This window comes from Pseudoalteromonas translucida KMM 520 (assembly GCF_001465295.1).
In the GTDB taxonomy this organism is placed as follows: domain Bacteria; phylum Pseudomonadota; class Gammaproteobacteria; order Enterobacterales; family Alteromonadaceae; genus Pseudoalteromonas; species Pseudoalteromonas translucida.
This window is the reverse complement of record NZ_CP011035.1, coordinates 692,058-749,728: the sequence shown is the minus strand read 5'-3', so window position 1 is coordinate 749,728 and position 57,671 is coordinate 692,058. Positions and strand designations below refer to the sequence as shown.

At 39.8% G+C, this 57,671-nt stretch carries 53 protein-coding genes (2 of these 53 cut by a window edge); 19 read left to right on the top strand and 34 right to left on the bottom strand.

Annotated features, from left to right (window positions below):
* Positions 1 to 1,340: the 3' portion of a phosphoenolpyruvate synthase gene (gene ppsA, locus PTRA_RS18780; RefSeq protein WP_058375137.1), read on the top strand. Its footprint begins 1,036 nt before the window's first position; the window shows 1,340 of its 2,376 coding nt (coding positions 1,037–2,376); the start codon falls outside the window, past its left edge; it ends in the stop codon at positions 1,338 to 1,340.
* Positions 1,341 to 1,406: 66 nt separating this feature from the next.
* Here the strand turns inward: ppsA and PTRA_RS18775 are convergent, their stop codons facing one another.
* The gene (locus PTRA_RS18775) at positions 1,407 to 1,616 is read right to left on the bottom strand and encodes a PGPGW domain-containing protein (protein ID WP_058375136.1); all 210 of its coding nucleotides are present in this window, start codon (positions 1,614 to 1,616) and stop codon (positions 1,407 to 1,409) included.
* Positions 1,617 to 1,763: 147 nt separating this feature from the next.
* On the opposite strand from PTRA_RS18775, the gene ydiJ reads away from it, so the two are divergent.
* A complete protein-coding gene (gene ydiJ, locus PTRA_RS18770; protein ID WP_058375135.1) occupies positions 1,764 to 4,814 on the top strand; it encodes a D-2-hydroxyglutarate dehydrogenase YdiJ in 3,051 nt (1,016 codons plus the stop codon).
* Positions 4,815 to 4,881: 67 nt separating this feature from the next.
* Here the strand turns inward: ydiJ and PTRA_RS18765 are convergent, their stop codons facing one another.
* Positions 4,882 to 6,075, bottom strand: coding sequence for a cation:proton antiporter (locus PTRA_RS18765; protein WP_058375134.1), 1,194 nt, complete (start codon positions 6,073 to 6,075; stop codon positions 4,882 to 4,884).
* The gene (locus PTRA_RS18760) at positions 6,075 to 7,286 is read right to left on the bottom strand and encodes a tyrosine-type recombinase/integrase (protein WP_058375133.1); all 1,212 of its coding nucleotides are present in this window, start codon (positions 7,284 to 7,286) and stop codon (positions 6,075 to 6,077) included. The genes PTRA_RS18765 and PTRA_RS18760 overlap by 1 nt, the downstream gene beginning before the upstream one ends.
* A gap of 138 nt (positions 7,287 to 7,424) precedes the next feature.
* Between PTRA_RS18760 and PTRA_RS18755 the strand changes: the two genes are divergently transcribed.
* On the top strand, positions 7,425 to 7,988 hold the full coding sequence (locus tag PTRA_RS18755; protein WP_011330176.1) for a lipid-binding SYLF domain-containing protein: 564 nt from the start codon (positions 7,425 to 7,427) through the stop codon (positions 7,986 to 7,988).
* Positions 7,989 to 8,103: 115 nt separating this feature from the next.
* Here PTRA_RS18755 and PTRA_RS18750 read toward each other — a convergent pair whose 3' ends face one another.
* From PTRA_RS18750 to PTRA_RS18735, 4 genes are all read right to left on the bottom strand, one after another.
* Positions 8,104 to 9,129: a patatin-like phospholipase family protein gene (locus PTRA_RS18750; RefSeq protein ID WP_058375132.1), complete on the bottom strand. Its 1,026-nt coding sequence runs from the start codon at positions 9,127 to 9,129 to the stop codon at positions 8,104 to 8,106.
* Positions 9,130 to 9,313: 184 nt separating this feature from the next.
* Positions 9,314 to 10,720, bottom strand: a complete 1,407-nt coding sequence (locus tag PTRA_RS18745) for an alanine/glycine:cation symporter family protein (RefSeq protein WP_011330168.1) — start codon at positions 10,718 to 10,720, stop codon at positions 9,314 to 9,316.
* Between the two features lie 112 nt (positions 10,721 to 10,832).
* Entirely contained in the window at positions 10,833 to 11,744 is a 912-nt protein-coding gene (gene ctlX, locus PTRA_RS18740; protein WP_058375131.1) for a citrulline utilization hydrolase CtlX, read from the bottom strand.
* Entirely contained in the window at positions 11,741 to 12,811 is a 1,071-nt protein-coding gene (locus PTRA_RS18735; protein WP_058375130.1) for an ornithine cyclodeaminase, read from the bottom strand. Before PTRA_RS18735 ends, ctlX begins: the two co-directional genes overlap by 4 nt.
* A 168-nt stretch (positions 12,812 to 12,979) precedes the next feature.
* Here PTRA_RS18735 and PTRA_RS18730 point away from each other — a divergent pair, with 168 nt between their 5' ends.
* On the top strand, positions 12,980 to 13,411 hold the full coding sequence (locus tag PTRA_RS18730; RefSeq protein WP_058375129.1) for an Lrp/AsnC family transcriptional regulator: 432 nt from the start codon (positions 12,980 to 12,982) through the stop codon (positions 13,409 to 13,411).
* An 88-nt stretch (positions 13,412 to 13,499) separates the two neighbouring features.
* Here PTRA_RS18730 and PTRA_RS18725 read toward each other — a convergent pair whose 3' ends face one another.
* The 3 genes from PTRA_RS18725 to PTRA_RS18715 form a co-directional block, all read right to left on the bottom strand.
* The gene (locus tag PTRA_RS18725) at positions 13,500 to 14,522 is read right to left on the bottom strand and encodes a patatin-like phospholipase family protein (protein WP_058375128.1); all 1,023 of its coding nucleotides are present in this window, start codon (positions 14,520 to 14,522) and stop codon (positions 13,500 to 13,502) included.
* A gap of 270 nt (positions 14,523 to 14,792) precedes the next feature.
* Complete coding sequence (locus tag PTRA_RS18720) at positions 14,793 to 15,782, bottom strand: LLM class flavin-dependent oxidoreductase (RefSeq protein WP_058375127.1); 990 nt, start codon at positions 15,780 to 15,782, stop codon at positions 14,793 to 14,795.
* 128 nt (positions 15,783 to 15,910) lie between these two features.
* Positions 15,911 to 16,654, bottom strand: a complete 744-nt coding sequence (locus PTRA_RS18715) for a siderophore-interacting protein (RefSeq protein ID WP_058375126.1) — start codon at positions 16,652 to 16,654, stop codon at positions 15,911 to 15,913.
* Positions 16,655 to 16,774: 120 nt separating this feature from the next.
* Between PTRA_RS18715 and PTRA_RS18710 the strand changes: the two genes are divergently transcribed.
* The 3 genes from PTRA_RS18710 (at position 16,775) to PTRA_RS18700 (ending at position 18,934) form a co-directional block, all read left to right on the top strand.
* Positions 16,775 to 17,194: a MarR family winged helix-turn-helix transcriptional regulator gene (locus tag PTRA_RS18710; protein WP_058375175.1), complete on the top strand. Its 420-nt coding sequence runs from the start codon at positions 16,775 to 16,777 to the stop codon at positions 17,192 to 17,194.
* A gap of 82 nt (positions 17,195 to 17,276) precedes the next feature.
* Entirely contained in the window at positions 17,277 to 17,690 is a 414-nt protein-coding gene (gene umuD / locus PTRA_RS18705) for a translesion error-prone DNA polymerase V autoproteolytic subunit (RefSeq protein WP_011330160.1), read from the top strand.
* Positions 17,678 to 18,934 carry a Y-family DNA polymerase gene (locus tag PTRA_RS18700; RefSeq protein WP_058375125.1) on the top strand — a complete coding sequence of 419 codons (1,257 nt, stop codon included), beginning with the start codon at positions 17,678 to 17,680 and terminating at the stop codon, positions 18,932 to 18,934. Before umuD ends, PTRA_RS18700 begins: the two co-directional genes overlap by 13 nt.
* 21 nt (positions 18,935 to 18,955) lie before the next feature.
* Here the strand turns inward: PTRA_RS18700 and PTRA_RS18695 are convergent, their stop codons facing one another.
* The 5 genes from PTRA_RS18695 to PTRA_RS18675 all read right to left on the bottom strand — a co-directional run bounded on the left by PTRA_RS18695 (position 18,956) and on the right by PTRA_RS18675 (position 20,979).
* Positions 18,956 to 19,417: a hypothetical protein gene (locus tag PTRA_RS18695; protein WP_058375124.1), complete on the bottom strand. Its 462-nt coding sequence runs from the start codon at positions 19,415 to 19,417 to the stop codon at positions 18,956 to 18,958.
* A 181-nt stretch (positions 19,418 to 19,598) separates the two neighbouring features.
* Positions 19,599 to 20,117: a DUF4240 domain-containing protein gene (locus tag PTRA_RS18690; RefSeq protein ID WP_058375123.1), complete on the bottom strand. Its 519-nt coding sequence runs from the start codon at positions 20,115 to 20,117 to the stop codon at positions 19,599 to 19,601.
* The gene (locus PTRA_RS18685; RefSeq protein WP_011330156.1) at positions 20,117 to 20,308 is read right to left on the bottom strand and encodes a YwbE family protein; all 192 of its coding nucleotides are present in this window, start codon (positions 20,306 to 20,308) and stop codon (positions 20,117 to 20,119) included. The genes PTRA_RS18690 and PTRA_RS18685 overlap by 1 nt, the downstream gene beginning before the upstream one ends.
* A gap of 69 nt (positions 20,309 to 20,377) precedes the next feature.
* Positions 20,378 to 20,659, bottom strand: coding sequence for a hypothetical protein (locus PTRA_RS18680; RefSeq protein WP_011330155.1), 282 nt, complete (start codon positions 20,657 to 20,659; stop codon positions 20,378 to 20,380).
* A 107-nt stretch (positions 20,660 to 20,766) separates the two neighbouring features.
* Positions 20,767 to 20,979, bottom strand: a complete 213-nt coding sequence (locus PTRA_RS18675; protein ID WP_058375122.1) for a hypothetical protein — start codon at positions 20,977 to 20,979, stop codon at positions 20,767 to 20,769.
* Between the two features lie 80 nt (positions 20,980 to 21,059).
* Here PTRA_RS18675 and PTRA_RS18670 point away from each other — a divergent pair, with 80 nt between their 5' ends.
* On the top strand, positions 21,060 to 21,869 hold the full coding sequence (locus PTRA_RS18670; protein WP_208855550.1) for an ion transporter: 810 nt from the start codon (positions 21,060 to 21,062) through the stop codon (positions 21,867 to 21,869).
* A gap of 138 nt (positions 21,870 to 22,007) precedes the next feature.
* On the opposite strand, the gene asd is transcribed toward PTRA_RS18670, so the two are convergent.
* The 14 genes from asd to PTRA_RS18600 form a co-directional block, all read right to left on the bottom strand.
* Positions 22,008 to 23,147 carry an aspartate-semialdehyde dehydrogenase gene (gene asd / locus PTRA_RS18665; RefSeq protein ID WP_058375120.1) on the bottom strand — a complete coding sequence of 380 codons (1,140 nt, stop codon included), beginning with the start codon at positions 23,145 to 23,147 and terminating at the stop codon, positions 22,008 to 22,010.
* 198 nt (positions 23,148 to 23,345) lie between these two features.
* Entirely contained in the window at positions 23,346 to 26,027 is a 2,682-nt protein-coding gene (locus PTRA_RS18660) for a TonB-dependent receptor plug domain-containing protein (RefSeq protein WP_058375119.1), read from the bottom strand.
* Positions 26,028 to 26,117: 90 nt separating this feature from the next.
* Positions 26,118 to 27,734 (bottom strand): hypothetical protein, encoded by a 1,617-nt coding sequence (locus tag PTRA_RS18655; protein WP_058375118.1) that lies wholly within the window; start codon positions 27,732 to 27,734, stop codon positions 26,118 to 26,120.
* A gap of 310 nt (positions 27,735 to 28,044) precedes the next feature.
* Positions 28,045 to 29,370, bottom strand: a complete 1,326-nt coding sequence (locus PTRA_RS18650; RefSeq protein ID WP_058375117.1) for a tetratricopeptide repeat protein — start codon at positions 29,368 to 29,370, stop codon at positions 28,045 to 28,047.
* A gap of 51 nt (positions 29,371 to 29,421) precedes the next feature.
* Positions 29,422 to 30,027, bottom strand: coding sequence for an energy transducer TonB (locus PTRA_RS18645; protein WP_058375116.1), 606 nt, complete (start codon positions 30,025 to 30,027; stop codon positions 29,422 to 29,424).
* A 9-nt stretch (positions 30,028 to 30,036) separates the two neighbouring features.
* Positions 30,037 to 30,447, bottom strand: a complete 411-nt coding sequence (locus PTRA_RS18640) for an ExbD/TolR family protein (RefSeq protein ID WP_011330147.1) — start codon at positions 30,445 to 30,447, stop codon at positions 30,037 to 30,039.
* Between the two features lie 53 nt (positions 30,448 to 30,500).
* Positions 30,501 to 31,028, bottom strand: coding sequence for a MotA/TolQ/ExbB proton channel family protein (locus tag PTRA_RS18635; RefSeq protein ID WP_058375115.1), 528 nt, complete (start codon positions 31,026 to 31,028; stop codon positions 30,501 to 30,503).
* Between the two features lie 3 nt (positions 31,029 to 31,031).
* Positions 31,032 to 32,399 (bottom strand): MotA/TolQ/ExbB proton channel family protein, encoded by a 1,368-nt coding sequence (locus PTRA_RS18630; protein ID WP_058375114.1) that lies wholly within the window; start codon positions 32,397 to 32,399, stop codon positions 31,032 to 31,034.
* 10 nt (positions 32,400 to 32,409) lie between these two features.
* Positions 32,410 to 33,162, bottom strand: a complete 753-nt coding sequence (locus tag PTRA_RS18625; RefSeq protein ID WP_058375113.1) for a DUF3450 domain-containing protein — start codon at positions 33,160 to 33,162, stop codon at positions 32,410 to 32,412.
* A 286-nt stretch (positions 33,163 to 33,448) separates the two neighbouring features.
* Positions 33,449 to 34,063, bottom strand: coding sequence for a DsbA family protein (locus PTRA_RS18620; protein WP_058375112.1), 615 nt, complete (start codon positions 34,061 to 34,063; stop codon positions 33,449 to 33,451).
* A gap of 96 nt (positions 34,064 to 34,159) precedes the next feature.
* Positions 34,160 to 36,049: a methyl-accepting chemotaxis protein gene (locus PTRA_RS18615; RefSeq protein WP_058375111.1), complete on the bottom strand. Its 1,890-nt coding sequence runs from the start codon at positions 36,047 to 36,049 to the stop codon at positions 34,160 to 34,162.
* 279 nt (positions 36,050 to 36,328) lie between these two features.
* The gene (locus tag PTRA_RS18610; RefSeq protein ID WP_058375110.1) at positions 36,329 to 36,841 is read right to left on the bottom strand and encodes an RNA methyltransferase; all 513 of its coding nucleotides are present in this window, start codon (positions 36,839 to 36,841) and stop codon (positions 36,329 to 36,331) included.
* Complete coding sequence (locus tag PTRA_RS18605; RefSeq protein ID WP_011330139.1) at positions 36,841 to 37,353, bottom strand: YcgN family cysteine cluster protein; 513 nt, start codon at positions 37,351 to 37,353, stop codon at positions 36,841 to 36,843. The genes PTRA_RS18610 and PTRA_RS18605 overlap by 1 nt, the downstream gene beginning before the upstream one ends.
* A 93-nt stretch (positions 37,354 to 37,446) precedes the next feature.
* Positions 37,447 to 39,300, bottom strand: coding sequence for a DUF885 domain-containing protein (locus PTRA_RS18600; protein WP_058375109.1), 1,854 nt, complete (start codon positions 39,298 to 39,300; stop codon positions 37,447 to 37,449).
* Between the two features lie 157 nt (positions 39,301 to 39,457).
* On the opposite strand from PTRA_RS18600, the gene PTRA_RS18595 reads away from it, so the two are divergent.
* Both PTRA_RS18595 and PTRA_RS18590 read left to right on the top strand, forming a co-directional pair.
* Positions 39,458 to 40,729: a Xaa-Pro dipeptidase gene (locus PTRA_RS18595; RefSeq protein WP_058375108.1), complete on the top strand. Its 1,272-nt coding sequence runs from the start codon at positions 39,458 to 39,460 to the stop codon at positions 40,727 to 40,729.
* A gap of 293 nt (positions 40,730 to 41,022) precedes the next feature.
* Positions 41,023 to 43,443, top strand: a complete 2,421-nt coding sequence (locus PTRA_RS18590) for a TonB-dependent receptor (protein WP_058375107.1) — start codon at positions 41,023 to 41,025, stop codon at positions 43,441 to 43,443.
* Positions 43,444 to 43,514: 71 nt separating this feature from the next.
* Here the strand turns inward: PTRA_RS18590 and adhP are convergent, their stop codons facing one another.
* Positions 43,515 to 44,525, bottom strand: a complete 1,011-nt coding sequence (gene adhP / locus PTRA_RS18585; RefSeq protein ID WP_058375106.1) for an alcohol dehydrogenase AdhP — start codon at positions 44,523 to 44,525, stop codon at positions 43,515 to 43,517.
* A 225-nt stretch (positions 44,526 to 44,750) separates the two neighbouring features.
* Between adhP and PTRA_RS18580 the strand changes: the two genes are divergently transcribed.
* Positions 44,751 to 45,296 (top strand): GbsR/MarR family transcriptional regulator, encoded by a 546-nt coding sequence (locus PTRA_RS18580; RefSeq protein WP_058375105.1) that lies wholly within the window; start codon positions 44,751 to 44,753, stop codon positions 45,294 to 45,296.
* A gap of 57 nt (positions 45,297 to 45,353) precedes the next feature.
* On the opposite strand, the gene PTRA_RS18575 is transcribed toward PTRA_RS18580, so the two are convergent.
* Positions 45,354 to 46,370: a lytic murein transglycosylase gene (locus PTRA_RS18575; protein WP_058375104.1), complete on the bottom strand. Its 1,017-nt coding sequence runs from the start codon at positions 46,368 to 46,370 to the stop codon at positions 45,354 to 45,356.
* Complete coding sequence (locus PTRA_RS18570; RefSeq protein WP_058375103.1) at positions 46,363 to 46,644, bottom strand: YcgL domain-containing protein; 282 nt, start codon at positions 46,642 to 46,644, stop codon at positions 46,363 to 46,365. The genes PTRA_RS18575 and PTRA_RS18570 overlap by 8 nt, the downstream gene beginning before the upstream one ends.
* Before the next feature lie 154 nt (positions 46,645 to 46,798).
* Between PTRA_RS18570 and minC the strand changes: the two genes are divergently transcribed.
* Genes minC through minE form a run of 3 tightly spaced genes read left to right on the top strand, consistent with a single transcriptional unit; the run spans position 46,799 to position 48,586 of the window.
* Positions 46,799 to 47,503, top strand: a complete 705-nt coding sequence (minC, locus tag PTRA_RS18565) for a septum site-determining protein MinC (RefSeq protein ID WP_058375102.1) — start codon at positions 46,799 to 46,801, stop codon at positions 47,501 to 47,503.
* 5 nt (positions 47,504 to 47,508) lie between these two features.
* Positions 47,509 to 48,318 carry a septum site-determining protein MinD gene (gene minD / locus PTRA_RS18560; RefSeq protein ID WP_058375101.1) on the top strand — a complete coding sequence of 270 codons (810 nt, stop codon included), beginning with the start codon at positions 47,509 to 47,511 and terminating at the stop codon, positions 48,316 to 48,318.
* Position 48,319: 1 nt separating this feature from the next.
* The gene (minE, locus tag PTRA_RS18555) at positions 48,320 to 48,586 is read left to right on the top strand and encodes a cell division topological specificity factor MinE (RefSeq protein WP_024604840.1); all 267 of its coding nucleotides are present in this window, start codon (positions 48,320 to 48,322) and stop codon (positions 48,584 to 48,586) included.
* 223 nt (positions 48,587 to 48,809) lie between these two features.
* On the opposite strand, the gene PTRA_RS18550 is transcribed toward minE, so the two are convergent.
* Complete coding sequence (locus PTRA_RS18550; protein WP_058375100.1) at positions 48,810 to 51,638, bottom strand: TonB-dependent receptor; 2,829 nt, start codon at positions 51,636 to 51,638, stop codon at positions 48,810 to 48,812.
* A gap of 372 nt (positions 51,639 to 52,010) precedes the next feature.
* On the opposite strand from PTRA_RS18550, the gene PTRA_RS18545 reads away from it, so the two are divergent.
* Both PTRA_RS18545 and PTRA_RS18540 read left to right on the top strand, forming a co-directional pair.
* Positions 52,011 to 52,751 carry a copper homeostasis protein CutC gene (locus tag PTRA_RS18545; RefSeq protein ID WP_058375099.1) on the top strand — a complete coding sequence of 247 codons (741 nt, stop codon included), beginning with the start codon at positions 52,011 to 52,013 and terminating at the stop codon, positions 52,749 to 52,751.
* The gene (locus tag PTRA_RS18540) at positions 52,741 to 53,625 is read left to right on the top strand and encodes a glucosamine kinase nucleotide-binding domain-containing protein (RefSeq protein ID WP_058375098.1); all 885 of its coding nucleotides are present in this window, start codon (positions 52,741 to 52,743) and stop codon (positions 53,623 to 53,625) included. The genes PTRA_RS18545 and PTRA_RS18540 overlap by 11 nt, the downstream gene beginning before the upstream one ends.
* Here PTRA_RS18540 and PTRA_RS18535 read toward each other — a convergent pair.
* Positions 53,622 to 54,347, bottom strand: coding sequence for an AraC family transcriptional regulator (locus PTRA_RS18535; RefSeq protein ID WP_058375097.1), 726 nt, complete (start codon positions 54,345 to 54,347; stop codon positions 53,622 to 53,624). The genes PTRA_RS18540 and PTRA_RS18535 overlap by 4 nt on opposite strands.
* A gap of 165 nt (positions 54,348 to 54,512) precedes the next feature.
* On the opposite strand from PTRA_RS18535, the gene PTRA_RS18530 reads away from it, so the two are divergent.
* The 3 genes in view from PTRA_RS18530 to PTRA_RS18520 are tightly spaced (at most 10 nt apart) and all read left to right on the top strand, a layout consistent with a single transcriptional unit that may run on beyond the window.
* Positions 54,513 to 55,673, top strand: a complete 1,161-nt coding sequence (locus PTRA_RS18530) for a Gfo/Idh/MocA family protein (RefSeq protein WP_058375096.1) — start codon at positions 54,513 to 54,515, stop codon at positions 55,671 to 55,673.
* Positions 55,674 to 55,680: 7 nt separating this feature from the next.
* A complete protein-coding gene (locus PTRA_RS18525) occupies positions 55,681 to 56,736 on the top strand; it encodes a sugar phosphate isomerase/epimerase family protein (protein WP_058375095.1) in 1,056 nt (351 codons plus the stop codon).
* Positions 56,737 to 56,746: 10 nt separating this feature from the next.
* On the top strand, positions 56,747 to 57,671 hold the 5' portion of the coding sequence (locus PTRA_RS18520) for an MFS transporter (protein ID WP_058375094.1). 305 nt of this gene lie beyond the right edge of the window; only the first 925 of its 1,230 coding nucleotides appear in the window; the start codon lies at positions 56,747 to 56,749; its stop codon lies off the right edge, out of view.

Genomic DNA, 57,671 nt, shown 5'->3' with positions numbered 1-57,671 from the left:
AACGTTTTCAATTAAATGGCACCAGCAAGGTTGTTGTTGAAGGCCGTGCAATTGGTCATAAAATTGGTAGCGGTGTTGTTCGTGTTCTTAACTCAATCAAAGAGATGGATCAGGTTCAAGTAGGCGACATTTTAGTTACCGACATGACCGACCCAGATTGGGAACCTATCATGAAACGTGCTGCAGCGATTGTTACAAATCGTGGTGGCCGTACTTGTCATGCTGCAATTATTGCACGTGAACTTGGTATTCCAGCCGTTGTTGGTTGTGGTAACGCAACTGATTTAATTAAAGCTGGTCAAGAAGTTACCGTATCATGTGCCGAAGGCGATACAGGTTTCATTTACGAAGGTATTTTAGACTTTGAAGTGCTTACTTCTCGTGTTGACGAAATGCCTGAGCTACCAATTAAAGTAATGATGAACGTAGGTAATCCAGATCGTGCATTCGATTTTGCTCGTTTACCGCATTCAGGTGTTGGCCTAGCCCGTGTTGAATTTATTATCAACCGTATGATTGGCGTTCACCCTAAAGCACTACTTAATTTTGATGCACAAAGTGATGCGTTAAAAGCAGAGATTACCGACATGATGGCCGGTTATGAATCTCCGGTAGAGTTTTATATCTCTAAATTGGTTGAAGGTATTTCTACTCTTGCGTGTGCATTTGCACCAGAGCGTGTAATTGTTCGTATGTCTGATTTTAAATCAAACGAATACGCAAACTTAGTTGGCGGCCAACAATACGAACCGGAAGAAGAAAACCCTATGATAGGTTTTCGTGGCGCCGCTCGTTATGTGTCAGAAGCTTTCCGCGACTGTTTTGCACTAGAGTGTGAAGCAATTAAACGCGTAAGAAACGGCATGGACATGACTAATATCGAAATCATGATCCCATTCGTACGTACCGTTGAAGAAGGTAAGCGTGTTATTGAACTACTTGAAGAGCATGGCCTTAAACGTGGCGATAATGGTCTAAAAGTAATTATGATGTGTGAACTGCCTTCAAACGCACTATTAGCTGAAGAGTTTTTAGAGCATTTTGATGGTTTTTCTATCGGTTCAAACGACTTAACTCAGCTAACGCTTGGTTTAGACCGTGACTCAGGTTTAATCGCACATTTATTTGATGAACGCGACCCTGCAATCAAAAAGCTACTTTCTATGGCAATTAAAACAGCTAAAGAAAAAGGCAAGTATGTAGGTATTTGTGGTCAAGGTCCTTCTGATCATGAAGACTTTGCAGCATGGTTAGTAGAGCAGGGCATCGACTCTGTTTCATTAAACCCAGATACAGTACTAGAAACATGGTTATACTTAGCTGAAAAACTAGCTAAATAATTACTTTGTGTAATAAAAATGCCAGCTTTTGCTGGCATTTTTGTTTGTGTAATTTAAAACAAAGTTTTAACGTGCTAATTTTTTATCTAAATATCGGCAAGATTTAGTTAACGCTTTTTGACAAAGCCCCAAATAATGCCTTGCTTTTGGGTAGTCAAAAGAAAAGCACAATAATCCCGCCATAATAAATATTAACGATGGTCCAGGTACAATCGCAAAAAATAAACCCAGTAACATGCACAATACACCGGCTAAAAGTAATAGTATTTTTTTCATAGTTAAAGCCCCCTAGTAACTGTTAACTTGAGTATAATTGCAGTGCGAATAAAATCGATTAAAAGAGTGTTACAAACTGTAAAATCTTCAATTTCTATTACCCCACAGCATGATATAATTGACCAAATGCCTTAAAATATCGCCGTCATGATAGCAACTATTACACAGCAAGATGCCGCGACAGAAGTTGTCGCAAATTACTTAAGTACCATTAAAAATCAAGGGTTTACTGGAGACACTGACGCAAGTTATGCAACCCGCATAACAGCTTCAACCGATAACAGTATTTACCAAGAGCTACCGCAAGGTGTTATTTTTCCTAAAACCGAAAAAGATATTCAACTTGCGTTGCAAACAGCATCTCGCGACCCCTTTTTATCGTTAACATTTGGTCCGCGCGGCGGCGGCACTGGGACTAACGGGCAATCATTAACCCCAGGCATTATTGTCGATTTATCACGATACATGCGTGAAATACTCGAAATAAACACGCAAGAAGGCTGGGTACGTGTACAAACTGGGGTAATAAAAGATCAGCTTAATGACTTTTTAAAACCGTATGGTTTTTTCTTTTCTCCCGACTTATCTACCAGTAATAGAGCAACCATTGGCGGTATGATCAGCACTGATGCATCGGGTCAAGGCTCGCTAGTTTACGGTAAAACGAGTGACCATGTTTTAGGGCTAACAACTTATTTGGTCGATGGTACACCTATGTGTACTGCAGCTATTGATACAGAAAAAGCAAAAGTAATCGCAGAGCAAGAAACATTTGTTGGTCATTTATATAAAACCGTTTTAGATATTGCACTAAATGAGCGCGAAGCTGTATTAGCTAAATTTCCTAGATTAAACCGCTTTTTAACCGGGTATGACCTAGAGCATGTGCTAAGTGATGACTTACACACTTTTGATATGAGCCGTTTAATTACCGGTTCTGAAGGGTCATTAGGTATAGTTACCGAGGCTAAATTAAAGCTAACCCCCATTGCTGAATTTAAAACCCTGATTAATATTAAGTATGATAGTTTTGATTCGGCACTACGTCATTCACCATTTTTGGTAGCTGCGCGAGCAACTTCGGTTGAAACCGTCGATAGCAAAGTTTTAAACTTAGCACGCCAAGATATTATTTGGCATTCAGTATCGGACTTAATAACCGACATTCCTAATAAAGATATGCAAGGGCTCAACATGGTTGAGTTTAATGCTGTATCGCCAGAGGATATAAAAGACAAAGTAGACACTTTGTGCAACCTATTAGATCAGTGCGTGGCACAGCAAACTAATGGTGTTATTGGTTATCAGCTAACCAGTAATAAAAGTGATATTTTAAAAATTTATGCCATGCGTAAAAAATCAGTCGGGCTTTTAGGTAATGTAAAAGGCAGCCAAAAACCACTCGCTTTTGCAGAAGACACCGCTGTACCACCTGAAAACTTAGCTGATTATATAGTAGAGTTTAGAGCATTACTCGACAGCCATAATTTACAATATGGAATGTTCGGCCATGTTGACGCTGGAGTTTTACATGTTAGGCCCGCGCTCGATATGTGCGATCCAGAACAAGAAAAACTATTGCGTGTTATTTCAGATGAAGTGGTCAAACTCACCGCTAAATACGGTGGTTTAATGTGGGGCGAACACGGTAAAGGGTATCGTAGCGAATATGGCCCAGCTTTTTTTGGCGAACATTTATTTACTCAGTTACGTAAAATAAAAACTGCGTTTGATCCAAACAACCGAATAAACCCAGGTAAAATATGCACACCTATCGATAGTGAAGACTCACTAGTTAGTGTTGATGGACAAAAACGATCATGGTTCGATAAACAAATATCTATTGATGTAAAAACAAGTTTTAATAATGCCATGACCTGTAACGGTAACGGTATATGCTTTAACTACGATGAAAACTCACCAATGTGTCCGTCGTATAAAGTAACCGGTGATCGCCGACATTCACCTAAAGGTCGCGCAAGTTTAATGCGTGAATGGTTGCGCCTACAAGAAGCAAAAGATATAGATTTACTTGAGGTCGAAAAGCAACTGAATAAAGGCGAAGTAATTACCTGGTGGGAACGTTTTGTTCATAGTCGTGAAAAAAACAAAGGCGTTTACGACTTTTCTCACGAGGTTAAAGCTTCAATGGACGAATGTTTAGCCTGTAAAGCATGTACTACTGCTTGCCCAATTAAAGTAGATGTACCTACTTTTCGTTCGCGTTTTTTAAATTATTATCATAGTTACTACGCACGTCCTCTTAAAGATTACCTAGTTGGCAATATAGAAGTTAGTGCGCCATTAATGGCTAAATTTGCACGTATTATTAATCCTATAGTAAGTACAAACCTAGTTAGTAACATTATTAAAAAAACCGTGGGTTATGTAAATACACCACAATTAAGTATTCCCGCACTAACTAATCGGGTAAACAAAACTCACACTTTTAATTTTGAATTACTAAATAAACTCAGTGCTGAGCAACAAAACGAATATGTATTAATAGTACAAGACCCATTCACTAGTTTTTATGAAGCAGAATTAGTAGAGAGTTTTATTACGCTTATTACTCAGCTTGGCAAAAAGCCAATGCTATTGCCTTTTAAACCCAATGGAAAACCGCAGCATGTAAAAGGTTTTTTGCATGAGTTTAAAGTAACAGCAAAAAACGCCGCGGAGTTTTTAAATAAACTTAACGACATTAATGCACCAATGGTTGGTTTAGATGCTTCATTAGTTATGTGTTACCGCGATGAGTACAATACAATTTTAGAAAATAACCGAGGTGACTTTCATGTGCAACTTGCCCACGAGTGGTTGCAAACTCAATCGTTTACGCAATTAAAAGCTAAACAAAATACTAATACTGAATTTACTTTATTAAGCCACTGTACCGAAACTACCGCATTACCAAAAGCTGCGAGTGTTTGGCAAAATATTTTTACCGATATTGGCTTAACATTAAAAAAAACCAGTACTGGTTGTTGCGGTATGGCGGGTACTTATGGTCACGAAGCACAAAACCAAAACAACTCGCGCGCACTATACGAAATGAGTTGGAAACCTATTGTAGATAAAAATAAACCCGAGCAACTATTATCAACGGGGTTTTCTTGTCGTAGCCAAGTTAAACGCTATGAAAAATTTAAACCTAAACATCCAATTGAGTTACTTGCACACCTACTTAGCGATTAAACTTTATTAGACAGATTAAAAATGCGTAACTTTATAAATAAAGTTACGCATTTTTACTTTTTACTTTTTACTTTTTAGCAAAACTATCTGCAATTGGCTTAGTACTTATGCCATGAATAAATACACTAAATAAAATAGTAGTCATGGCAATTGTCGCAATCTGATATTTATTTTCTATTTGAGTATCAATTACCATTAACGTAAATACTATCGATGCTAGACCTCTTGGTCCAAACCAAGCAAAAGTAAATCGCTCTTTTATATTCAGCGCAGTAAATTGCAGTGACAACATAACCGGAATTATTCTAATCAAAGTTGCACTAAGTAAAGCATAAATTATTATTTCAAAATTTAGTTTTGGTAAAACCAAATAGGCACTTACAAAACCAAATAAACACCAAATTAATAATGCTGCAAAATCGGCTATGTGCTCTGAGTCTTCAACAATTTCACAACGTATCGACTCTGGAGAAAACCGGTCAAACAATAAACCAGCTACAAACACTGCAATAAAACCACTACTATGGAAGTACTGTGTCACAGAAAATATCGCCATTGCAAAACCTACCAGCAAAAAAGGACTGGTTTTTTGTGCAAAATAATGACGTTGCATGGCAAAGTTTAAAGTAGGTATAAATATCGCAACACTCGCAATTGCTATAAATAGTGCTATACCTAGTTCTCGAGTAAAAATAATCATAGTTTGTGAAGCGGTGATCCCAAGCTCGGGGTTATTAGCTAATAACAAAAAAATTAAAAATACAGGTACACATAAACCATCATTTAAACCACTTTCAGTATTTATTCCTTCGCGAATATTTTCAGGTACTTGTGTACTTTCTAATAATCCTTTACTGAGCGCTGCATCGGTTGGTGTTAAAATAATTGCTAATAATGCAGCTTGTATAAGTGTTAACTCTGCAAATAAAAATAATGCAGTACCAATACCTAACAACAAGGTAAGGGGGAGGGCAACAAATAACAATAAACTCGGGTACTGAAAACTGTGCTTTAAAACGCTCAGTTTTGTTTTTGTAGCGTCGGTAAATAAAAACAAACTTAAAGTTAATTCAATTAAAGGTAATATATAAGCCCCACCATTTTTTAATTGTTCAACTTCCTCTGGTATAAACCAAGCTAGTGCTATTCCTCCAATCACAAAAAACATTGGGCCAGTGATTTCGGTTCTTTCTAATTGTCGGATTGTTAATGAATAAATTAAAAACAAACTGCCAATAAAAGTAATGACTAAATATTCCATTATATTTTCCTTTTTAAACCAGATTTTGCACGTTCTTTTATATTTGTTTGAATATAAATTTGGTCTGTAGTTGCTATTTTTGCGTGTCCTAAATCTTCAGATAAATGTTTGAGTGGTCGTGTTTGCGCATCGTGTGTTGCACCTGTATGTCTAAGCCAATGTGCGGTTGCAGCTTCAAGTTGTTCAGAATCATCTTTAAAACCATCATCGAGTAAAGATTGCTGAGCTAAGTCAAAACTTTGTTGTACCAAACGTCGTATTTGCCTAACAGTCATGCCACCTTGGCCACGAATTTTATGCACTAAGGGATCAGATTCATCAACGCGTGGTAGGGCAGGTAAACCACGATAAAGTCGGTAGCGTTTTAAATATTCAACAAAATCATCGCTTAGAGTTACATCTCGTAATTTATTACCCTTACCCATAATACGCAAAAACCAAAAGCCATCGTTGTCTTGCCAAAAATGCGACATAACGGGCGACCATTGTGGCCGCTCTGACAATTCGGATATTCGTAAATATAATCCTTTTAAACATGCCAGAGTAAATAAATTTCTTTCTAGATCAGGTTGTTGCTCACATAAGTCGCGCGTTACCCCAAACACATATTCCCATTGTATATCGCTTAGCGTATCGGGGATCTGTATTTGCGATTGAACCACCAAATAGGGGCTATTCTTTTTTACTACCGGCACAAAATTTGCAAAGGTTTTTTCTTCTAAAATAGCAAATTTATAAAATACGTTAAGTGCAGTAAACATTGCCGATAATGTTTGTTGGCTAGCAATTGATTCTTTTTGGATGAAAGGGCGCCAATTTGTATTTAAGCGGCGAATACCTTGTTCGTCTTTATAACGCCATTGTACTGATGTTGTAGCCCAGGCTTTATCTGGTTCAACAACAAAATCTACATAACCTTCAATATCTTCGCGCTTTAAATCAAATACTGACTTTTCAGCGACTAACCATGCCCATAAATAAAAACGTTCAAGTTCACTTCTAAATCGACTATAGGTTGCTTCCGATTTGCGACCATAAACATATAAAAACTGGTATAAGAAGGTAAGATCTTGTTTTGATTCAGTTACAGTCAAGCCAACTTGCTGTATAAAGGTAGCCAGTTCTGGATATTCTGAATTTAAAGTATTATCTTCAAGATGAGCAATTTGATATCTCAATTGTTTTAACGTATCAACCAAAGCAACTAGCATAGTAATAAAATATTCAATAAAATAATAGACTTATAGATTAACCATAAAGTCCGATACTGTCTAGTATTGGACATAAATAGATTCTATTATTTTGTAATTGCATACTTGCTAGTTATAAATGTTATTTAAGGAAAATTCATGAAAAGATTTATTTTGCTAAGCATGGTCGTATTTACACTCGCACTCACTGGTTGTGCAACAACAGGCAGCGCTTCACCAAGCGAAAAACGTGCATTAGTACATAGCATGGAATCAAATACATTAAGTAAACTTTACGCTATAAAACCAGATGTTAAAAAGCAAATTGCTAATTCTGCAGGTTATGCTGTTTTTGATAATGCCAACGTCAATGTTGTTTTAGCTAGTTTTGGTGGTGGTTATGGTGTTATTAAAAATAACCTAACGGGCAAATCTACTTACATGAATATGGGCGAAGCCGGTTTAGGCCTAGGTTTAGGTGTTAAAGACTTTAACGTTGTTATGGTTTTTCATAACCAAGCGGCACTAAACAGATTTATTGAACACGGTTGGGCATTTGGCGGAAACGCAGATGCAGCAGCTAAATATAAAGAAAAAGGCGGTGCATTAGTTGCCGAAGCAATAGCAGACCAAGTTACTGTTTATTCTTTGACCGAAAGCGGCCTTGCACTACAAGCAGTATTAAAAGGTACTAAGTTTTGGGTCGACTCTGAGCTTAATTAACCCCTAAATTACTCTCCTAAAAGCGAGCTGATTTGAATAATCATCCTCGCTTTCTTTTAAACCACTCAATTTAACATAACGTAATTTATGGGTTGTTATTTATAGCTTCCTATCGCTAATACATTTCGGCTAATCTCGCATCAAACGCCTCTGCCAACTTTTCTGTTTCACTAAATACTGTATTCCAATATTTAATGCGTGTGTCTGCATCTAGATCGGTAAAATCATTTCTATCTGGAATTTTTCCGTACGGTAAGCCTGCTATAAATTCTTTTGATGGCGTGATCATCACCACGTTATCGTAATTAAGTGGTGACACTTTACGTTTTAAATTTTTATCAAACCACCCTGCTTTTGGGTCGCTATTAAAGTGTGGATATAAAATGAGTCCTGGGTTGTTAATTTTTAAATCAAAGTGGTAGTCAATAATTCCGCCATCGCGATACATGCCAAGCGGTGAACCGGAAATATTTTTAATCCCTTGCATAACTAAAGGTATAGAACCCGATGCAAGTAATGCATCTTTTAAATTATTTTGGGTAAGCGCTATTTTTTGTGTTTTAAAATTATAGCTGTCGGTAATTGATAAGTCGCTTGTTGCTGGGCCAAATATAAAACGCTCATATTGTGAACTTAAGTACTTTCGATTTACTCGATTAAGCATATAACTTTTTGATAAACCCATAAGCTGTAATAATTTATTTTCGCTGGCTATAAATCCATTCGATTTTGCCACTATAAAATGTGCTTTAAATACGGGGTTATTTATAATTTCGGCCACGCCGTTATTGCCAAAAACAACTTCAAGCAGTGCGCGGGCTTTTAATGTTATTTCCGCTGGCGTGGGTTTATTACTAGAATAGCGCGTTTGCGAATACGATTTTGCTAAGCGCTCAATTGCTGCAACCGGATCGTTTTGGGCAAAACACGCTGAGCGAAATGCACCGGCCGATGAGCCAATTAAGTTAAGCGGTTGTCTATGGTTTTTAAAAAACTCGCCAAATATATACTTGTCTAAACCAAACAAGGTAAACCATTTTGGCCCGCCGCTGGCACCTAAAAATGAGCTGAATAATTCAGGTTTAAACCCCTGCTCATTTATTACTTTTGCAGCAGTTTTACCTGCGTAAATGTTGATCATCTAAAAATTCAACCTATTAAATCTGTGTTTAATTGCGCTGCTTATTTACTATTTAATGGCATATATTTATTACTTACTTTGTATATTGCTAGGCTTGAAATAGCATAATTATGCAAAAGTAAAAACGGTTTTATGCTACCATAAAACCGTTTATTAATGCTAAAAGTGACTTAAAATACGTTAACTAGTCCCAAATACCGGTTTCGCATTTGCCCTGTACTTTTACATCATTTACTTTAAATTCGGGCTCTAAGCCTTTTTCGCGTTGTGTATGATAATCGCGAGTAACCGCTAATATTGTTGGGGTTAGCAATATAATAGCGATAACGTTAACCACTGTCATTAAACCTAAAGCAATATCGGCTAAATCCCATACTTGCTTTAATGTGGCCGACGCGCCCCACAACATCATTGATAAATAAAGCAAAGTATAAATACCACGACCCATTTTGTTATCGAGTTTAAATAAGTGTAAGTTACTCTCTGCATAAGCGTAGTTGGCTACAACTGATGTAAAGGCAAACAAGGTAATAGCGGCTGCTACAAAGTACACACCCCCTTGCGCTAAATGAGCGGTCATAGCGCTTTGCGTTAAACGTATACCTTCCATTTCGCCGCTTATGTCTATGTCGGCAAGTAAAATAATAACCGCAGTACAACTACACAATACTATAGTGTCGAAAAACACCCCTAACATTTGAATGTAGCCCTGTGTTACCGGATGATTAGGCAATGGGCTTGCACTGGCTGAAGCATGTGGCACACTGCCCGCGCCCGCTTCGTTTGAATAAAGGCCACGTTGAATACCATTTTTTATTGCTGCGCCCATCGCGCCTGCACCTGCTTCTTGCAGCCCAAATGCTGATAAAAATATATCTTTAAGCATGGCTGGCACTTGAGTAAAGTTTATTAAGGTAATAATAACTGCAACAAGCACAAACACTATGCCCATTACCGGTACCACGCGCTCAGCAAAGCGGGCGATAGCTTTAAAGCCACCCACAATAATAGAGCCGGCTAACACAGTGATCACTAATCCAGAGTAAAAAGTGGGAATTTCGAAGGCAAAATTAAGTGCATCGGTAATGGTGTTGGTTTGCATGGCGCTAAAGGTAAAGCCGTAACCTAAAAATAAGCACAGTGCAAAAGTAATAGCGAAGGCTCGATTGCCTAATCCTTGTTGAATATAATACGCAGGGCCGCCTCTAAACTCGCCTTGGCTGTCGCGCACTTTATATACTTGACCTAATACACTTTCGGCAAAGCCTGTGGCCATGCCTAATATGGCAATAACCCACATCCAAAAAATGGCACCACTGCCACCCAATGATATAGCAACGGCAACACCTGCTAAGTTACCCGTGCCTACCCGCGCACATAAACCAGTACACAGCGCTTGAAATGATGATATGTCGCCTTTTTTACATTTGCTGCTGCCTTTTAATAAACTAAACATATGTTTAAATTTAAGTATTTGAATGGCTTTTAAACGCACCGAAAACCAAATACCAGCAAACAATAAAATGTAAATGAGGACTTGGCCCTCTCCCCATAAAATACCATTTACACTTTTTACTACGGTATCGAACATTGCTAATTCCTTGTTATATTTCTTATTTAAATAGGCACTGTAAGCGACACAAATATACGTTATAAAATAATAAAGGCAGTAATACTGCCTTATACTATTAAATTTTATACATTTACTTTGTTGGTAAATGAATGCCTGCGATCATACACCTTACTGAGCCACCAGCAGACTCAATGATAGGAATAGGCAAAGGCACCAATTTGGCACTTTTTTCTATTACCTTAATTTGCGCTGCAGTAAGTGCTTTAAAAGCCGTTGCTGATAACGCTAAAATCCGTCCGCTTTTACCTTGTAACTCAATAGCATTGCCGCAAAAATTATTAATTTGATCGCCCGATAACTCAATAACTTGATGATAGCTTTGCAATAAATGGCTTACTAACTGCCTGCGTTGTTCGCTTGGCACCATATCTAAGCCAATCATGGCAAACTCTGTAGCAAAACACATTAATACATTGGTATGGTAAACCGCTGTGCCTTGCATATCGTAGGCATTAAAAACCACCGGGGTTAGCTTTAATTGCTCGCATACTGTGTTAACAACTGACTGTGTCGTTCGCTTTGATTCAACCGCATAAGCAAACTTATATTGATGATCAATAACCAGTGAACCAGTGCCTTCTAAGTATGAATTTTCTTTCGCTAAAAATGAATAATCAGTCACTGCAGACACTTTATATTGATCCGTTAAAAAATCAATAATATCTTTGCGATATTCTGCTCTTCTGCTTTGTGCGTACATTGGGTAGGTTAGTATTTCGCCACTTTGGTGAGTAGTAAACCAATTATTAGGAAATACCGAGTCGGGTGTACCTTTATGCTCGTCTTCAAAAAGGTGAACGCAGATCCCTTCTTGCTTTAACACTTCTACTGCATTTGTTACTTCGTTATACGCGTGTAAGCTTTGATCAGTTGTTAAACAACTGCGCTGAAATGTGTTATCACGCATAGTTTGCGGGTTAGAGGTAAAATGATGTGGGCGAACCATCACAATACTATTAGGCGCTTGGTTTACCATACTTATGCCACACTCTCTTGCTGCGTATGTTGAGCGGTTAAAACCGAAAACAAATTACGCGGATCGGCTTGCTGGGTAATTAAATCAAGCAAGCTGTACTGCCCCGTTGCAATGAGCTGATCGCGAATAAACGCTAATGCCGTAAAGTCTTCGCTGGCAAAGCCCACGCCATCAAAAATAGTCAGTTGTTGCTGGCTTTCACGCCCGCAAGCTTGCCCATTAATAACTTGATGAAATTCAGTTACAGCAAAATCTGCACTCATTTGTTGAATTTCACCTTCAATACGTGTTTGTGGCTCGTACTCTACAAATACAGCGGCGCGTTCCAGCAGCTTTGCATCTAATTCTGTTTTACCTGGGCAGTCGCCACCAATGGCATTTATATGCACGCCTTGTGGGATCATCTCGCTGGTTAAAATTGTGGCATTCGTTTTATCTGCAGTGCAGGTTGTTATTATATGCGCACCTTTTACAGCCTCTGCTGCACTGTTACAAATAGTGACGTTTAAGCCATAGGCAGTGAGGTTATTGAATGCTTTTTGCGACGCACTTGGGTCTATATCGTATAAACGAATATGAGTAATACCCAGTACACTTTTAAATGCCAACGCCTGAAACTCAGACTGCGCACCGTTACCAATTAGCGTTAGTGTGGTTGCATTTTTAGGGGCTAAATATTTGGCGACTAATGCTGAAGTCGCTGCAGTTCTGAGTGCGGTAAGTAGGCACATTTCGCTGATCATAACCGGATAACCACTATCTACATCAGCTAAAATACCAAATGCAGCAACGGTTTGCAGCTCTCTAAAGGTATTTTTAGGATGCCCGTTTACATACTTACAGCTAAATAGTTCGCCGTCGCTCACTGGCATAAGCTCTATTACGCCCTCTGGTGAATGCGCTGCATAACGCGGGGATTTATCAAACTGCTGCCAACGAGCAAAGTCTGTTTCTAGTCGCTTTGTTAGCTGTTGTAAAACATTTTCTATGCCGAGTTTATTTATAAGCTGTGCCATTGTTTGTACGCTAACAAAAGGAACGCCTTGTTTTGGCTGTGCTATAAAATGCGTCATTAAAACCTCTATAAGTAAGTGTGTGCAATTATTTACAGGCAGTTTATCGCTCTGGTGCGCCAGTTAAAATGGCAATTAGTTATACAAATAGCATTATTTTTTATCATTTTGCTAGGCAGTAATGATTAAATTTAGTATTTTGATCAAAATTCACCTAAGGCGTACCCTATGACTCCCTATATTTACGACGTCCTCGACAAAGCACTAATAGCCGAACTTAGAAAGGACGGCCGCGCTTCTATTTCAACTTTAGCCACTACATTAAACGTGTCGCGGGGCACAGTACAAAATAGGTTAGATAGATTACTGTCATCAGGGGCAATTTTAGGTTTTACCGTGCGTGTACATCAGCACATTGAAACCGAAGCAGTTAGAGCAATTATGATGGTAGAAGTGGTAGGTAAGTCAACCTCGCAAGTTATAAAAACGATGCGCGGTATTCCTGAGCTAACTAAATTGCACACTACTAATGGTGCGTGGGATTTAGTAGCCGAAATTCAAGCGGCTAACTTAAGTGAGTTTGATGGGGTGCTTAGGCAAGTAAGAGAAATAAACGGTATTTTAAATAGCGAAACCAGTATTTTGCTTTCGTCTACTTAAAATTAAATGCTGGCGTGCAGTATATACGCCAGCAAAGGGGTTATTTATTATCTCAATGCAATTGAGTAAATAAGCCCCTTAGTTCTATTTAGTTATAACAGTACTGCAATACTTGATGATTATGGCTATGCTCCCAAATTTGCGGATTTTGCTCAGCTAAATATGCGCGCCCTGCCTGTAAACCAAGTTTGTGATCAAAGCGTAAATCGCTATCTGAACTGCCAAGTAATTTGCTATGCAGTTTTTCGGTTGCAAAAATTTGTATAATTTCAACATCTTCCGGTGGGTTTGCAATAAATTCCAACTCTTCTTGGTATGCTTGTTCGTGCTGTAGCAAATAATCTATGGTTTTGGGACAATAGCCTGATGCGCACACAAATGATCTTAGTTTGTTTACCCATGCCGATTGTACTTGAAAGTTAATATCGACCGTGCGGATCACCACTATTTTACGTGCGCCTCGGTTATAGGCTTCACGTACAGGTAAAGGTGCTGCAAGGCCGCCATCTAAATAAAAGTCGGCTACTGCTGGCTCTACTTGCTCTAAGGCAAGCTCCGCTTCGTTAGCTGCTAAAGTGTTCATCCAAGGTGTTAGTTTTACACCTTGCTTATACAAAAATGGTAACGCACTTGATGCTTTTAATAGCTCACGCCATTGCTTGCTCTCGCCTGTAGGCGCTAAAAAGTACGGTTTACGGTCTCGTGAGTTTGTTGCTGTAATAAGCAGTTCACGATCCCCTAAGTTATTTTTGGCTGTTTTAAAATCTAAACTCCGATTTACCTCAGTGGTTTTATCAAAGTACCAGTCTAAATCCATTATGTGCTTACCAATTAAACCACGGCCTAATTGAAAAAAGTTTTTATTACGCGACAGCCCTCTGATCAAACGCTTTGCATAGCCTTTTTGCCTTGCTAAAAAGCTAGTTAAGTTTTGCGAGCCCGCAGAAGTACCAATAAATAAATCAAATGGGTCGTAGTCTTGCTCTAACCACGCATCAAGTACACCGGCTGTAAATATACCTCGCTGTCCGCCACCTTCAGCAATCAGCGCAATTTTTGGCTGCGCAGCTTTGTTAACTGAATTAGGGATTACATTATTTAGCGAGTTCACGGTACACCTTCCTGTAAAAAGTAGCGTTATAGGGTTATAACGTTTTGTGGTTTCAATTATAGTGGGTAATTAATCACTATAAAATTTGATTAAATCTATTAGTTTAATCGCTTAAAGCGAATGCGGTAGGATAATTTATTTGCTGTTATTTGGGAGTGGCTTAGATGAGTACCCAAAATACAGATTGATGTTGCCTATAAGCAAAACTAGTTTAGATTTCGCTTATAATATAGCAGGCGTAAGGTGTACGCCTGCTTAACTAAATGAAACTTAACGTTTTAATTCCATTAAAATTTCGATAGCTCTATGGCGTTTTTCGCTGTCGTATAAATCGTTGGTAAATATAAATTCATCAACGCCCAGCTCTTTTACTATCATTTCTAACTTGTGTCTTATACTTACATGCCCACCTATTACACTTAAACTTAAAAAGTTTTCCACTTGTACGCGTTCTTGCTCACTCCATAGGCCATCCATAGAGTCAACAGGTGGTTGTAGCCATAATTCGCTGCCACGCATTAGCGCAAGTACTCGTTGTTGCGAAGTGGTCGATAGGTATTGTGCTTCTTCGTCGGTATCGGCTGCCACCAGCGGTAATGCCAGCATTATGTATGGCTTATCAAGCACCTTTGAAGGTTTAAATTCGCGCTTATACAGCTCTATGGCATCGTACAAAAAGCGCGGAGCAAAGTGCCCTGCAAACACATACGGTAACCCTTTTTGCGCTGCCAGTTGCGCACTAAACAAGCTTGAGCCTAATAACCAAATTGGTATATTGGTGTCCTCACCGGGTATAGCGCGTATTGGGTGAGTGCCATTATACGGCCCTAATAAGGTTTGCAGTTCGGTTACTTCTTGAGGGAAGCGCTCTGCTCGGCTCATGTCTGAATTTAAAGCTCTACTCGTAATAGGATCGCTTCCTGGTGCACGGCCAAGCCCTAAATCAATACGCCCTGGGTATAAGCTCTCTAATGTACCAAATTGTTCGGCTACAACTAATGGCGAGTGATTTGGCAGCATAATCCCCCCCGAGCCTACACGTATACGATCGGTTTTACTGGCTATATGGCCCACTAAAATAGAGGTAGCTGCACATATAATGCCTGGCATATTATGGTGCTCTGCTAACCAAAAGCGATTAAAACCTAGCTCGTCGGCTCTTTGAGCATATTTAGTACTTTTATGTAGCGTTTCGGATACCGTTGCCCCTTTGGGCATCGGGGCAAGCTCTAATAACGAAAAAGGAATATTAGATAACAAAATAGCAGCTCCTATAAATGGTATGCTTATGGTGTGCTATAACCACAAGCATAAAAACTAGAGATGGGTGTGCGTTACCTGTAATTCAAGATACTAAAGGTGCTAAACGCTAAATAACCTGAGTATATTTAAGCGGGTTGTGCCGCTTGTTGGCGTTGCTGTTTATAGCTCTCTGAGTTTAATCCTTTTTTCCAATAACCCGATGCCACAATATGCGTACGTGGTATGGCGTATAGCTCATTAAGTTTAGTTTTTACTTTGCGCACTAAGCCTGCCTCTAGCGCCATAAAAACAATTGGGGATTGTGCGCCTACTTTTAAATTGTTTAATGCCGTTAGCATGCTTTCATCTGGGCTATTGGTAACTAGCCAATTTACAGTGCGCGGCGTATCTAAACTAATAATGTCTTGCTCGCTAGGGGCATGAATAAACATATCAATTTTCGCGCTATGCGGTAACTGCTGAGCATAGCCTTTCACTGCATTAACTGAGGTTAAGTCGCCAAGGAGTACGTAGTGCGAATGGCTAAAATTATCGAGCTTTTTAGGGCCCGGGCCAGCTATGGCTAAGCTGTCTCCCACTTTTGCTGTTTGCGCCCAATTTGTAGCAGGACCTTGGTGCATATTAATTACAAAGTCGAGCGTGAGCGCCCCCGTTTGCTCATTAACATGGTTAATAGTATAGGAGCGCATAAGCGCCGTTTTTATGTTTAAATCGAGTTCACCGTTATGGGGCAGTAACACTTTTACATAGTGGCCTATGTAACTTGGCGTAAGATCTTTAAATTCATCAGAACCCACCACAATGCGTTGTAAGTGCGGTGTAATTTGCTTCGTACTTAGCACCTGTGCTTTGCGTATTTGTCTACTCATGTATTACCTCGTTTTACAAAAAGTTTAAATTGCATGCAGCAACATTTGCACAACGCCCCATTGGTTGATAAAATCAACTATAGCAATTTAATTGATATTGTCAACTATTTGGTAACTACTATGAAATCATCTCTGCCTAATACACTCTTTATGCTAATGCAAAGCTACCGCGTAACAACGCGTGATGCGATTAATGCAAACGACCTTGGTTTAAACGCTATGCATGTGCGTTGCTTGCATATTATTGCAGCAACGCCGCAATGTACTGCTAACGATATTGTTACCCAAACTCAACGCGACAAAGCACAAATTGCCCGTTTAATTAAGGAGCTTTTAGCATTAAATTTAATCAACAAATGTGCCAGTGAGCACGATAAACGCTGTTTTATTGTTTCTTTTACTGCCTCTGGCACTGCGCTTTTTAACAAATTACTAAGTGCCGAGCGCCAAGTTAACGAGCAAATGTGTAAAAATTTAAACTCGACGCAAATCAAAGACTTCTTAAATACCGCACAAACAATGATCAAAAACATGCAGTGATCTTTCATTCATTACTTGGCAAAAGTAAAACAAAACGCATATACTGTATACTTGTACAGTATATGCGTTTTGGTTGATCTTTATGTTTGTTATTCCCATTTATATAGAAGCGGGTGTGTGCGGGTTTGAATCGCCTGCTGCGCCATATAGCGAGCTTGGTGTGTCGCTTGATGAGCTATTAATAAAGCACCCCGACGCCACTTTTATTGGCGTTGCCTCTGGCAGTTCAATGCAAGATGTGGGTATTTTTGAAGGCGACTTGCTAATAGTAGACCGCGCTGAACAGGCTAAAAATGGCGACGTTATAGTTGCTAATTTAAATGGCTTATTTGTGTGTAAGCTACTTGATAAAACCAATGCCCGGCTGCTCTCGGCATCACCTTTGTATAAACCAGTACAACTAACATCCTGCGATGAGTTTCAGCTTGAGGGCGTAGTTACACGCTCAATTCGTCTGCATCGCCAAAGCCCTGAGTTACTGCTATGTATGCCCTAGTAGACGCGGTGGCCTTTTATGCCAGTGCCGAAAAAGTATTCGACCCGGCTATTCGCTCAAAACCTGTGGTAGTGCTTACCAATAACGACGGTTGCATATGCGCGGTGTGTCCCATTGCTCGGCGTTTAAACATTCCTAAATTTGCCCCTTACTTTAAAGTTAAGCAGTTACTTGCGCAAAATAACGTAGTAATTCGCTCTAGTAATTATGAGTTATATGCTGATTTAAGCGACAAAATGATGAACGTTATTGGCCGTTTTTGCGACGTGCAACACGTATACAGTATCGACGAGTCATTTTTACACTTTAACGGTTACACCCCTGTTATTAATGACTGGTTTGCATATGGGCACACTATTAGGCGCACCGTATGGCGCGAAACTAAGCTCCCCGTTGGTGTTGGCTTTGGCCCTACGGCTACTTTAGCAAAAGCGGCAAACCATGCCGCTAAAAAGTTATCCGGATTTAATGGCGTTGCTGTTATTAACTGCGAAGCAAGCCGTAAAGCTATTTTACAAAGAATGAGTTGCCAAGATATATGGGGTATTGGTAAACGTTTAGCCAAAAAATTAAAAGTAATGAACATACACACTGCATGGCAATTAGCGCAGCAAAACCCTAACAGTATGCGCCGTGCATTTAGTGTGGTGGTAGAGCGCACTGTAAATGAGCTTAATGGCATACCTTGCTTAAATTGGGACGACGTACGCCAAGATAAGCGCGAGGTATTTTCGACCCGAAGCTTTGGCGAGCGTATATACGAGCCAACGGCACTTAAAACTGCGTTAATTAATCACGTTACTGTGGTTGCAAGTAAATTAAGAAAGCAAAAATCGCTTTGCAAACAACTTTATATTTTTGCGGCGAGTTCGTCTCACGAAAACGTTTTTTATAAAAAGTCGTATATGTATACATTTGCCAGCCCCACTAACGACACCTGCGTAATGGCTAATGCGGTATCGCAAGTGTTTGAGCAAATATATCAGCCGGGTATTCGCTTTTATAAATGTGGTGTGGGTGCTTTAGAGCTTATTGCGCAGGAGTTTCAACAAGACGATTTATTTAATAAACGCACCGACAATCCAGTATTAATGAATTGTCTTGATGCTATAAATAAACGCTACGGTAAAGGAATGCTTAGTTTAGCAAGCAGTAAATTAAATGAAGGTTGGCATATGAACAGGAATTTTTTATCCCCGCAGTACACCACGCGCTGGCGTGATATACCCAAAATATATTGTTAGTAAGTACAGCTTACTTATGCGTTATTGACTGTCGGGTACTTTTTTAAATGTGCATGCAACGCTTGGCTGACTTAACGTATATTTAAGTGTGTCGTTAGCTAAAAAATAAATGCTTTGGCTAATTGTTTTTTCGTTAGCTGGGTTTTCGCAGCGGCTCATTCTTAAGCCGTTTTCAATGCCATCGCTTTTGTATTTTAATGAGCTAGTAACAAAACAAAAATCGGGTTTTTTAACCGTTTGTGTTCCGTTATGTAATGAGTCAAAAATAATTTGCTCACCTAAAGTAAAACCGGCATCTTCATTATCTGGATTTACAAAACTCAATTGGCTATTAACGCATAACGCTGAATTAGCCGACACCACTTCATAAGCACCCAGTTTTGTTTTTAAAAGCGGAATAAACCGGCTTTTATTACTTGGGGTTGCAACTGCATGAGCGCTGGTAAAAGCAATAGCTAATAAAGCAAGTGTTAAGTATTTCATTAAGTGGTTATATCCTCGAATTAGTGGGTTAAATAATAGCGAAATGCTTGGTTGCTTAATTTTATAACTATAACAGAGATTTACTTTAAAAGGAGAGAAGTCGTGTTGCTTTAAAAAGGAGCAACACACCCTAAGCGTTTTTATATGCAGTTAAAAATAAAACGATTAGGGCGTGAAAATATTACTGCCAGTACTTAGCAAATAACAGCGGATAGCTTTGTTTTAAAAACTTAGCTTTGTCTTTAAAGCGTTTGCCTTTTGGCTCGTCGCTTCCTGAGGGAATAAATGGCAGTTCGTCATCGTTACGCTCCTCGTAAAGTAACCCTGCAATTAAGTCGTATTCATCTATGTACGGATAAGGCTGCTCGTTAACATGATACACAGGCGTACAGGCGGCAATTGAGTCTGGGTTGAGTAAAGCGTTTTCGAACACGTCTGCACCGCGCGATATTAACCAGCATCTAAACTCACTAAAACCATATTCGTCGTTACAACCGGCCATTACAAATGCTGCGCCAAATAAATCCCAGGTGTAGCATTTACGCATACAAATACCAAAGAACTTATCAAACTCAATTAACTGCTGATCGGTTAAATCGTGCAGTTTAAGTTTTAAGTTATCACTCACATTTTGCGGATCGAGCCCTAAATCAGGAGCGGTTACTAAATCCCAAAAAGCCTGTTCTGTTAAAGTGCTCATTATAAAATCTCTTTCACTCGGCCTACTTGGCCATCGTCTAAACGTACTTTAATACCATGAGGATGGTTTGGTGACTTTGTTAATAAACGCTCAACCACACCTTGTGTTAATGTGCCGCTGCGTTGATCTTCTTTTAATACGATATTTACTTTTGTACCAGGGGAGATTTGCGAACGAGTAGGAACAGCCATAATTTATACTCTAAAAAATAATTTGGCCAATTATAGCCTCCAAGCATACACAAACCAACCAAACAAAGATTAATCGACTAAAAACGAAATATTCGCTGCTTTAATAGCCAAACCAATCGTTGCAAGCTGTTGCGTTATCTCATTTTTAAGTGCGTCAAAATGTAACTCACTTTTTTGATATGCTAAATCGTCGTTAAAATAGCATTGGACTTTTAAGGTGTTAGCTTCGTTATTTAAATCAACGGTATGTGTTAAGTAAGCAAAGCCAAAATCGGTTTGTTTTATATTTTCACAGGCAATGGTAAGTACTTGGCGTATTTGCTTATCACGCTGTTTTTGAGTTTTTGTCATAATGTGTTAGCCATAACCTCTTAATTTATTAGTATTTGAAATTAAATAGTAATTAAATAGTAATAACGCTTAATAGCCGTTATTTAATAAGAGTGATTGAATAAGCGTTACTGAGTGTTTTCGGCTCGTTGCTTTTTAAACTCTTCAAAATTAGCCTCTTGTAGTTTAAGGCATTCGTAATATTCTTTGTCTGCTTTGTAGTTACACTCATCAAGACGAGCAGACTGTATTTCATGAAAACGTGCATCAGAGCTGCAGCCAGCCAGCAAACACAAACCGGTTACAAACAGTAAACTCGCGTTTAGTTTATTGATAATCATTAAAATTCCTTACACTTTAGAAGGTAAAAACTGTATATTAAGCGCCTCAAAAAACCTTACTTTGTACAGGACTTATTATGATGTTGCCGCAGTTGCAAAAGCAGTTTCAGCGTATAGATAAAAGCAAACTATTTCAATCATTTGTTATTGCTGTAATTGTTGTTTCTGCTCTTACCGTAGGTGCTCACACCTATTCACTTCCGCCAACGGTAGAAACTGCCCTTAATTGGATGGATATAGGCATTACGGCGTTCTTTTTAATTGAGCTCGTAATTCGCTTTATTGCCAGTAAAGGCATCAAAGATTTTTTCTCCAAAGGTTGGAATATTTTCGACACCCTTATTGTACTAGGTAGCTTATACCCCGCAGCTGGCTCAAGTATGCTAATTGCACGCTTATTACGAATATTTCGTGTATTGCGGCTGGTGTCTATGGTCCCCGAGCTGCGTTTATTAGTTAACGCTTTACTTAAAGCTATTCCGCAAATGGGTTACATAGCCCTGCTGATGTTTGTTATTTTTTATATTTACGCCGCTATAGGCAGTATGATGTTTGCACATATAAACCCCGTATTGTGGGGTGATGTATCAATATCTATGTTGACCTTGTTCAGAATTGCCACGTTTGAAGATTGGACCGACGTAATGTACGAAACCATGCTGGTTTATAAACTTAGCTGGATTTACTACTTAACCTTTATATTTTTAACCGCGTTTGTATTTTTAAATATGATGGTTGGCGCCATTTTAGAAGTAATGTCGCAAGAGCATAAAAATGCCCGCGATGAGCTGGCCGATAACGATTCACTGCCCGCAACACAAGGGCAAGTAAACGCCTTGCAAGCACAAATTGCTGATCTAAAGTCATTACTCAAAGAAAAAGAGTATTAATTATTTACAGCCACCAGCTTAATAATTCTAAATTGAAAAATAATTAATTTAGCATTTAAAATAAAAAGGGTTAGCCAATCGCTAACCCTTTTTTTATAAAACAATTTAAGCGTTTATAGCAGTTACATTAAATTGCTATTATTCGCTATCAACAATTATGCGAAGCATACGACGTAGCGGCTCTGCAGCACCCCATAACAGCTGATCGCCAACAGTAAAGGCGCTAATATATTTAGGCCCCATGGCTAATTTACGAATACGCCCAATTGGAATACTCAGTGTACCGGTGACTTTAACTGGGGTTAGGTCGGTAGTGCTAATGTCGCGCTCATTAGGAATAACCTTTACCCACTCGTTATGCGATTCTAAAATTTGCTCTATTTTGGCAACGCTAATATCTTCACGTAATTTAATGGTCATTGCTTGTGAATGACAACGCATAGCACCAATACGCACACATAAACCATCTATTGGAATAGGTTGCTTAGCCGAGCCTAAAATTTTATTCGCTTCAACTTGCGCTTTCCACTCTTCTTTACTTTGGCCACTTGGCATAGGCACATCAATCCACGGAATTAAACTTCCCGCGAGTGGCACACCAAACTGATCTTGCGGCAGTGAATCTGATGCCATTTTTTCACTGACTATTTTATCTATTTCTAAAATAGCAGCGCTTGGATTTGCAAGTTGCTCGGCAACACTTTGATGAATTGCGCCCATTTGTGCAATTAACTCTTTCATATTGCGCGCACCCGCGCCCGACGCAGCTTGGTAGGTCATGGGGCTTACCCATTCTATTAAGTCTTGCTCAAATAAACCGCCCAGTGCAAGCAACATAAGAGAAACCGTACAGTTACCGCCTACAAAGGTTTTAACACCTTGTGATAAACCTTGCTCAATAACGTCTTTATTGACCGGATCGAGTACTATAATGCTGTCGTTAGCCATACGCAGTGCCGATGCTGCATCTATCCAATAACCATCCCAACCCGACTCGCGCAATTGTGGATAAACAGCATTAGTGTAATCGCCACCTTGGCAGGTAACAATAATATCCATTTTAGCCAGTTCGGAAATATTGCTGGCATCGAGTAACGGCTTTGCTTCGCCCGCAATATCTGGGCCTAATTGGCCCGCTTGTGAGGTGGTGAAAAAGGTGGTGTCGATAAGTGCAAAATCACTTTGTTGCTTCATACGCTCTAATAACACAGAGCCAACCATGCCACGCCAACCGACTAATCCTACTTTTTTCATTGTGAGTTCCATTATTTGATTCATAAAAGTTGCCTGAAAAGATTAAAAATTAAAATTCATTGCGTGAGATTTAATTTTCATATCAAGCTTAAGCTAACACTGGTGGTTTAACAAAACTAGTTAATAAGTTACAACTTAAATATATTTCATACTAAGCCATAAAAAAGCAAAAGCCCCATACAAAAGCATGGGGCTATAATAATTACCTTTACGCTAGCGTGGCTAAAATGTGTAGCTGTAACTCACATCAAAGGTCATTCCCACTTCTTTAGAGCGTACTACAATATCTGACTGCGTAACTTGCTGCTCTTCATCAAGTAAGTTTGCCACTTTAAACTTAACGTTGGAGTTAAAGTCGGGATACCAAGTATAAATTAAATCGAGTGAGTGAAAAGGCTGCTCGTAAGCATCATCACGCCCGGCTATTCCGGCGGCCAATATACGCTCGCCAAATACATTATACACCAACGAGCTACTATGCTGGCCATCAACAGAGTCGTAGTTTAGCTGTAAGTTAACCACGTATTTAGAATGCCCGGTCATGCGTTTAGTCGGGTTAGTTAAGTTACTCGCAAGTGCAGGATCGATATCTGCCTCTGAGTCACTTAAAGTAATGTTACCGCTGGTAAATAACCCTTCGGTTAAATAAGTAAGATCTTTTAGCCATTCGGTTTCTATACCGTATACCTGCGCAGTTTTACCATTTACAAATGAGGCTGAGTAATCTTCATCGCCAATGCGTAATACAGTTTCAATCGGTTTATCTATGTCTTTATAAAAAGCAGCCACAGAGAATGAATCTCCGGTGTTGCCATAATATTCATAGCGTAAATCGTAATTTTTAATTGGGCTACTTTGCAAACCCACACGGCCAAAAGTACGAATGTCGGTTAGCGGATCAAAATACGACACTGGCACTACTTCACGTAAGTCGGGGCGCACTACTGTTTCGCCATACCCTAAACGTACTTGGTAGTTTTCGCCGCCTAAATATGTAAGCGATAGTGCCGAAAAAAAGTCATCTTCATTAATACTGCCTGCGGCTATTTTTTCTGGGGAATAGTAAATATTTAAGTCATCCGCAGTAAAAATTAAGCTTGAGGTGCCGATAGAGGTTTGTTTAAATTCTTCATAACGCACCCCACCACTTAAGCGCAGTAAGTCATCATAAATAACATCAAACGAGCCATACGCCGCTGATATTTTTTGCCCCGCAATATAGTCATCTGCATCGGGGGCTGAGGGTTCATTAAAGTCGAGTAAAATACGTTCGCCGTCAATAAATTCATCGGTTAAATAATTGCCCGCATCAAGCGGATTATCTGCCACAGTTAACGCCAAGCCAGTGCCGTTATTTACTGCAAAACTAGAGGTGTTATAAATACGCGCTCGGTCGGCAATATCAAAGCCGGTTTTTAACTCTACCTCAACAGCAGTAAAGCTTAAGGGAAGCGTTAAATTACCACCGTATGAATTTACTCTGTCTTGCATATTTATATACGAGAACAGCGCACGGTTATCATCGCCGGTAATTTGCGAGTTGCTATAGTTACCGCTGTTATCGTAGTTATCTCTAAATTTAAACTCTACATTAGTTGGAATGTCAGTACTGGCTTTAGAGCGAGTATATTGCCAGTCAGCGCCAATCCCCCAGTAATCTAAAAAGGTATGCTGGCCTAATAACTGATTTACCGTAAGCGTGCGCTGCTCTAAATTAAACTCATGAGTACGATTAGCTCGGTTATCATTTACTATGGTAAATACCGAGCTGCCTGCGGGGCTTTGCGACGTGGCTACCTCGGTTTCATCCTCGTTGTCGCGTAAATATAAGCTCATAAATGAAATACTATGGGTATTTAATCTATAACCTAAATTTAGCGTGGCGTTATAACGCTCGTTTTCGGTGGTGGTTACAGAGTCTTTAACTGTGTTAAAACACGATGTACTTACATCTTGCGCTGAATTAAGGGTGGTTGCACAATCATCTCCAATATCTTGTGCTATAACAGCGGTTCTTCTTTTTGCAGAGTCCCAGCTTTTATCGTATTCACCAGAGAGCAAAAAGCCAAAAGTACCGCCTAAAAAGGACTCATCAAAACTATTACCTAAATGGCCTTTAATATCCCAATTTGGGTCTAACGATTCATCTTTTAAAGCAAAATTACGTGGTAGCGATTTTAACAGTTGATTGTTAATGGCAATAGCTTGGTCTGAGCGTGACGCATCGCTGTTATCAACCAAGTTATCTTTAGCAATAATGTTCCCCACATCAAAATTGCCTTTGTATTGCACTATGGCGTTATTTAATATTTGGGGAATATCGCCATCGTTACCTTTATAGGTAAAACCGCTGCTAGCCGATGTATCTTTAGATAAACCAACCGCAAAGCCGGCAGTAAATTCTGCAGGAATTGATTTAGTACGAATATCGATATTACCGCCGCCAAACGCCGCTGGCATATCTGGAGAGTAGGCTTTTTGTACCGCCATACTTTGAATAATACTGGCAGGAAAAATATCCAACGGCACTACGTTGCGCGTTAAATCGGGGCTGGGAATATAAGCCCCGTTTAAACGCGCGCTAGAATAACGCTCACCTAAGCCTCGTACATAAATAAACTTACCATCTACTAAGGTTAAACCCGTTACACGGCGCAGCGCCGAAGCCGCATCGCTATCGCCGGTTCGCGCAAGTTGTTCAGCACCTAAAATATCGGCAACAAAGGCTTGGTTTTTACGCTCCTCAACCACAGCAGCGGCGCTACCTTGTAGCCGAGTGCCTACAGCAACAACCTCTTCTATTTCGCTTTGCTCACTTTGTGCAGCGCTCAAATTAAGCGAGCTTGCTAAAAGCGAGAGACTAATTGCCAATGACAATTTATTCAATCTAGCTTGATTCAACATCTTTACAGATCCCTAATCAGTTAAAAAACGGGCGCCTAAAATGCACTTTGCAAATGGCGCCCTAACTATTTAATGTACGTTACTGAGGTATTAGTCTTGAGCTGATGCAGCGAGTGCTGTTTCTACCCACTTGTACCAAGGTGACGTGGTGTCTTGATCAGACACTGCGCCAATGTAAGGGGCGTCTTCAAAAAAGCTCGCATCTAAGCCACTTAAATCATTAGCGGTAACAGTAATGTCGGTTGAAGCTGTATTTGTAGCAAAGCCATTGCTGGCAAATACATCCGCCCCTTCGCCTATACGTTGATTACTGCCATTATTATCAAACCAGGCAGTAAGTGTAGTGGCCGTTAATGCTGCAGGCTCTTTGCCACTATTAAAGGTGCCGTCGGCATCGTCAAATTCAGAGGCGCAGGTCATTACTGAGCTATTAAAAATAATTTTATCGGCTTGCTTTTCGCCATCGCTTGAAAAGCTAATACAGCTAGATTGCAAAGCTATGTCTTTGGTCATTAATACGTTATAAAAATTAGCATTAAATGAGTCATCAAATTTAAACGCATTTGAAGGGTCAGTATCGCGAACCGATAGGCCATCGGTGGTGATAATAGTAACATTAGCAATGGTTGGGTTTGATGGTGCCACTTGCGCACTTGATGTACCTTTTACGCCGTCTGACTCAAAGCCGTTATTACCCATATATACTGTGGTGCCTTCACGGGTAATTACGGTGCCGTGTTTAACAAACAAAAACTGCGCTTTGCCCTGCCAACCTGCATCAAAGTCAAACGAATCATCTTGAGTGTCGGTTACAACAACATGCTTAATGGTGGTTGCGCCACCAAATATTTCAATACCATCATCAAAACCTTGGTGAATATGAATGTAGTCAAACTCTGAACCCGAGCCTACCGCATTGAGGGTTAACGAGTTTAAATCATCCCCTTCCCCGCCTACTTTAGGACCTGAACCGGCATACCAAATTTTGGTCCATTTTATATTACCGCTAGAGTCGCTATTATCATTACCACCAAAGTAACTGGTGATCCCTTCTGAGGGCACATTACACGTTGCCGCGTCGCGCTCTGCGTCAGTACATTGATCAGTAATGCCATTACCATTAATAATTATGCCGCCCCAATCTGCATAGAGTGGGCCTTTACCTTCGGCATCAAAGCGAGGAAACGCCTTAGCAGAGGTAAATACAATCGGTTTATCGGCAGTACCAACTGCTTGAATTTTTGCACCACGGGCAATGCGCACAATAGCCTCACCCGATTTAAATGCAAGGGTTGCCCCAGGCTTAACCGTTAAAGTAGGGCCGTTTGTTGGAATGCTAAAATCAGTAGTCGTGTCGCCATCTGTACCAATTAGTAATGCGTCTTCGAATAAGTGAACACCGCCATCTGGTAATTCTTCAAAGGTTAAGTTGGCTGTAATTTGAATGTTTTTACTGGCAAACGAGTCATTATATAAACAGTCTTTACCATCAAAAATACCAGCAACCGTGCCCGCATCAGTTTGGTACTCGGTACAACTAATATCATCGTTAGTGCCACCGCTATTATTATTTGAATTATTAACACTGTTATCAGTACTGGTGCTGTTATCGTTCACCGTAGGTGTAATTTCGATATCGCCGCCACAGCCTGCTAAAGTCATTGCAGTAGCCACTAGACTAACCTTAAATAAGCCAGATAATTTCATTGTTCACTCCGTTAAAGTATTTAATTATTTTGTTAGCGCATTAAGTAATAACTTAAGTCACTTTAAGGCACGATACTCATGCATTAAGGTCACTTGAGTTATCGAATAGGAGTACAATACGGGAGAGATATGACAGTGCCGTTACATTTTAATAAACACTATGTGACAATAATAAATAAGCATATTCAAATGGTTAACTTTACAGAAATAAAAAAAACCGCACTAAATTAATATTAGCGCGGTTTGGCGTTGCGATTATAAACTGTTTTTATACGCTATTTATTTAGCACCTAGCGCAGCAGTAAAAACATTAAAGTAGCGCTGTTTTTAGGGTTTCAGCATGTATTTTTTCGCGCTTTACATATTTAATCCATTGCTTGGCTAAACGCTGCGATTTTTTATGTATTTGCGCTTGTTCAAACGCTAAAATAGAGGCATCAAAGTTTTGTAAATTAAACTGCGCCATGCCCAAGGCCACAAATGCGTTTGATTCAAAATCAAGATTGCCTTTATCAAGTGCTTTACGCGCAGAGTCGGCAGCCTCTTCATATTGCTCTGTATTAATATACACTTGTGCTAAGCGCTGATCGTAGTTACCGCTGCTTGATAACTGCGCCGCTTTTACAAAGTATTTAATCGACTGCGCATCTTCTTTAGCTTGGATCATAGCTTCGGCTACAAAGGCATAGTTTTTAGCGGTTTGCTCAGCTATCCCTGCCTCAATTGCTTTACTCATCACTATGGCTGCTTTATAAGCCAAGCCATTGTATAAATACACCTGTGCTAATTGGCGTAAATCTGACTTGGAGGTTAAAAAGCCTTGCTGATATGCCGCTTCAATAATTGCGAGTTGTTGTTTTTCTTGACCTGTTTCGCCATACATACCTGCTAACTGCACCCAGTATTCTGGTTTGTTATACAGCTTTACCATGCGCTCTAGTACCTTTACTACTTTATCAGTTTGATTAAGTGAGTAGTACATAGCACGCTGTAATACTAGCCAGTTCTCTTTTGGTACTTTGCCTTCGCTGTCACTTAGTGTAATAGCTTGTGTTATGTAGTTAAGGCCTTGCTGGTAGTCTTTTAGCTGATAATAAGTTTGCGCTCTTAACACATAGTAGCTCTCTGGCTTGTCTTTTGTATTAATTGCATCCCATTGATCTAAAAACGTAATTACTTTGCTGTAGTCACTGTTAGCCATTGCCAATTGAGCCAAACTAAACGTAGTGCTTAAACGTAATGTTTCTGGAATACCTTCCTCTGCGACTACTTTTTCAAACGCGGCTATTGCTTTGGGTAAGTCGTTTTCGTTGTAATAAATAAAGCCATAAAAGTTATGCATCATCGCAATTTCGTAGGAGTTCATGCTTGATGCGCGATCTTGTATGGAATCAAGCGCTTCAAGGCCTGCTTTAACATCGCCATCGTCTGCAAGCTTTTGGGCTCGCGCTAACTGGCTATATACTTTTTCACGCAGGGCCGGTACTCGTTTGGTTTTTTGCTCTGCGGCTTGCGCCGTAAAAGCACTCACACCTGGTAATAAACTAAGTGCACTGGGGGTTACAATACTTGCGCTTATTGCTGCAGTGCAAAAAAGTGTTAATTTAAAAATAACTGCTATTGGTTGTAGTTTCATCATCGCCTCGCTTTTCTATCCATTAATAGGTTGAATTAATTAATCCAAAAATTAACCGCTTATCTGGAAAGATATTTTGTTCTGCACTCCCGCAACTTCAACGGCTTCACCATTGACTACGCGGGGCTTATATTTAAATTTAAGGGCTGCATCCATCGCCGCTCGGTCAAATAGCGATTCAGGCTCTGCCTTTAATACCTGCGGGTCGCGAACTGTGCCTTGTTTGGTTACTGTAAACTCAACAATAACGTAGCCTTCAATCCCACGAGACAGTGCGCGCCTTGGGTACACTGGCGCCACTTTTACAATGGGCAGGTATTCACCATCACTTGATTCAAGGGCTAAACCACCGGCTAAATTCACCTCGGCATTAACATTGGCCGCAAAGTCAAAATTATTAGCTTTTGCATTGGCATCGCTGTTTTGCATTTTTGGTGACTCCATTGGTGGTGGTGGCTCTTTAGGTGTGGGTGGCTTTTGAGGTTTGCGCTGTTTTGTTTGTAAGCTTTCTTCTTTTTTAAGCCGTACAAAGTCAAGCACGTTCCCCTTTGCAGGTTCACTCATTGCGCCCTCACCACCAGTAATAAGTGCCTGCATGCCTAAAAACAGCATAAAGGTCACTAAAATGGCTATTACAAATGCTATTAAATAACGCATAGCTAACCCTTAGGCTTCTTGGGCCGCAATCGACACATCAAACACACCTGCGGCGCGCGCTGCATCCATTACTTTAATTAAAGTATCGGTGGTCGACTTTTTATCAGCTTGAATAACCACGCTCCCTTGTGGATTTTCGGCTTTTAAACGCTCAATATTTGCCTGCACCGCACGTACATCTATTTGGCGTTTATTAATCCAAATTTCACCTGTGTCTGAAATAGCGACCAAAATATTAGCGCGTTCTTTTTTTACTGCAGTGGCGGCTTCGGGGCGGTTAACATCAATACCCGACTCTTTTACGAATGAGGCGGTTACAATAAAGAAAATAAGCATGATAAATACTACATCTAGCATGGGGGTCATGTTTATTTCTTCTGCTTCGTCTTCTTGAAATAGGTTTCCTAATGGGGCTCTCATTTTTATTCTCCTAAAATAAGTGGCTATAGGTAGAGCCACTTATTAATAATTGCTTAATGGTCTAAAACCATGCTGTCTTCAAGTAGCGCTACTTCACGTTTAGCGCGGCGCTGTAAGTACGTTGAGGCAAATACCCCAGATAACGCACCGACCATGCCTGCCATAGTTGGAATAGTTGCTTTAGATACACCCGACGCCATAGAGCGCGCACTGCCTGTACCTGTAATTGCCATAACATCAAACACTTCAATCATTCCTGTTACTGTGCCAAGTAGGCCAAGTAGCGGACACAATGCAACCATCACATTAATAAGTGCTAAGTTAGCGTTAAGGCGCATACTGGCGCGTGAGATCATCACTTGGCGAATTTGTTCTGCGTTCCAGCTATTACGCTCGCTGCGGGCAAGCCAACTGTTTTTGATGGCTTTTTTGTAACCACGAAAACCATTAAAAAAGTAAATAAATCGCTCGAGTATCAATAACCACATCGCGAAGATTAACACCCCAATGACCAAGAGAACTTGGCCACCAGTGTCGAGAAAATCACGGATAGCATTGATTGAATCAATCAATAGCACCATGGTTTATGCTCCTTTTTCACTTCGTTTTGCAATAATGCCCGCGCTTTGCTCTTGTAAAATAAGCAGTAAGCTTTTTGCTCGGGTGTTGAGTATGGTGTAAATAAATACTGTGGGTATTGCCACAACCAAGCCAAGTACTGTTGTTACAAGCGCTTGAGAAATACCGCCTGCCATGAGCTTAGGATCCCCGGTGCCAAACAAGGTAATGGCTTGGAAGGTATTGATCATACCGGTAACTGTACCAAGTAAACCAAGCAGCGGAGCCACTACTGAAATAATTTTTATCAGGGTTAAATTACGGGTTATTTTTGGCATTTCGCGCAGTATAGCTTCGCTTAATTTAAGCTCTAGGGTGTCGTAGGCTACATTTGGGTAGTCGTCTTTTACTTTCATAACACGGCCAAGTGGATTGTCGTCGCGAGCAACCGTGTCTTTGAGCTGACGGCGAATTTTGCCGCCCACTAGCAATAAAGATACAAAACGCTCAATTGCAATTAACAGTGCTAATAAACCCACACCTAAAATAACGTAACCCACAGCGCCGCCTTGGTGTACTTGCTCAGCGGTATCTGGGGCTTGTACTAGTAAACCTAAAATTGAGCCACCAGTTGGGTCTAGTGCAAACTGCACAATACCGTTTTTAGCCTGCTGTAAATCGCCTGCGGTTGATGTATAGCGCGATACCGGCTGGCGCGTAAGCTCACTTAGCGTATTTGTGCTTGGGCTGTATTCTAAATACTTACCGTTGGAAATAAGGTTAAAAGCACCAACTCGCACAACTTCTTGCTCTGCTTTGTTACCACCTTCAATAATAACCTGAGTATTAAAGCGGCTCACTTTGCCTTGCTCAGTCATTTCACGTTGTAGCTCATACCACACTTTTTCAATATCTTCGATTGAAGCAAGTTGTGAAGTAGATCCCATTTTTTGTGCCAGATCGTCCATAAAAACACTTCGACCAGGTATTTCTGCCGATACCACAGAGGTAGCAAACTTATTGCTTGAATCGCCTGCCACTTGTTGCAACACACCAAACAATTCTTTAAGTGATCCCATACGCTTTGATAGAGTATCGGTTAAATTAGCCAGTTTAATTTCGTTTTCTTCAAACTGTGTTTCTAAACGGTCTGATTCACTAAGCATTTGGCTACGTTTTGCTTGCGTGTCTTTTAGTATTTGTACTTGCTCGTTTTGACGCGCAGTAAATTGTTGTTCACGCTGAGTATTTTGCACACTTTGCGCAGATTTACCTTGTTCAAGGTTTTTAAGTAATGAATCTAAATCCATTGGCTCTGCTGCTACACTTGCGCATGTAAAACTTATACTTGCAGCAAGTACGGCCATTTTTGTCATTTGAGTAAACAATTTCATTTTCGACCTCTTATCGTGCAGCGTGAACTGGCAGAGTTAACATATCTGGGGCAAGTTGCTTACGCGCAATGCGTAAACCTTTATTAATTTGGCTAATGGTTGAGTCTGGAAGTGCTGCAAACGTTTTTGTTTGTGTATCCCAGCTACCAGCTAATTTACTATCGCGGGTTAAGTAAATGAGCTCTAAGCGACCAATGCGTAAAAAATCGACTTCGCGCTCTTTACCATCTACCTCAAGCAGTGCGCTGTAGGCTTCAATAGTGCGGCCATAATCAACTTCTACTTGGTAGGCTTCGAGTACGCGGCGGAACTTTTCGCTAGAGGTAATATCGGCACGTTCCATCATGGCTTTTAAAGAGGTTAAACGCTTTTCACGTTCGTCTTTTAAAAATGGCACATCGAGTAATACAAACTGTTCAAGGCCGGTGATCATACGCATCATTAATGGCGTAATTTGACGCTCAATAATTGAAACCTGATCCATAGAGAGGTTCATCGATTGCATTTCTGCAATTTGGTTATTTAACTGTTTTGTAAGCTGAGCGTTATACACAGCTAAACCATCAATTTCTTTATTAAGGGTTTTAAACTGTTGCAGACGTCCTTGCATTGAATCTGCAATTTTGTCTATTTTTGTTTGTGATTGCGCAGCCGATTTAGTAATTTCACTGCTTTTATCAATAACCTTATTTAAATCGTTTGCGTGTACCGCGGCACTTGCGGCCACAATACCAGCTATAATTAATGGTTTAACGCCTTTCATCGCATACACCTTTACTCGTTAGTTAGCAGATTTGCTAGTTTGTTTTTGTTAGTTTTAAATATTTGATACAAACAATTAAAAACTAACTTTTTTCAATGAGCGAAAGTGTATAGATGAAAAATGACAAGCATGTTGCGTAAAGAAGTCGCTTTTATGACAGCGTTAATAAATAGCCTGCCTAAGGGTGCAGTGTAAGGAGTGTTGTGTAAGAAGTGTTATAAGAGGAGTGAGTGTTTGACAAGCAAACACGCACAATTTAGCAATACTTAACCCGTGTTCACGTTATTTAGCTTAAAATAGCATTAATTTGGTTTAATGTTTTTTGCCAGTCGGTGTAGTTTATTGCTATTGGGTACGCGCTACCCTCATTAATAAGCACTAAAGATGGAAAACCCTGAATAGGTAAACTATGTACATAATTAATCTCTGCAATTAACTCATCATTAAGCTCTTTTGATTGAAGCCTATTTGCAAACTGCGCTTTATTTAAACCTATTTGCTCGGCTAAGCTAATTAATGTACTTTCATCTGAGGGGTTTTGAGCATTTAAATAATAGGCTTGCTGAATGGCTGCAACCATTGCACTTTCTTTGCCCGCTTTACGCGCAATAAGCGCCGCTCTACACGCAGGATACGTTGAGCGCCTTGGTTTACAGTTGCGCCAAAAGTCAAAATTAAACTCAGTCCCCAATTGCGCTGCTATTTTTTGCCAGGTGTTTTGTAGCATATCCTGCATGTTTTGTGGCATAGGATCTTGGCTATCAGGAGCAAGCCCCCCGACTTTGTATTCAACCACTAGTTTACTCTCAAGAGCGGCTTTTAATTTAAGCCAGCTTGGTGCATAACCCCAGCACCAACTGCACATAGGGTCGTGTACATAAACAAGTTTACTTTGAGCCATTTGCTCCTCCGCATTAACAGCTCGTGCTTAATGTAAGCCACCAGCATTTACACATACTATAATGGTTAATAGCTAAACTGCTGTTAGCGATTGTTTTTAAACTTTAAACTTTTTAACCATGCGCTCTAAATCACTAAATTGTTGTTTAAGCTTGGTGCATTCATCCAAGGTACGGTTTAAATTAGCTTTGCCCTGTATTGAAAGCTCACTTATATTATGAATGTCTGAATCGAGAGACTTAACAACCTGATTTTGCTCATCGGTTGCACTAGCAACAACATGATTCGCATCGCTAATTTTTTGTATTGCATCTATAATCTGTTGCATTACAACACCTACCGCATCGGCTTGTTGCACGCTTGTTTCACTGTCGCTTAAACTGGTTTTCATTAGTTCTACCGCTAAATTAGAGCCTTTTTGTAATTGGCTTACGGTGTCTTCTATTTCTTGGGTTGATTGCTGGGTTCGATGCGCTAATTGGCGAACTTCATCGGCAACCACAGCAAAACCACGCCCAGCTTCACCAGCCCGTGCAGCTTCTATTGCGGCATTAAGGGCAAGTAAATTTGTTTGCTCGCTTACGCCTTTAATTACCTCAAGTACTTGGCCAATGCTGGCTGTATGCACATTTAAGCTATTAATAGTTTGCTGTGCCTGTTCCATATTTTTTGATAACTGATGAATACTGGCCACGTTATTACTGAGTGTTTGCTGGTTTTGCGCTGAGTGCTGAACGGCATTTTTAGCTAACTTAGAGGCACGCTCAGCACTGTTTGATATTTCCATTGCGGTGGCAGAAAACTGATTAATTGCGGTAGCTACACTGTCGGTGCGTTTAGTTTGGTCTTCGTACATTAATAATGTTGAATCGGTTTGTGCCACTAAACTCGAAATAGCCACATCTAATGACTCTGTGGTGTGTTTTACTTGTTCAATAGAGTGCTGTATTTTTTCAATAAATAAATTAAAAGAATGACTTAACTCGCCAAACTCGTCTTCATTTTCAACTTCTAATCTACACGTTAGGTCGCCTTCACCTTGGGCAATGTTTTTAATAGCGTCGTTTAATCGCTGCATTGGGCGCATTAAATAGCGCAATAATAGTTGCATCATAATAATGATAACAACGATACCAATAAGCATATATATAGCGGCCGTTTTACCAAAGGCCGACACACTGGCAAAGGCTTTATCTTTATCGATTACCACGCCTAAGTACCAGTCAACATTTTCTATACCGCGTATTTTTGTATACGATATAAGCTTACTTTGCCCTGCCACTTGATACTCTGTAAATTCGCTTTGTAAAGCTGTATGGGTACCAAATAACTCAGTAGTGTTTTTTAAATTAAGCGCTCTGTTAGGGTGGCTTAACACTTGGCCGTTACTGTCTATTAAAAAGCCGTAACCTAAGCCTAAAAAGTCTATATCGTTTATAATTTTTGTAATAATGCTCATTTCTATGTCGGCGCCGGCTACGCCAATAAACTGCTCATTTTGCTGCATCGGCACAACCGCAGATATAGTAAGTTCATTGCTGGTTACATCTATATAGGGGGTAGTAAACGCAGTATTGGCTTTGTTTTCTACTAGCTTGTACCAAGGGCGAGACGTGGCATCAAAATCAGCGGGCAATACTACACTTTGATCGTTTAATATAAACACGCCATTGGATTTACCAATATAGGTATTTTTAAAGTTTCCGGCCAACTCAGCGGTATTAAGCTGTGTAAGGGTAAGTGCTTTGCTGTCACTAGATTGGTGCGTTTTTGCTATGGCTATAACAATTGCCAGTTTGTCGTTTAGCCAATTAGCAATGTTTTGCGAAACAGATTCTGAACTTTGTTGCAGTACAAGAGCAAGTTGCTGCTCGGTTTGATTACGCATAGATACATAGTTATTAATTGTAAAAACACCAAGTACCAATACTAATACCAGTGATGCAGCAATAGTGACCTTAGAGGTAAATTTTAACGAGCCAAGCATAAGTGCCCTTTTTTAGTTGTTATTATTAGCACGTACAGTTTTAGCAAATATTTAACTAAATGTCTTAGTTATTAAAACTTACAAGCAACAAAAAAGCTAAAACAGTAATAAAGGCTTAATTATGATTATTCATGAACTTGAAAAGAACGGAGGAGATTAAGGTGTGTTGTTTAAATTATGTACTTAAGAATACAAGCCCCTTACGAGGCTTATTACTGATTGCACTTAACTACGGGGAATTTATGTCGTTTTAAAATACGCTGCACAGCGACTAAAACGCTATGCTTTTTCCCATTTCATTTTATTATTGGTATCGCGCGAATTGATAATTGTAGTATCGCTGCTCTCTACGCCGCCTAGTTTTGCTAAGCGGTCGTATAGCACCACGTTACAAGTGGCAGCGAGGTTCATGCAGCCAATAGTAGGAATGTACACTACTTCGTCGGCCCACTTTAAAACCTCTTTAGACACTGAGCCATCCTCTGGGCCAAACACATAAAATGCATTTTCTGGGTGGGTAAACTCAGGCAGTGGCGTAGCACCTTCAATTAGCTCAATAACCACAACCGTGGCACCTTGTGGCTTTACCTTTTCTAAATTATCGGTGGCCGTTAGTGAAATTCGCTCAACCACATTTTTTGTATCGGTATGAAATTTTTGTGCATTTAAATAACGGTTTCCGGTAAAAAACACCTGCTGCGCATCATAGCAACCTGCAGCACGTAATACACCGCCCACATTAGTTGGGCTTTTGGGATTTAATAAACCAATAACAGCCTGTTGCTTGCTCATTAATCGCTATCCTTGGTTGGCCACTCGGCTATATATAGGTCAAAGTCGTCGAGCTTAACGTCGCAATCTTTTACTGTTTTGTCTTTTACCGAAATGCCTTGCTGATGCATTTTTGTTTTGTCGCCATTATTTAACAGCGGATGCCACGAGGCTAATCCTCGTCCTTCGTGCAAACGGCGGTAGCTGCAACTTTGTGGCATAAAAAAGATATCTTTGAGGTTTTCTTTGGTAAGTTTTACACAAGATGGAACCAGCGTTTGACGATTTTCGTATTCGCTACAACCACAGGTATTATTATCGAGATACTGACACACAATATTAGTAAATATTAACTGCTCACCTTCGCGTAATTGATCGGTGGCGGTAAATTCATCTTCATCTTCGCTATCAATAAAGGTATTTAAGCAGCATTTTCCGCAGCCGTCACAAATGGCTTCCCATTCATTTTGGTTCATGTCGCTTAGGCTTTTTTCAAGCCAAAATTGTGTATTTGCTAATTGTTGATCAAACATAATGTACTCGCGCCCCTAAAGAGCGCGCATTCTACCGTATTGCTGCAAATGGCGCAAAGCCAATACCGTGCTGGTAAAGGCTTTGCCTAAGCATTATTGCTCTGATTTAACCCAGCGCTTTATTTTCTGTTCTAAAATTGGCATAGGTAATGCGCCATCTATGAGTATTTGCGTGTGAAACGCTTTAATATCAAACTTATTACCTAGCTGTTTATGTGCGAAGTCGCGCAGTTCGCTAATTTTAAACTCCCCTAATTTATACGACAACGCTTGGCCTGGCCATGCTATGTAACGCTCAACTTCGGCTATTACATCACTTTTAGCCATAGACGAATTAGCTAGCATGTAATCAATACCCTGCTGACGCGTCCAACCTTTTGTATGAAAACCAGTATCGAGTACTAAACGCATGGCGCGTAATTGCTCATCTGACAAACGCCCATACCACATATAAGGGTCGGTAAATAAGCCCAGCTCTTTCCCTAAACTTTCGGCGTATAACGCCCAGCCTTCGGCAAATACGGTGTAACCACCAAATTTACGAAAATCTGGCAGGCCATCTATTTCTTGCTGTAATGCTATTTGAAAGTGATGCCCAGGCGCTGCTTCGTGAATCGAGAGCGTTTCGAGTAAAAACTTAGCCTGCGCCTTTAAGTTATAGGTATTAATATAAAAAACACCTGGACGAGAGCCATCCGGTGCTGGAGACGCATAAGATGCGCCCGCAGCCGATTGTGCTCTGTAAGCTTCTACCGCTTTTACAATATATGGCGCTTTGGGTGCTATGTTAAAAAGCAGTGGCAAACGCGCATCTATTTTTTTCTTAACGTTTTCATATGCCGCAATTAGCTCTTCAGGGGTGTTGTAATAAAATTCGTCCGAATCACGTAAGTGGTCAAAAAATGCAGATAAGTCACCTTTAAAACCTACGGTTGCTTTTACTTTTTTCATTTCGCTTAAAATGCGCGCTACTTCACTTAAACCAATCTCATGAATTTCGTTAGCAGATAAACTAAGCGTAGTGTGTTTTTTAATTTGGTATTCGTACCACGCTTTACCGTTAGGTAAATCGCTATAACCAACACTTTCTCGGCTATTAGGAATATATTGATTAGCTAAAAACTCGCTCATGCTGTTATATGCAGGTACTAAACGCTCTATAATCAATTTTCTATATTGTGCTGTAATTTGTTGCTTTTGCTGTGCTGTAAACGACTCTGGGAAGTTTTTAATTGGCGCCCAAAATAGTGAGTCTTCGGCGTCAGTTACCACATGTGCTGCAAATTGTAGTTGCAGCTTTTTAGCCAGTGGCGTTGGTAACACTACGCCAAGCTTTATGCCTTGCGCCATTGATTCTTGCACACTTACAAGCCAGTTAATAAAGCCCTTACTTCGGGCTAAAAAGTTGGTGTAATCTTCAACTGTATTAAAAGGTTGTGCACTTTGTCCCGAGCCAAAACCTGCAAAGGTATTATGCGCCCCTGCCATTTGATTAATTGGCAATAAATAATCTGGGTATTGCATTCCTTCAAGTTTAAGCGCTAAGTCTTGGGTTAATACTTCAAAGCTTAATAATGCTTGCCCTACTAGCTGCTCTTTATCAATAAGTGTTAAGCGCTGTTGATACTTTTTATAAAAAGCGGCTTTTTTATCGCGGTTAGCTGATGAAATAATAGGTGTAAATTGGTTATTAAACTCATTACGACCATTGTAAGTGGCACTAAGAGGGCTAAACATAAGCGATTCATCGTAATATTGCGCTACCAGTACATCAAGCTGTTGCTGCGCTGAGAGCTCTGACACCACTGCTTTGCCAGTATTACCCATGCTTAATTGCGCGTGGCCACTGGTGTTGTTACTTTCATGCTTACTTTTATTCATATTAGTGCAACCACTTAAAGCAAGCAGTACACCACTGGCTACAACCGCCAAGTTTATTAATTTCATGCTGATACCCTGTTAATATTTACTTAACGAGTATGCGTAGTTACATCAACTAAATAAAGAAATTACGATAGATTGCAGTCATCGCTATTTATTTGCAGTTTGTGTTTAGCTTGGTAAAGTCGAGTTAATTTAAAATACTAATAAAAGATCCCTTAATATGAAAAAACAACTACTGTCTGCTTCTATCGCACTTTTATGTTTAAACAGTATAAATGCTTACGCTGTTACTTATGTATCTGCTAAGGCAATGCTTGATGTTCAAAGTGGTAAGTTAATACAGTCGCCCCTAGTTACCATAGATAATGGCGTGATCACCGCAATTGATAGCAATAAAACGCCTAAGCTTAATAAAGGGGATGAACATATTAAGCTGCCTGAGCTGACACTTATGCCAGGATTAATGGACATGCACGTGCATTTAACCAGCGATCCAACGGTACCTCGCAGTGAGCGTGTAGGACAATCGATACCGCGTATGGCTGTAAAAGCAGCATACTTTGCGAAAAAAACCCTAGAAGCTGGGTTTACTACTGTGCGTAATGTGGGCGCAGAAGGTTACAGCGTAATTGCAGTACGCGATGGAATTAATGCAGGCGATATAATTGGCCCTCGTATTTGGGCAGCAGGCCCCTCTTTAGGTATTACCGGCGGCCATTGTGATAACAACCGTTTGCCACCTGAGCTTAAATATACCTCGCAAGGCGTTGCCGATGGTCCATGGGCGGTACGCGTTAAAGTGCGCGAAAATATTAAATACGGTGCCAACGCCATTAAATTTTGTGCCACAGGAGGAGTATTTTCAAAAGGGACTAAATTGGGTGCACAGCAGTACTCATTTGAAGAAATGAAAGCCATTGTAGATGAAGCGCATCTTCGCGACTTACCAGTAGCCGCGCATGCTCATGGTACAGATGGTATAAAAACCGCAATTAGAGCCGGTGTTGATAGCGTAGAGCATGCCAGTTATTTAGATGACGAGGCAATTAAACTGGCTAAAGATCATGGCACTTGGCTCTCAATGGATATTTACAATACCGAATATACATTGAGTTTTGGCGAGCAAAATGGTGTAGATGAGGAAAATCTAGATAAAGAACGCCAAGTATCTAAGGTGCAGCGTGACAGCTTTAAACGTGCAGTTAACGCCGGCGTTAATATGGTATTTGGCACCGATGCTGCTATTTACCCGCATGGCGATAATGCTAAACAGTTTTCTCGCATGGTTGAGTTTGGTATGACTGAACTGCAAGCAATTCAAGCATCTACTGTAAATAGCGCAAAGCTATTAAAAATGGATAAGCAATTAGGCCAACTTAAAACAGGCTTTGCAGCCGATATTATTGCAGTAAAAGGCAATCCGCTTAAAAATATAGCAACGCTTGAGCACATTCCTTTTGTAATGAAAGCAGGGGTAGTTTACAAAAACTAGTAACTCTTTTTAAGTAGATCTACATAAGGCTCGCTTTTAGTTTATAGCGGGCCTTTATTTTAAGTCTAAATAATTTTTATGCCTAAACAATTAATAGCTGAAACTCTGACCAACTTAGGCTGAAAAAGATAATCGTGCATTTAAAAAGCATAAGTTACGCTTGCTAACTCCAGCTCGCTTAAAAAACCAGCAAACAGATTGTTATTAAGGTTTTTTTAAAACTTTTTATTTATTTGTATAACGATAACCATTATCATTCGTGAAACTTGTTAAATACGAATACTTACCATTATATGCATAACTTTAAATATTCTTTACTTACCCTTGCTTGTTTAAATGCGCAATTAGCCTTTGCCGATGACATAAAAGTTGAAGACAACATAGAGCACATTAGCGTTTACGAAAAACAAAACCGTGTTGTTATGAGTTCTGGCCTAGCTACTAAGTCAAATATGTCGTTAATGGAAACCCCAGCTCCTGTGGTTATTATTGACCGTGAACTTATAGAATCACAAGGGGTTAATAGCCTGCAAGATTTAGTACGCAACGTAAGTGGTTTAACTCAAGCCGGCAATAACTACGGTATTGGCGATAATTTAGTTATTCGCGGCTTAGATGCCAATTACACCTACGACGGCATGTATGGCGGTGCGGGGCTAGGTAATACCTTTAACCCGACTCGTTCGCTTACTAATGTTGAATCGGTTGAGGTACTAAAAGGCCCTGCTACTGGTTTATATGGCATTGGTAGCGCTGGTGGCGTAATAAACCTTATTGAAAAAAAGCCTGAGTTTAACGAAAAACATAAAGTGGGCGTAGAGCTTGGCCAGTGGGATAGTTATGCACTTTCGATTGATAGCACCAATGCTATAACCGATAATTTAGCCTACAGAGTCATGGCTAAAACGGCTTCTAGTGCCGGTTTTCGTGACTTAAAAGAAGATCGCGACGAAATTTATACCTCGCTTAAATATGTATTCGATAACAAACAAAATATTATGCTCTCCGCGGCCTACATTAAAGATGCCATTGCAGTGGATTCAATTGGTCACCCTATTCGTATTTACGATGCAAATTCGGTAAATGGACTAACGTCTGATCAAGTAACCGGTGCTGATTTAGTAAATGATCCGTCTGGCAATGGCTTGCAATTATCTGAAGCGCAGCGCATTGAGCTTGCAAATTCATTATCGTCTTCAGATGGTTTAACGCCTTACAGCTTTGGTACTAATGGTATTATTTCACCTATGGCTAAAGATAACGAAGGTGAGGAGCTGCGTTTTAAATTAACCCACAACTACTTTATTACCGATGATTTGTTTTTAAATCAACAATTGCAGTATCGTAATTACACCTCAAGCTTTGCTCGTCAAACCGGGGCTTATAATTACGTGTATTCAACCCGCAGTGGAGTAATAAATCAAGATCCGCGCGCGCCACTAGTTGAAGACGGTGTACTTTACCCGTTTGCAGCACGCCGCCAAGAGTATCGACAAGTGGAGGCCGACGAGAAGTCGTGGCAGTACTTTGCCGATTTGCGTTACGACTTTTCAGTAGCCGATATAGACAACGAGTTATTAGTAAACGCTAATTATGAAGATAGAGATATTGGCTTTAAACAGTACTCTATTTATGATGCCGATAAAGTGATCAACGATAGCGACGGTAACTTACTTTACCAAGGCACACTGCCCTACATTTACGATATACGAGAGCCTAACTGGCCAACCGGTAACTTTGCCGATTACGACCCACTTAAAACCAGCGACTATAATAAAAAAGTACAAGCTTGGGGGGTAGGTATTCAACATGTAAGCTATATTAATGAAGCCCTTACTACACGTATTGGGGTTGCCTATAACCGCATTAAACAAAGTTACGAGCATTTAGGTGTAGATGAGCGCTACAGTTCAAGCCGTGCAAACCCAACACCTGAGGCAAATACATCAGACAGTGGTTTAACCTATAATTTAGGTGCAACTTATCAGCCAACTGAAGATTTTTCGATATTTGTTAATCATTCTAAAGGGCGTACAGCCTACAGTGTTTTAGGCTCTGTAAGTGGTAATGAAGCCGACAGAGAAGATTCTGAATCGTTAAGTAACGATTTAGGATTTCGCTTTAAGGCCTTTGACGATCAGTTATTAGCCTCTATTGTGGTATTTGAAAGCGCACGAACTAATTTAGAGTATGCTAATCCTCTTTATGAAGCGGGTGTATCTGCAGAGGGTGTAGTTGAAAGCTTTTATAATGGTAAGGAAGAAACCAAAGGTGTGGAGCTTGATTTAAACGCTTACTTAAACGATAAATGGAAAATAAACGTCAACGGCGTATACCAAGATGCGCGCGATCAAAGTAATCCTAATAGCAGCAGTTTCGATACTCGCCAAAAAGGTGTGCCCTATGTAACTGCCAGCACTTGGGTAACTTACTACGCAAACATGTTTAATTTACCAGAGGCAGTAAATATTAGCGGCGGTATTACTTTTGTAGATAACCGCAGCACTAACTCTAGCTCGTTTTCGATTCCGGATGGTTATGTACCTAGCTATACAATTTATGACACTGCCATTTCGTACACAACTGATAAATGGCATATGCAGCTAAATCTTAATAATTTATTTAATAAGCGTTATTACTCTAAAGCCATGTTTTTAGGCGGTATGCCTGGGCAAGAGCGCAATGCTAAATTGAGCTTTAGCTACACACTTTAACTAGGTTTGTCACTAAAGTAATTAAAGGCGTACATACTTAATATGTACGCCTTTTATTGCCTTTTTAACCTTTAAATAGTAACAACTATACGACCGTTAATTTCGCCTTTAAGCATATCATCAAAAATTTCGTTAATATCCTCTAAGCGTTTTTCTTCAATAATTGCTTTTACTTTACCTTGTGCTGCAAATTCTAAGCACTCTTGTAAATCTTTTCGAGTACCTACAATAGAGCCCACAACTGACACACCATTTAATACTGTGTCAAAAATAGGTAATGGCATATCCTCTGGCGGTAAACCAACTAACACACACTTACCACCACGGCGTACACTTTTATAAGCTTGCTCAAAACCAGGCTTTGAAACTGCAGTACACACGACTGCATGCGCGCCGCCTACTTGTTCAAAAATGGCTTCGCTGGGGACCACTTCTTTAAAGTCGAGGGTAATGTCTGCGCCAAGCTCTTTAGCCAGCGCTAGTTTTTCTTTGCCGGTATCAACTGCTATAACATTAAACCCCATTGCTTTAGCATACTGTACAGCTAAGTGCCCAAGACCGCCCACTCCCACGATAGCGACCCATTGCCCGGGTTTAGCCCCTGACACTTTAAGTGCTTTATACGTGGTTACTCCAGCGCAAAATAATGGCGCCGCTTCTGAAAAACCAAGCCCTTCGGGTATTTTTACTACGTAGTCACCGTGTGCTAAACAATATTCGGCGTAACTACCATCTATAGAGTAGCCGGTATTATGTTGTGACAAACACAGGGTTTCTCTGCCATCTAAGCAATACTCACAATGCCCGCATGCACTATAAAGCCAAGGTACACCAACGCGATCGCCTACTTCTAGGTGTTTAATATTGCTACCAACCTTTTCAATTACACCTACGCCTTCGTGGCCCGGTACTAAAGGCATTTTAGGTGCAACAGGCCAATCGCCATGACATGCATGTAAATCGGTATGACATACCCCACAGGCCGCTATTTTTACTAGTACATCATTTATGCCAACCTCTGGGATAGGCATATCTATTATCTGTAATTTACCTTTAAATTCATTATTAATTGCAGCTTTCATAATCATTCCATCGTTTAAGTAATACCTATAAAATAAGTATTAATGTGTATTAAAAATAAACGTCATTGCTTTATACCCATTACAACTTAAACCAATATAGCTGAGTGATTATTAATCTAAATCAAACTTTAGTTTGACAGTAATTGCTTAACTCGCTGTAAGCCCTTGCCATACTCAATAAGCGTGCTAGCATTAGTTTCTGAAATTACTAAAAATTAAGAAGTTATGAGTTTATCCGACAAAAATTTTTCCTTTGTAATGCACTGTGGTGAAATGGGTAGCCGCTGGGGATTCAATCGTACTATTGGACAAATGTGTGGCTTATTGATTATTACTAAAAATCCGATGACCGCAAACCAAATTGCAGAATCCCTCAGTATTTCACGCGGTAATGTTAGTATGGGCATTAAAGAGCTCCAATCGTGGCAGCTAATTAAAGTACAACATATTCCTGGCGACAGAAAAGAATATTATGCCCCTGCGGGTGATATTTGGGACATGGCTAACCGGGTGTTCGAAGAACGTAAAAAACGCGAAGTAGAGCCTACTCTAAGCTTACTGCGTGATAACCTGTTAGACACAGCAAACAACGAAGATGAACTTTACGCACAAAAACAAATGGGCGAAATTCATAACTTGCTTGAAACAGTGACTAAATGGTCGTCTGAACTACAGCGTTTAACTCCTGAGCAACTTAATAAGCTAATGAAGCTAGGCTCTGGTATCGGTAAGGTAATTGATTTAAAAGATAAAATATTTAAGAAAGAGTAAGTTAAATCTAAAAAAAGCCGCAATTGCGGCTTTTTTTAGATACTTATTTAATCTGTATTATATTTTTGGATAGCCAATTCTGTCTGACAAGTAACCTACACTGGTAGCAAAGTAGTATGAGCGATTCCAGTGCATAAATACTTTATAGTTATCGTAGGCTAAGTACATACGACCATTCATATCATCTGGCATTACCAACGCTGCTCGCACATCTACATTTGGCAGATCACTACCATCTGCACGGCGCACACCTAATGCTTGCCATTCGGCTAATGAACGTTCTGAATCATTCCAAAATTCTAACCATTGCTTGCGCGTTTTAGTACCACGCACTAGCACGTATTTACTGTCAAAATTTTCTGGTAACTTAATCTGGCGACCCCATGTAAGCGAGTCGTTCCAACCTTCTTGCTTTAGGTAATTAGCAATAGAGGCGAATGCATCTTCTTTGGTCGTCCAAATATCTTTGCGACCATCGTTATTATAGTCAACCGCGTAAGCGTTAAATGAGGTTGGCATAAATTGCGTTTGCCCCATAGCACCTGCCCAAGAGCCTTTAAACTTATCAAGGGTAATGTGCCCTGACTTTAAAATATCAAGCGCAGCCCAAAGCTGTTTTTTATACATGGTTTCGCGGCGACCATCGAATGCGAGCGTAACGAGCGATGAAATTACATTATGGCCACCTTGTATAGCACCAAAGTTACTTTCAAGGCCCCAAATTGCCACAATAAAGCGCGCTTGCACGCCAAAGTCTTTAGCTACTTTTTCCAGCACTTCTTGATTTTCGGCGTATAATTTACGGGCACGATCAATTTTCCATTGCGGTACACGTTTAGGTAAATAGGTTTCAAGCGTTTCTTTGACTTCTGGCTGATTTTTATCAGCAGATACTATTTTTTCTTTATAGCTTGCACCAGCAAATGCTTGATCAATAAGCTGGCTGTCGTAACCCTTTGCAATTGCTTCTTGCTTTAAAGCATCTAAATATGTTTGAAATTCAGCTTGGGTTTTTGCCATTACAGATGTGCTTAAACATACTCCACATAAAATTATGGCTAATTTTTTAATCATTCTCGGCTCCGTTTTCTTTTCGCAATTGGCTTAACAGATTCTCTTGCGGAGGCGGTATTTGTAAATAATACCCTTTTTCTGTCAATGCTTCTTTTACGGTTTCTAAATCAGCTGTACCTAACACCTCACGTTTTGCTAGGTTTATCAGCATCACATATTTAGGTTGACCAAACATAGCCATTAAAGGTTCCGGAACTTTAGTAAAATCATCTCTTTTTTCAACAAATAAGAAGCTATCCGCTTTTTTCTTACTTTTATATACCGCAGTGAGCATTATGGCCCTATAAATTCTTGCTTAACAATGATTCACACTATAACATGAGAGCAATAATAAGTTAGAAAAATTAGATTGAAATTTCAATAAAGGCCTTATTCAGCCTGCGTTTATCTAAATTTAATCTCTGATCAGATAATTCAATTGAGCGTGTATGTCAGAACAAATTTTTGAGCTAAAAGGGAATCTTTTTACGTTATCAGTTTTACATCTTTATAGTACTGATATAAATCTTTTAGCAGAGCAACTGTATATAAAAATAGCCCAAGCACCCAAGTTTTTTGAAGGTGCGCCTATTGTTGTTAACTTAAATGAGATAAAAAATAACTCTCTCGATTTTGTCCATTTAAAATCATTACTTGAGCGCATGAGCTTTAATGCGATTGGTGTATGTAATGGCTCAGACGAGCAACATACGCAAGCAAAAGCTGCTGGCCTATCGGTATTAAATTATTCACAAGACGTTAAGAGTGAATCTGTTAAAAAAGAACCCAATACATCTATTGTTGAAAAAACAGTGCACTTGCCTGCACAAATAATTAATGGCACGGTACGCTCTGGTCAGCAAGTTTATGCAAAAGATCGCGATTTAGTGGTACTAGGTGCTGTAAGTCATGGCGCAGAAGTTATTGCTGATGGCAACGTACATATATACGGAACCCTGCGTGGCAGAGCAATCGCTGGCGCAAAAGGGTTTAAAAACGCACATATATTTTGTAATCGCTTAGAAGCAGAACTTGTTTCTATTAATGGCAATTACTGGATCAGTGATTCTCTGCAAGGTGAACACTGGGGTAGCGCTGTGCAGATACAACAAAAAAATGAATCATTAGAAATTTCAGCTTTGGTTAAAGGATAAATCTCATGGCAAAAATTATTGTCGTTACCTCGGGTAAAGGCGGTGTTGGTAAAACAACGTCAAGTGCCGCAATTGGCACAGGCTTAGCATTAAAAGGCTACAAAACAGTTATTATCGATTTCGATATTGGTTTACGTAACCTTGATTTAATCATGGGTTGTGAACGTCGTGTAGTGTATGACTTTGTAAACGTAATTAATGGTGAAGCCAAATTAAACCAAGCACTTATTAAAGATAAGCGCGTTGATAAACTATTTTTACTTCCTGCGTCGCAAACACGTGATAAAGATGCCCTAACACGTGAAGGTGTTGAGCGCGTACTTAACGAATTAAAAGAAGATTTTGATTACATTGTTTGTGATTCACCAGCGGGTATTGAAGCTGGCGCTATGATGGCAATGTACTTTGCCGATGAAGCAATTGTAACAACAAATCCTGAAGTATCCTCAGTGCGAGATTCAGATCGTATTTTAGGTATTTTACACAGTAAGTCTAAGCGCGCTGAAGAAGGCTTAGAAAATATAAAAGAACATCTATTAATTACTCGCTACAACCCAGATCGTGTTTCGAAAGGTGAAATGTTATCGGTTGAAGATATTCAGGATATTTTAGCGATTGATTTATTAGGCGTTATTCCTGAGTCTCAAGCAGTATTAAGTGCATCTAACTCTGGCCAACCTGTTATTTTAGACAGCGAATCTGATGCAGGCCAAGCTTATGCAGACGCTATTAGCCGCTTACTAGGTGAGACTGTCGACTTTCGCTTCTTAGATGTAGAGAAAAAAGGTTTATTCAAACGGATATTTGGAGGTTAACGTGTCTTTACTTGACTACTTCCGCTCAGAAAAGAAAAACAGTGCGTCATTAGCAAAAGAGCGATTGCAGATCATAGTCGCGCACGAACGTTCTCAACGAGGAACGCCGGATTACTTGCCACAATTAAAACAAGATATTTTAGATGTGATCCGTAAATACGTTAACGTGAGCAGTGACGCAGTCCAAGTTCAATTTGATCAGAACGAAGATGACTTAGCCGTACTTGAGCTAAACGTAACCTTGCCTGACGAAGAGCCAAAAGTATAAGGCAGTAATTAAGCATTAAATTACTGTTAGCAAAAAAGCCGTTCATTAAAGTGAACGGCTTTTTTATTTTTAAGTTTAAAATTTATTGGCTTATATTAATTACAAATAGAATGACCATATGTTTAATTAAATTAGCCTAGATTCTGGTTAAATTAGTATTATATTTTGAATATGAACAGAGAGCCACTTAGGCTCTTCTTGGTTCAGTATTAAAATAGCTTATTTAAAATTTATAATTTGCACCTAAGTAAAAGCGTCGGCCTGAATATTTATTATAAGTAAAGCGGTTACTTTGTTTCCAATAGCCTTCTTCAAGCTCTTCAGTTAAATTAACAATAGAGGCCGTGATTGAAAGGCTTTCATTAATATTATAACCAGCGTTAACATCTAATTGACCGTATGCTTTAGTATATAAGTTATAGCCTTGATGAATACCATTAGCCCTGTCGTCCTTCCAGTTATAAGATGCTCGTACACTAAAGTCATCATTTTCAAAGTAAACTGAAAGATTATATTGATGCTTAGCCGTACCCGGAATTTCAGCTTCAGTTACTTGGCCGTCAGTTGATACTTTACTACTGCTGGTTTCTGTATATGTGTAGTTTCCAAGTACACCAAAGCCACTTTCAAATGAGTGCTGGAAGAAAAGTTCTACTCCGTCAGAGCTTGCATCACCGCCACCAACTTTGGTGTTCATTTCCACCTCAATTGGGCCGTTACAACAAGCATGTTCACGCTGCACAATTTCTACACTGGAAATTGGCAAGTTAGCAATATCTTTGGTAAATAAAGTCGCTCCTAGCGCCGAACCCTCACCGTAATACCACTCAAATCCTAGATCAAACTGATCTGATATCATAGGCTCTAAACCAGTATTAGCAGCTGTCCCCGTACCTCTACCTGTCCATGAGTCTGGTGAGTTAATATTTACAGGCGGGCCATAAGACTCAGCTTGACTCAAATCAGCATAACTTACTCGAGACATAGTACGTGCAGCAGCAAATCGAACCACAATATCAGTACTTGCATCCCATGCTAAGTTAAAGCTAGGTAAAAACTCACTGTTATTACTGCTGCGATTATTAGGTGTTATATTATCGTCATCTTGACCAATTACATCATCGTAAGTAAGAGTTGATAAATCTGTTTTAACGTATCTTACACCTATATTCCCTCTAAAATCTTGCCATTCAAAATTAGACTGAGCATAAGCCGACCATATTTTTTCTTCTAACGTATAAGTACCCGCTAAAGTAGGAACCACTGTTTGAGTGAAGTTATTTAGAAGATAGGCATTCATTGCTGCAAAATCTAGTGCAAGAAAATCAAATGCTCCTGTATTACCCGCACTGTTATCAACCACGTTATCGCTAACGAGTGACTCAGGATCTGGGTGAAAGTCAGGGTTATGAAACCATTCTGTGCCTGGTAAATAGCCACGATAACCACCGTTATCAGCTATACCATCATCCCATCGGAAGTCATTTCTTAAGCCTTCAATTTGATGATCTCGATATTTAACACCTGTGAAAATAGTGGTGAATATACTGCTGTCTACATCGAACTTAATATCTGTTTGTACGTAATCTTCAGTGTCTTTATTTTCAGATGAGAATGAGTCAAACCAATCATAGTATTGATATGCTTTTTTATCCGAGGCCAGATCTGTTGAAATGTCGTAACTGGGCTTGCCACCAACCGTTGACCAATGCCAGCTATTTACTGAGCCTTGACGGGCATCTATATTGGCGTATGTTTCTTTTGAGGTACCACCCTCGGCTTGGGTGCGACCTACTTTAAAAGATGCTGTAAATGTGTCGCCATGGTAGATCCCTTCAAAATCAAAGGTATCTGAATTTGATTCACCAATTTTTTCACGACCTGTTAATTGCGGCGATAACAAACCACGGCGTATAGCAACACCATTATTAACATCGGCATCTCCCCAGTTTTGATCATTGAGCAGGCCATTATCTGCATTGCCGTAACCAATAACAGTATCACCGTCTAATTGCACACCAAAATATGGATTATGGTTATCGTTCCACTCTGCAAAAGTAATACCTTGCCCGGCTTCATCGTAGCCTACTTTAGCCCCAAAATAATTTAGGTTTAACTCTAAATTTGCACTCGGGGTCCACTGCACTGCTAGCTGATAACCATCACGAGTACGATCTTGAGTCGAATTATTGACAACCATAGCTCTAGGCGCCCAGACATTATTGTAAACCTCCCCGGTTGCCTGATCCACTATTGCAGGACGCTCTGCTCCTTCAACTGTATCTGAGTGTAATCGCCAATGTAACGCATCATTCGAAATCGTTTTTACTGTTCTATCTTGTCGTGTAAACCCAGCAAGAATACCAAATGTTGATTCTTGATTTTTCCATGAATACAGTAAGTTAAGCTGTGGTTCTGTTTTCTCAGTAACATCCGCATAAGTAAATTCGGCACTAACAACGCCTTCATTAGCTTCCATTTCTAACGGTTTTCGCGTGTGTAAAATGACTGTGCCACCAATTCCGCCTTCATCTATTCGTGCTTCGGGGCTTTTATAAACCTCAACACTGCTAATCATATTTGCTGGTAATAAAGCATAGTTAAAACTGCGCGATGGAACGCCAGAATCTGACGAGGCAATATAGTTGCCATTTAATTGAGTTAACGTCCAGTCTGATGAGGTACCACGAATACTAACGCGGTTTCCCTCACCGCCACTTCGGTCAATCATTACCCCTGATACACGTTGAAGAGAATCTGCAATGTTTTTATCTGGAAACTTACCCACATCTTCAGCGGTAATAGCATCAACAACAGAATTTGATGTACGCTTAAGCAATAAGTTTTTAGCTGTACTCGAGTAAATTCCTCTTACTTGGATTACTTCAATTTCTTCATCAGTCGTTTCTGCATATACATTAGATGAAAGCACGCCTAAAACAGCGCAACTAATTAATGATGCTTTGAATAAAGATGCAGGAGAGCGGTGTGTTCTCTGTTTTTTAAATCCTGAGGCGTTTTTTATTATTTTTCCACTGTTATTATTAACCATTGTTATCTCCAGTAGTATTATAAGTGTTGTCAAATAGTGTTCGCCAGCAATTAACGCTTAGGTTATATACTTCCACAGCTTTGCTTTGTACGAGTTAACATTTTGTTAAGCTGCGTTTCAGGATAGGGATACAGTACAAAAAGTGATAATAGTATTTCGGTGAACACTAGTAAAAAATCGGCGTTTACTAATAAATAGATTTTATTAATCTCAACCTGGTTTATAGTATCCATGCTCTGTTTGTTATTTTGAGCGACACCTATTTAAATCGTAATACTTTGATTTAAATATCTTATATTACAATTTTTGATAAGCATTCACTTTTCGATTTATTTGCTAATCGGATTTTTTAAAGAAATGATAGGCTCAACAATGCGTAATAATTTGGAAATCTGCTTAAGCGCAGATGAACTTGATAAGTTAGCTAGTAATATTCACATTGCATTTACCTGTGGTGCAAGCAGAGTAGAACTGTGTAGTGCCATGCATCTTGATGGCCTAACTCCTAGCATTGCAGCGATTAAGGTTGCCCGTGAAAATATGCCACATGACGGTGACTTATTAGTAATGATAAGACCCATTAGCAATTTATTTGAAGTCGATAGAGCACTGCTATCTACTATGTTAGAACAAATTGAAAGTGCGGCTAAGTTAGGTGCAACAGGAGTTGTATTTGGTGCTATTAGTCACGGTAAACTCGATATTAAAACCACTAGAACACTGGTAAAACATGCACAAAAATATCACCTCAGTGTTACTTTTCATCGCGCATTCGATTGTATTGAAAACTGGCAAGACGCTCTCAATTTATTCATAGAACTTGGCATTAGTCGTGTATTAACTAACGGAACAAAGTGGCTTAGTAACACTAGCGTAATACAAAATATACAACACTTAAAAACGCTAATAAACTTTGCTGACAATCGAATAGAGGTCGTTATTGGTGGTGGAGTTACTTGCAGTAATGCAGCTAAACTGTGGCAAATAGCAACACATAACAATAATCAAGTTTCGCTGCATGTGCACTCTGCTGTATATAAACAAGATGGGTATTTAGATCCTTTAGCAGTGCGCACTCTTGCTGAAATAATAGGAAAAAAGAATGAACGATAATACATCTACTGCGCTATTTTTAGGCATTGACGGTGGCGGTACAAAGTGTAAAGTTAGGCTCGAAAATGCCCAAGGTAAACTATTAGCTGAAGCTATAAGTGGGCCTGCAAATATTGCCACTTCTATTGAGGTGGCGCAAAAGTCAATTATTGCAGCAACACATACAGTATTAAGCAAAGCAAACTTACCTACCACCGCAATATCATCCATTGTGGCTTGCGCTGGACTTGCTGGAGCGAATATAAAAAGCGCTATGCTAGTAATGCGCGATTGGCAACATCCATTTGCCGAACTGAGCTTAACCACAGACATAGATATTGCCTGCCAAGGGGCTCATTTTAATGAACCTGGAGCCGTAATTATTTTAGGTACTGGATTTTGTGCAGGAGCTAAAAAATCTAATAAATGCATAGACTTTGGTGGCTATGGCTTACTGTTAAGCGATGGTGCAAGTGGCGGATGGTTAGGATTAAACTTATTTCGCTATGCGTTAGAAGTAACCGATGGTTTGTTACCAACTAGCCCATTAATTAATGCGCTTTTAGCACAAATTAACTGTACCTCTAGTAGCGACATCACTCAAATAGCACTTAAAGCAAAGCCTGCTTACTTTGCCAGTTTTGCTCCTTTAGTGTTTTCTATGCCTGATGATCCCTATGCTAAATCACTTTTACAATATGCCGCTAAATTTATAACCCGCTATGTAGATCACCTAGTGAGTATGGGTTACCCCAGGGTTTCTTTAATCGGTGGTACAGCAGTAAAAATTACGCCTTGGTTAACTGCACAAACACAACAGTACCTTAGCAAAGCTAAATCGACTCCTGAGCAAGGTGCAATTCAATTAGCAAAACACAACCATAAAATACTTTAATCTTCTATTTTATTACGTAATTGAGACGGTATTTCACCGAACAACCGCCTAAATTGCTTACTAAAATAACTCGGCTCCGAAAAACCACATTGATAGGCAATTTGTGAAATAGGTAAGCGTGTTTCAACTAACAGCTTACGTGCATTTTCAAGGCGGATTTCGTTAATAAATTGATTCGGCGTTTTAGCTAGATGTTTTTTAAAACGCCGCTCTAATGCACTTACTGAAAGGTGCGCTAATGTAGCGAGTTCATCAATAGTTATTGTACGATGATAGTATTTTCTGATGTATTCAACGGGCTCTTCAATTACCCTAACATGAGATAATGCTTTAGATGTTTTTTCTAAGTGACGAGTTACGCCATAGGTGCCTAAAATAGTATCATTATCCCCTCTAAGTACCTGTTTAGAAGTAGAAAACCACGCTAATTCACCACTTAGTGTTTGATTAAGTTCAAGTCTGTCGGTAACAACATGACCCTGCATAACCCGTTTATCATCATTTACATATTGAAAAGCCAGATGCTTTGGGGAAAAGTCAAAATCAGTTTTTAGTAAAATTTGATCAAGTGACTTAAATCCTTGGTGCTCAATAAAATGTTGATTGCAATGTAAAATTCTACTTTGCGTATCTTTAACCCAAAACAAAATATCAGGTAGTAGGTCAAATGCGGCTATTAATTGGTGTATACCCGCTTTAGTTATAATTTTATCTTCATCCATTGTGCTATTTAGCGCCCCTACGCGTATTTATTTATATCTTGCAAACGCCGATTTTGTCTCATTGTTAACCGAATTACTATTATCACTTAACATTTCATTTCCCTATTATAAATAACATGTTTTTAACTTACTTTAGTAATCTTATTTACTAAAAGGAGCTTTTCCATGAATAGTAACAAAATACGTATGGGCATGGTGGGCGGCGGCGAAGGTGCTTTTATAGGGGCTGTACATCGTATTGCAGCACGTTTAGATGGATTAATAGAGTTAGTGGCCGGTGCTTTTAGTTCAGACTCAGCACGGAGCATGGCTGCAGGACAAATGCTTGGCTTAGATCCCGCTCGCTGCTACGCAAGTTATCAAGCCATGTTTGAGGCAGAGTCATTATTACCAGCAGATCAACGTATCGATTTTGTCGCTATTGTAACGCCAAACCATTTACATTTTCCTATTGCACAACTCGCTATTCAATATGGTTTTCATATACTTTCCGATAAGCCCGCTACTCTTAATTTAGAACAAGCGTTAGCACTAAAAAAACAGCTAGATAGTAGTCATGTTGTATACGGGCTTACCCACACCTACACAGGTTACCCTATGGTTAAAGAAGCTCGCCATCGTATTGCCAATGGCGAGCTTGGCAATATTCGTAAAATAATTGTTGAATATAACCAAGGTTGGTTAGCCAATAGCGATGATGAAACATCTAAGCAAGCACAATGGCGTTTAGATGCTAGCAAATCAGGTATTAGTTGTTGCATGGGAGATATTGGGGTCCATGCAGCCAACTTAACCGAATATGTAAGTGGCCTAGAAATTACTGAACTATGCGCTGATTTAAATCACGTTGTCCCCGGTAGAACTCTCGATGATGACGGCACTGTATTGCTACGCTTTAACAATCACAGTAAAGGTGTGTTAATTGCCAGCCAAATTGCCTTGGGCGAAGAAAACAACCTTACCCTGCGTATATATGGCGATAAGGCCAGTATTGAATGGTCACAAATGGAGCCTAATAGCTTGTGGTTAAGAAGCCATAACGCTCCAGCTACTTTGTTACGCGCTGGTGTTGGCCCACTTTGTAACGCTGCCACAAATGCATTACGCACTCCAGCAGGCCACCCTGAGGGATACCTTGAAGCGTTCGCTAATATTTATGTAAATTTTGCGAAGCAAGTTCAAGCCAGTAAATCAGGGCTGACAACAGTAAACAGCGAGTTTGATGTACCCGGTATTCATGAAGCAATTCGTGGCATGGCATTTATTGAAAATGCGGTGTCTGCATCAGCACAAGATACCAAATGGCATACTTTTAAAATTGGATAAAATAATAATGAAAGAAATAAAAGGACCGGCGATATTTTTAGCACAATTTATCTCAGATAAACCGCCATTCAATAATTTTAAAGACATTTGCCACTGGGCGAGTAACTTAGGTTATAAGGCAATTCAACTGCCAACTTCAAATTCTGACCTATTTGATTTAAAAAAAGCAGCTCAAAGCCAGCAATACTGCGATGAAGTAACTGGTATTGCAGCAGACGCAGGGCTTACAGTTTCAGAGTTGTCGACTCACTTGCAAGGGCAGTTAGTCGCAGTACATCCAGCATACGATGAAATGTTCGATAATTTTGCGCCGCAAGCAGTTAAAGGTAACCCCGCAGCAAGAACCGTATGGGCAAAAGAGCAATTAATGCTAGCAGCCAAAGCAAGCCAAAAGTTGGGATTAAAAACCCATGCAACTTTTTCTGGGGCATTACTTTGGCATACTTTTTATCCTTGGCCGCAACGTCCACAAGGACTGGTTGAACAAGGGTTTGCAGAATTAGCTAAACGTTGGCTGCCTATACTAGATTGCTTTGACGAAATGGGTGTGGACGTGTGCTTTGAACTTCACCCTGGTGAAGATTTACATGACGGTGTTTCGTTTGAACGCTTTTTAGCGGCAACCAATAATCATCCGCGCGTAAATATTCTTTATGATCCTAGTCATTTTGTACTTCAACAACTTGATTACCTTGCATTTATAGACATTTACCATGAACGGATAAAAGCATTTCATGTTAAAGATGCCGAATTTACTCCTAACGGTCGCTCTGGCGTATATGGCGGCTATCAAAACTGGCAAGACCGCCCAGGAAGGTTTCGCTCTTTAGGTGATGGGCAAATTGACTTTAAAAGTATTTTTAGCAAATTAACTCAGTACGGCTTTGATGGCTGGGCTGTTTTAGAGTGGGAATGTTGTATTAAACATCCAGAGGATGGCGCAAAAGAAGGGGCTGAATTTATTAAACACCATCTGATCCGCCCAACTGATAAGGCATTCGACGATTTTAGTCGAGCTGAAACAGATACCCAACGTAACAATCGCATTTTAGGTATTAAATAGGATATCGCTAATGAATGATAATAATAATAACAACCGCCTAGTATTTAGGCTCTGCTGTATTGCATTAATTGTTACCTCAATGACATTTGCGATCCGCGCCGGAATATTAGGCCAACTAGGTGAACAGTTTGGCCTTACTAGCACTCAGCTAGGTTGGGTTAACGCCATGGCCTTTTTAGGTTTCCCGGTTGCCACCATGGTCGGCGGCTTTATATATAATGCTATTGGAGCTAAACGACTTGTAGCACTGGCTTTTGTTTGTCACTTTGCTGGGCTCATTTTAACCATTACCGCAGACGGATTTTGGGGATTGTTAGTCTCTACCTTTTTAATTGGTTTTGCTAATGGCTCTGTTGAAGCTGGCTGTAACCCACTAATTGCTCAAATGTTTCCAAAAAACACCACCACTATGCTCAATCGTTTTCACGTTTGGTTTCCAGGTGGCATCGTAATTGGAGCTTTGGCTTCAAGCGCTATGACTGCTGTAGGATTAAACTGGCAATGGCAAGTGGCATTAATTCTTATTCCAACCATTATATATGGTGTGATGATACTCAAATCACAGTTTCCACAGTTTGATATGCAAGTAAACTCAACCAGCAAAAACCTAAAAAATCTACTATCACCTGTGTATTTATTCCTGATTGTTTGTATGACAGTGACTGCCATTACCGAGTTTGGCACACAACAATGGATAGAAAAGATTTTAGGCTCTTCGGGTGCTTCACCTATGGTGATTTTAGCGCTTATAACTGGCCTTATGGCTACAGGCAGATTTTTTGCAGGGCCAATTGTTCATCGTTTTAGCCCAACTGGGGTACTGCTTGGATCAGCAATCTTTGCAACCGCAGGAATATTTTTAATGAGCCAAGTGCAAGGTAACGCTATTTACTTTGCAGCAGCAATGTTTGCCGTTGGCGTCACTTACTTTTGGC

Excerpts from the sequence above, each read along its gene's own strand:
- PTRA_RS18775 (WP_058375136.1), bottom strand. The coding sequence starts at position 1,616 with ATGAAAAAAATACTATTACTTTTAGCCGGTGTATTGTGCATGTTACTG.
- ydiJ (WP_058375135.1), top strand. The coding sequence starts at position 1,764 with ATGATAGCAACTATTACACAGCAAGATGCCGCGACAGAAGTTGTCGCA.
- PTRA_RS18765 (WP_058375134.1), bottom strand. The coding sequence starts at position 6,075 with ATGGAATATTTAGTCATTACTTTTATTGGCAGTTTGTTTTTAATTTAT.
- PTRA_RS18760 (WP_058375133.1), bottom strand. The coding sequence starts at position 7,286 with ATGCTAGTTGCTTTGGTTGATACGTTAAAACAATTGAGATATCAAATT.
- PTRA_RS18755 (WP_011330176.1), top strand. The coding sequence starts at position 7,425 with ATGAAAAGATTTATTTTGCTAAGCATGGTCGTATTTACACTCGCACTC.
- PTRA_RS18750 (WP_058375132.1), bottom strand. The coding sequence starts at position 9,129 with ATGATCAACATTTACGCAGGTAAAACTGCTGCAAAAGTAATAAATGAG.
- PTRA_RS18745 (WP_011330168.1), bottom strand. The coding sequence starts at position 10,720 with ATGTTCGATACCGTAGTAAAAAGTGTAAATGGTATTTTATGGGGAGAG.
- PTRA_RS18735 (WP_058375130.1), bottom strand. The coding sequence starts at position 12,811 with ATGACGCATTTTATAGCACAGCCAAAACAAGGCGTTCCTTTTGTTAGC.
- PTRA_RS18730 (WP_058375129.1), top strand. The coding sequence starts at position 12,980 with ATGACTCCCTATATTTACGACGTCCTCGACAAAGCACTAATAGCCGAA.
- PTRA_RS18715 (WP_058375126.1), bottom strand. The coding sequence starts at position 16,654 with ATGAGTAGACAAATACGCAAAGCACAGGTGCTAAGTACGAAGCAAATT.
- PTRA_RS18710 (WP_058375175.1), top strand. The coding sequence starts at position 16,775 with ATGAAATCATCTCTGCCTAATACACTCTTTATGCTAATGCAAAGCTAC.
- umuD (WP_011330160.1), top strand. The coding sequence starts at position 17,277 with ATGTTTGTTATTCCCATTTATATAGAAGCGGGTGTGTGCGGGTTTGAA.
- PTRA_RS18700 (WP_058375125.1), top strand. The coding sequence starts at position 17,678 with ATGTATGCCCTAGTAGACGCGGTGGCCTTTTATGCCAGTGCCGAAAAA.
- PTRA_RS18695 (WP_058375124.1), bottom strand. The coding sequence starts at position 19,417 with ATGAAATACTTAACACTTGCTTTATTAGCTATTGCTTTTACCAGCGCT.
- PTRA_RS18690 (WP_058375123.1), bottom strand. The coding sequence starts at position 20,117 with ATGAGCACTTTAACAGAACAGGCTTTTTGGGATTTAGTAACCGCTCCT.
- PTRA_RS18685 (WP_011330156.1), bottom strand. The coding sequence starts at position 20,308 with ATGGCTGTTCCTACTCGTTCGCAAATCTCCCCTGGTACAAAAGTAAAT.
- PTRA_RS18680 (WP_011330155.1), bottom strand. The coding sequence starts at position 20,659 with ATGACAAAAACTCAAAAACAGCGTGATAAGCAAATACGCCAAGTACTT.
- PTRA_RS18675 (WP_058375122.1), bottom strand. The coding sequence starts at position 20,979 with ATGATTATCAATAAACTAAACGCGAGTTTACTGTTTGTAACCGGTTTG.
- PTRA_RS18670 (WP_208855550.1), top strand. The coding sequence starts at position 21,060 with ATGTTGCCGCAGTTGCAAAAGCAGTTTCAGCGTATAGATAAAAGCAAA.
- asd (WP_058375120.1), bottom strand. The coding sequence starts at position 23,147 with ATGAATCAAATAATGGAACTCACAATGAAAAAAGTAGGATTAGTCGGT.
- PTRA_RS18660 (WP_058375119.1), bottom strand. The coding sequence starts at position 26,027 with ATGTTGAATCAAGCTAGATTGAATAAATTGTCATTGGCAATTAGTCTC.
- PTRA_RS18655 (WP_058375118.1), bottom strand. The coding sequence starts at position 27,734 with ATGAAATTATCTGGCTTATTTAAGGTTAGTCTAGTGGCTACTGCAATG.
- PTRA_RS18650 (WP_058375117.1), bottom strand. The coding sequence starts at position 29,370 with ATGAAACTACAACCAATAGCAGTTATTTTTAAATTAACACTTTTTTGC.
- PTRA_RS18645 (WP_058375116.1), bottom strand. The coding sequence starts at position 30,027 with ATGCGTTATTTAATAGCATTTGTAATAGCCATTTTAGTGACCTTTATG.
- PTRA_RS18640 (WP_011330147.1), bottom strand. The coding sequence starts at position 30,447 with ATGAGAGCCCCATTAGGAAACCTATTTCAAGAAGACGAAGCAGAAGAA.
- PTRA_RS18635 (WP_058375115.1), bottom strand. The coding sequence starts at position 31,028 with ATGGTGCTATTGATTGATTCAATCAATGCTATCCGTGATTTTCTCGAC.
- PTRA_RS18630 (WP_058375114.1), bottom strand. The coding sequence starts at position 32,399 with ATGAAATTGTTTACTCAAATGACAAAAATGGCCGTACTTGCTGCAAGT.
- PTRA_RS18625 (WP_058375113.1), bottom strand. The coding sequence starts at position 33,162 with ATGAAAGGCGTTAAACCATTAATTATAGCTGGTATTGTGGCCGCAAGT.
- PTRA_RS18620 (WP_058375112.1), bottom strand. The coding sequence starts at position 34,063 with ATGGCTCAAAGTAAACTTGTTTATGTACACGACCCTATGTGCAGTTGG.
- PTRA_RS18615 (WP_058375111.1), bottom strand. The coding sequence starts at position 36,049 with ATGCTTGGCTCGTTAAAATTTACCTCTAAGGTCACTATTGCTGCATCA.
- PTRA_RS18610 (WP_058375110.1), bottom strand. The coding sequence starts at position 36,841 with ATGAGCAAGCAACAGGCTGTTATTGGTTTATTAAATCCCAAAAGCCCA.
- PTRA_RS18605 (WP_011330139.1), bottom strand. The coding sequence starts at position 37,353 with ATGTTTGATCAACAATTAGCAAATACACAATTTTGGCTTGAAAAAAGC.
- PTRA_RS18600 (WP_058375109.1), bottom strand. The coding sequence starts at position 39,300 with ATGAAATTAATAAACTTGGCGGTTGTAGCCAGTGGTGTACTGCTTGCT.
- PTRA_RS18595 (WP_058375108.1), top strand. The coding sequence starts at position 39,458 with ATGAAAAAACAACTACTGTCTGCTTCTATCGCACTTTTATGTTTAAAC.
- PTRA_RS18590 (WP_058375107.1), top strand. The coding sequence starts at position 41,023 with ATGCATAACTTTAAATATTCTTTACTTACCCTTGCTTGTTTAAATGCG.
- adhP (WP_058375106.1), bottom strand. The coding sequence starts at position 44,525 with ATGAAAGCTGCAATTAATAATGAATTTAAAGGTAAATTACAGATAATA.
- PTRA_RS18580 (WP_058375105.1), top strand. The coding sequence starts at position 44,751 with ATGAGTTTATCCGACAAAAATTTTTCCTTTGTAATGCACTGTGGTGAA.
- PTRA_RS18575 (WP_058375104.1), bottom strand. The coding sequence starts at position 46,370 with ATGATTAAAAAATTAGCCATAATTTTATGTGGAGTATGTTTAAGCACA.
- PTRA_RS18570 (WP_058375103.1), bottom strand. The coding sequence starts at position 46,644 with ATGCTCACTGCGGTATATAAAAGTAAGAAAAAAGCGGATAGCTTCTTA.
- minC (WP_058375102.1), top strand. The coding sequence starts at position 46,799 with ATGTCAGAACAAATTTTTGAGCTAAAAGGGAATCTTTTTACGTTATCA.
- minD (WP_058375101.1), top strand. The coding sequence starts at position 47,509 with ATGGCAAAAATTATTGTCGTTACCTCGGGTAAAGGCGGTGTTGGTAAA.
- PTRA_RS18550 (WP_058375100.1), bottom strand. The coding sequence starts at position 51,638 with ATGGTTAATAATAACAGTGGAAAAATAATAAAAAACGCCTCAGGATTT.
- PTRA_RS18545 (WP_058375099.1), top strand. The coding sequence starts at position 52,011 with ATGCGTAATAATTTGGAAATCTGCTTAAGCGCAGATGAACTTGATAAG.
- PTRA_RS18540 (WP_058375098.1), top strand. The coding sequence starts at position 52,741 with ATGAACGATAATACATCTACTGCGCTATTTTTAGGCATTGACGGTGGC.
- PTRA_RS18535 (WP_058375097.1), bottom strand. The coding sequence starts at position 54,347 with ATGGATGAAGATAAAATTATAACTAAAGCGGGTATACACCAATTAATA.
- PTRA_RS18530 (WP_058375096.1), top strand. The coding sequence starts at position 54,513 with ATGAATAGTAACAAAATACGTATGGGCATGGTGGGCGGCGGCGAAGGT.
- PTRA_RS18525 (WP_058375095.1), top strand. The coding sequence starts at position 55,681 with ATGAAAGAAATAAAAGGACCGGCGATATTTTTAGCACAATTTATCTCA.